This is a genomic window from Ruegeria sp. F5 (assembly GCF_056533845.1).
Genome location: NZ_JBQFOU010000006.1, coordinates 56,268 through 110,604, shown reverse-complemented (window position 1 = coordinate 110,604; position 54,337 = coordinate 56,268). Strand labels below are relative to the sequence as shown.

Annotated in this window: 61 protein-coding genes (2 of these 61 only partly in view); 24 read left to right on the top strand and 37 right to left on the bottom strand. The window is 62.6% G+C overall.

Features of this window, described 5'->3' with window-relative positions; translation table 11 throughout:
• The 4 genes from ACR0K1_RS11195 to soxR form a co-directional block, all read right to left on the bottom strand.
• Positions 1 to 153, bottom strand: partial view of a 4-(cytidine 5'-diphospho)-2-C-methyl-D-erythritol kinase gene (locus ACR0K1_RS11195; RefSeq protein WP_480614143.1) — the 5' portion only. It extends 669 nt beyond the left edge of the window; only the first 153 of its 822 coding nucleotides appear in the window; the start codon lies at positions 151 to 153; the stop codon falls past the left edge of the window.
• Positions 143 to 1,855: a tetratricopeptide repeat protein gene (locus tag ACR0K1_RS11190; protein WP_480614141.1), complete on the bottom strand. Its 1,713-nt coding sequence runs from the start codon at positions 1,853 to 1,855 to the stop codon at positions 143 to 145. The genes ACR0K1_RS11195 and ACR0K1_RS11190 overlap by 11 nt, the downstream gene beginning before the upstream one ends.
• A 103-nt stretch (positions 1,856 to 1,958) precedes the next feature.
• Positions 1,959 to 3,605 (bottom strand): electron transfer flavoprotein-ubiquinone oxidoreductase, encoded by a 1,647-nt coding sequence (locus tag ACR0K1_RS11185; RefSeq protein WP_480614139.1) that lies wholly within the window; start codon positions 3,603 to 3,605, stop codon positions 1,959 to 1,961.
• Between the two features lie 135 nt (positions 3,606 to 3,740).
• Complete coding sequence (soxR, locus tag ACR0K1_RS11180; protein WP_480614137.1) at positions 3,741 to 4,196, bottom strand: redox-sensitive transcriptional activator SoxR; 456 nt, start codon at positions 4,194 to 4,196, stop codon at positions 3,741 to 3,743.
• Positions 4,197 to 4,286: 90 nt separating this feature from the next.
• Between soxR and ACR0K1_RS11175 the strand changes: the two genes are divergently transcribed.
• From ACR0K1_RS11175 to ACR0K1_RS11165, 3 genes are all read left to right on the top strand, one after another.
• Positions 4,287 to 4,667, top strand: a complete 381-nt coding sequence (locus ACR0K1_RS11175) for a VOC family protein (protein WP_480614135.1) — start codon at positions 4,287 to 4,289, stop codon at positions 4,665 to 4,667.
• A gap of 232 nt (positions 4,668 to 4,899) precedes the next feature.
• On the top strand, positions 4,900 to 5,370 hold the full coding sequence (gene greA / locus ACR0K1_RS11170) for a transcription elongation factor GreA (RefSeq protein ID WP_480614133.1): 471 nt from the start codon (positions 4,900 to 4,902) through the stop codon (positions 5,368 to 5,370).
• 15 nt (positions 5,371 to 5,385) lie between these two features.
• Positions 5,386 to 6,378: a hypothetical protein gene (locus ACR0K1_RS11165; protein WP_480614131.1), complete on the top strand. Its 993-nt coding sequence runs from the start codon at positions 5,386 to 5,388 to the stop codon at positions 6,376 to 6,378.
• Here the strand turns inward: ACR0K1_RS11165 and ACR0K1_RS11160 are convergent.
• The 6 genes from ACR0K1_RS11160 to ACR0K1_RS11135 are packed head-to-tail and all read right to left on the bottom strand — an operon-like array spanning position 6,375 to position 10,824.
• On the bottom strand, positions 6,375 to 6,968 hold the full coding sequence (locus ACR0K1_RS11160) for a GNAT family N-acetyltransferase (protein WP_480614129.1): 594 nt from the start codon (positions 6,966 to 6,968) through the stop codon (positions 6,375 to 6,377). The genes ACR0K1_RS11165 and ACR0K1_RS11160 overlap by 4 nt on opposite strands.
• The gene (locus ACR0K1_RS11155; RefSeq protein ID WP_480850626.1) at positions 6,965 to 8,230 is read right to left on the bottom strand and encodes a molybdopterin-binding protein; all 1,266 of its coding nucleotides are present in this window, start codon (positions 8,228 to 8,230) and stop codon (positions 6,965 to 6,967) included. The genes ACR0K1_RS11160 and ACR0K1_RS11155 overlap by 4 nt, the downstream gene beginning before the upstream one ends.
• Positions 8,227 to 8,718 carry a molybdopterin-guanine dinucleotide biosynthesis protein B gene (gene mobB, locus ACR0K1_RS11150; protein ID WP_480614125.1) on the bottom strand — a complete coding sequence of 164 codons (492 nt, stop codon included), beginning with the start codon at positions 8,716 to 8,718 and terminating at the stop codon, positions 8,227 to 8,229. Before mobB ends, ACR0K1_RS11155 begins: the two co-directional genes overlap by 4 nt.
• Positions 8,715 to 9,359, bottom strand: coding sequence for a molybdenum cofactor guanylyltransferase MobA (gene mobA / locus ACR0K1_RS11145; RefSeq protein WP_480614123.1), 645 nt, complete (start codon positions 9,357 to 9,359; stop codon positions 8,715 to 8,717). Before mobA ends, mobB begins: the two co-directional genes overlap by 4 nt.
• Positions 9,356 to 9,889 (bottom strand): hypothetical protein, encoded by a 534-nt coding sequence (locus ACR0K1_RS11140; RefSeq protein WP_480614121.1) that lies wholly within the window; start codon positions 9,887 to 9,889, stop codon positions 9,356 to 9,358. Before ACR0K1_RS11140 ends, mobA begins: the two co-directional genes overlap by 4 nt.
• Positions 9,886 to 10,824: a formate dehydrogenase accessory sulfurtransferase FdhD gene (locus tag ACR0K1_RS11135; protein ID WP_480614119.1), complete on the bottom strand. Its 939-nt coding sequence runs from the start codon at positions 10,822 to 10,824 to the stop codon at positions 9,886 to 9,888. Before ACR0K1_RS11135 ends, ACR0K1_RS11140 begins: the two co-directional genes overlap by 4 nt.
• Between ACR0K1_RS11135 and ACR0K1_RS11130 the strand changes: the two genes are divergently transcribed.
• A complete protein-coding gene (locus tag ACR0K1_RS11130) occupies positions 10,823 to 11,533 on the top strand; it encodes an AzlC family ABC transporter permease (protein ID WP_480614117.1) in 711 nt (236 codons plus the stop codon). The genes ACR0K1_RS11135 and ACR0K1_RS11130 overlap by 2 nt on opposite strands.
• Complete coding sequence (locus ACR0K1_RS11125) at positions 11,530 to 11,862, top strand: AzlD domain-containing protein (protein WP_480850623.1); 333 nt, start codon at positions 11,530 to 11,532, stop codon at positions 11,860 to 11,862. The genes ACR0K1_RS11130 and ACR0K1_RS11125 overlap by 4 nt, the downstream gene beginning before the upstream one ends.
• On the opposite strand, the gene ACR0K1_RS11120 is transcribed toward ACR0K1_RS11125, so the two are convergent.
• From ACR0K1_RS11120 to ACR0K1_RS11090, 7 genes are all read right to left on the bottom strand, one after another.
• Entirely contained in the window at positions 11,851 to 12,480 is a 630-nt protein-coding gene (locus tag ACR0K1_RS11120) for a hypothetical protein (RefSeq protein ID WP_480614113.1), read from the bottom strand. The two genes, ACR0K1_RS11125 and ACR0K1_RS11120, sit on opposite strands and share 12 nt — an antisense overlap.
• A gap of 18 nt (positions 12,481 to 12,498) precedes the next feature.
• Positions 12,499 to 12,633 (bottom strand): aa3-type cytochrome c oxidase subunit IV, encoded by a 135-nt coding sequence (locus ACR0K1_RS11115; RefSeq protein WP_480614111.1) that lies wholly within the window; start codon positions 12,631 to 12,633, stop codon positions 12,499 to 12,501.
• A 68-nt stretch (positions 12,634 to 12,701) separates the two neighbouring features.
• The gene (locus tag ACR0K1_RS11110; protein ID WP_480614109.1) at positions 12,702 to 13,262 is read right to left on the bottom strand and encodes a hypothetical protein; all 561 of its coding nucleotides are present in this window, start codon (positions 13,260 to 13,262) and stop codon (positions 12,702 to 12,704) included.
• Complete coding sequence (locus tag ACR0K1_RS11105) at positions 13,249 to 15,087, bottom strand: glycerophosphodiester phosphodiesterase family protein (protein WP_480850620.1); 1,839 nt, start codon at positions 15,085 to 15,087, stop codon at positions 13,249 to 13,251. The genes ACR0K1_RS11110 and ACR0K1_RS11105 overlap by 14 nt, the downstream gene beginning before the upstream one ends.
• 57 nt (positions 15,088 to 15,144) lie before the next feature.
• The gene (locus ACR0K1_RS11100) at positions 15,145 to 15,597 is read right to left on the bottom strand and encodes a DUF6173 family protein (protein WP_480614105.1); all 453 of its coding nucleotides are present in this window, start codon (positions 15,595 to 15,597) and stop codon (positions 15,145 to 15,147) included.
• 4 nt (positions 15,598 to 15,601) lie between these two features.
• A complete protein-coding gene (locus ACR0K1_RS11095) occupies positions 15,602 to 16,648 on the bottom strand; it encodes an MBL fold metallo-hydrolase (RefSeq protein ID WP_480614103.1) in 1,047 nt (348 codons plus the stop codon).
• Positions 16,645 to 18,348, bottom strand: a complete 1,704-nt coding sequence (locus ACR0K1_RS11090) for an acyl-CoA dehydrogenase (RefSeq protein ID WP_480614101.1) — start codon at positions 18,346 to 18,348, stop codon at positions 16,645 to 16,647. Before ACR0K1_RS11090 ends, ACR0K1_RS11095 begins: the two co-directional genes overlap by 4 nt.
• Before the next feature lie 139 nt (positions 18,349 to 18,487).
• Between ACR0K1_RS11090 and ACR0K1_RS11085 the strand changes: the two genes are divergently transcribed.
• Complete coding sequence (locus tag ACR0K1_RS11085) at positions 18,488 to 19,438, top strand: L-threonylcarbamoyladenylate synthase (protein ID WP_480850782.1); 951 nt, start codon at positions 18,488 to 18,490, stop codon at positions 19,436 to 19,438.
• Here ACR0K1_RS11085 and ACR0K1_RS11080 read toward each other — a convergent pair whose 3' ends face one another.
• Positions 19,439 to 19,993 (bottom strand): YqgE/AlgH family protein, encoded by a 555-nt coding sequence (locus ACR0K1_RS11080; protein ID WP_480614099.1) that lies wholly within the window; start codon positions 19,991 to 19,993, stop codon positions 19,439 to 19,441. It lies immediately after the preceding gene.
• 144 nt (positions 19,994 to 20,137) lie between these two features.
• On the opposite strand from ACR0K1_RS11080, the gene ACR0K1_RS11075 reads away from it, so the two are divergent.
• Together ACR0K1_RS11075 and ACR0K1_RS11070 are read left to right on the top strand one after the other, a co-directional pair.
• Positions 20,138 to 20,950 carry a protein-disulfide reductase DsbD domain-containing protein gene (locus ACR0K1_RS11075; RefSeq protein WP_480850617.1) on the top strand — a complete coding sequence of 271 codons (813 nt, stop codon included), beginning with the start codon at positions 20,138 to 20,140 and terminating at the stop codon, positions 20,948 to 20,950.
• A 4-nt stretch (positions 20,951 to 20,954) separates the two neighbouring features.
• A complete protein-coding gene (locus ACR0K1_RS11070) occupies positions 20,955 to 21,371 on the top strand; it encodes an NUDIX hydrolase (protein WP_480614095.1) in 417 nt (138 codons plus the stop codon).
• On the opposite strand, the gene ACR0K1_RS11065 is transcribed toward ACR0K1_RS11070, so the two are convergent.
• From ACR0K1_RS11065 to ACR0K1_RS11040, 6 genes are all read right to left on the bottom strand, one after another.
• The gene (locus tag ACR0K1_RS11065) at positions 21,368 to 24,769 is read right to left on the bottom strand and encodes an efflux RND transporter permease subunit (RefSeq protein WP_480850614.1); all 3,402 of its coding nucleotides are present in this window, start codon (positions 24,767 to 24,769) and stop codon (positions 21,368 to 21,370) included. The two genes, ACR0K1_RS11070 and ACR0K1_RS11065, sit on opposite strands and share 4 nt — an antisense overlap.
• A gap of 5 nt (positions 24,770 to 24,774) precedes the next feature.
• Positions 24,775 to 26,229 (bottom strand): efflux RND transporter periplasmic adaptor subunit, encoded by a 1,455-nt coding sequence (locus ACR0K1_RS11060; RefSeq protein ID WP_480850612.1) that lies wholly within the window; start codon positions 26,227 to 26,229, stop codon positions 24,775 to 24,777.
• 106 nt (positions 26,230 to 26,335) lie between these two features.
• A complete protein-coding gene (gene moaB, locus ACR0K1_RS11055; RefSeq protein WP_480614482.1) occupies positions 26,336 to 26,878 on the bottom strand; it encodes a molybdenum cofactor biosynthesis protein B in 543 nt (180 codons plus the stop codon).
• Between the two features lie 5 nt (positions 26,879 to 26,883).
• Positions 26,884 to 27,504: a LysE family translocator gene (locus ACR0K1_RS11050; RefSeq protein WP_480614089.1), complete on the bottom strand. Its 621-nt coding sequence runs from the start codon at positions 27,502 to 27,504 to the stop codon at positions 26,884 to 26,886.
• Positions 27,501 to 28,100 carry a metallophosphoesterase family protein gene (locus tag ACR0K1_RS11045; protein ID WP_480614087.1) on the bottom strand — a complete coding sequence of 200 codons (600 nt, stop codon included), beginning with the start codon at positions 28,098 to 28,100 and terminating at the stop codon, positions 27,501 to 27,503. Before ACR0K1_RS11045 ends, ACR0K1_RS11050 begins: the two co-directional genes overlap by 4 nt.
• Positions 28,097 to 28,864 carry a uracil-DNA glycosylase gene (locus ACR0K1_RS11040; protein WP_480614479.1) on the bottom strand — a complete coding sequence of 256 codons (768 nt, stop codon included), beginning with the start codon at positions 28,862 to 28,864 and terminating at the stop codon, positions 28,097 to 28,099. The genes ACR0K1_RS11045 and ACR0K1_RS11040 overlap by 4 nt, the downstream gene beginning before the upstream one ends.
• Before the next feature lie 73 nt (positions 28,865 to 28,937).
• Between ACR0K1_RS11040 and ACR0K1_RS11035 the strand changes: the two genes are divergently transcribed.
• From ACR0K1_RS11035 to ACR0K1_RS10990, 10 genes are all read left to right on the top strand, one after another.
• Positions 28,938 to 29,585: a scavenger receptor class F, member 2 gene (locus ACR0K1_RS11035; RefSeq protein ID WP_480850609.1), complete on the top strand. Its 648-nt coding sequence runs from the start codon at positions 28,938 to 28,940 to the stop codon at positions 29,583 to 29,585.
• 59 nt (positions 29,586 to 29,644) lie between these two features.
• On the top strand, positions 29,645 to 30,580 hold the full coding sequence (locus ACR0K1_RS11030; RefSeq protein ID WP_480614084.1) for an aspartate carbamoyltransferase catalytic subunit: 936 nt from the start codon (positions 29,645 to 29,647) through the stop codon (positions 30,578 to 30,580).
• The gene (locus ACR0K1_RS11025; protein ID WP_480850606.1) at positions 30,577 to 31,092 is read left to right on the top strand and encodes a hypothetical protein; all 516 of its coding nucleotides are present in this window, start codon (positions 30,577 to 30,579) and stop codon (positions 31,090 to 31,092) included. The genes ACR0K1_RS11030 and ACR0K1_RS11025 overlap by 4 nt, the downstream gene beginning before the upstream one ends.
• A complete protein-coding gene (locus ACR0K1_RS11020; protein WP_480614080.1) occupies positions 31,077 to 31,463 on the top strand; it encodes a hypothetical protein in 387 nt (128 codons plus the stop codon). The genes ACR0K1_RS11025 and ACR0K1_RS11020 overlap by 16 nt, the downstream gene beginning before the upstream one ends.
• Positions 31,460 to 31,912 (top strand): hypothetical protein, encoded by a 453-nt coding sequence (locus tag ACR0K1_RS11015; protein ID WP_480614078.1) that lies wholly within the window; start codon positions 31,460 to 31,462, stop codon positions 31,910 to 31,912. The genes ACR0K1_RS11020 and ACR0K1_RS11015 overlap by 4 nt, the downstream gene beginning before the upstream one ends.
• Positions 31,909 to 33,189, top strand: a complete 1,281-nt coding sequence (gene pyrC / locus ACR0K1_RS11010) for a dihydroorotase (RefSeq protein WP_480614076.1) — start codon at positions 31,909 to 31,911, stop codon at positions 33,187 to 33,189. The genes ACR0K1_RS11015 and pyrC overlap by 4 nt, the downstream gene beginning before the upstream one ends.
• On the top strand, positions 33,189 to 33,794 hold the full coding sequence (gene plsY / locus ACR0K1_RS11005) for a glycerol-3-phosphate 1-O-acyltransferase PlsY (protein ID WP_480614074.1): 606 nt from the start codon (positions 33,189 to 33,191) through the stop codon (positions 33,792 to 33,794). Before pyrC ends, plsY begins: the two co-directional genes overlap by 1 nt.
• Positions 33,791 to 34,060: a hypothetical protein gene (locus tag ACR0K1_RS11000; RefSeq protein ID WP_480850603.1), complete on the top strand. Its 270-nt coding sequence runs from the start codon at positions 33,791 to 33,793 to the stop codon at positions 34,058 to 34,060. Before plsY ends, ACR0K1_RS11000 begins: the two co-directional genes overlap by 4 nt.
• 190 nt (positions 34,061 to 34,250) lie before the next feature.
• Positions 34,251 to 34,727, top strand: a complete 477-nt coding sequence (locus ACR0K1_RS10995; RefSeq protein ID WP_480614070.1) for a YHS domain-containing (seleno)protein — start codon at positions 34,251 to 34,253, stop codon at positions 34,725 to 34,727.
• A 272-nt stretch (positions 34,728 to 34,999) separates the two neighbouring features.
• On the top strand, positions 35,000 to 35,533 hold the full coding sequence (locus ACR0K1_RS10990; protein WP_480850601.1) for an outer membrane protein: 534 nt from the start codon (positions 35,000 to 35,002) through the stop codon (positions 35,531 to 35,533).
• Between the two features lie 51 nt (positions 35,534 to 35,584).
• Here the strand turns inward: ACR0K1_RS10990 and ACR0K1_RS10985 are convergent, their stop codons facing one another.
• Positions 35,585 to 36,568, bottom strand: coding sequence for a quinone oxidoreductase family protein (locus ACR0K1_RS10985; protein WP_480614067.1), 984 nt, complete (start codon positions 36,566 to 36,568; stop codon positions 35,585 to 35,587).
• A gap of 193 nt (positions 36,569 to 36,761) precedes the next feature.
• Between ACR0K1_RS10985 and ACR0K1_RS10980 the strand changes: the two genes are divergently transcribed.
• Positions 36,762 to 37,619, top strand: coding sequence for a DUF2189 domain-containing protein (locus ACR0K1_RS10980; RefSeq protein WP_480614065.1), 858 nt, complete (start codon positions 36,762 to 36,764; stop codon positions 37,617 to 37,619).
• Positions 37,620 to 37,628: 9 nt separating this feature from the next.
• On the opposite strand, the gene ACR0K1_RS10975 is transcribed toward ACR0K1_RS10980, so the two are convergent.
• Both ACR0K1_RS10975 and ACR0K1_RS10970 read right to left on the bottom strand, forming a co-directional pair.
• Positions 37,629 to 38,618, bottom strand: coding sequence for an NAD(P)H-quinone oxidoreductase (locus tag ACR0K1_RS10975; RefSeq protein WP_480614063.1), 990 nt, complete (start codon positions 38,616 to 38,618; stop codon positions 37,629 to 37,631).
• A gap of 55 nt (positions 38,619 to 38,673) precedes the next feature.
• Positions 38,674 to 39,366: a COQ9 family protein gene (locus ACR0K1_RS10970; protein WP_480614061.1), complete on the bottom strand. Its 693-nt coding sequence runs from the start codon at positions 39,364 to 39,366 to the stop codon at positions 38,674 to 38,676.
• A 111-nt stretch (positions 39,367 to 39,477) separates the two neighbouring features.
• On the opposite strand from ACR0K1_RS10970, the gene rpsU reads away from it, so the two are divergent.
• Together rpsU and ACR0K1_RS10960 are read left to right on the top strand one after the other, a co-directional pair.
• Positions 39,478 to 39,684, top strand: a complete 207-nt coding sequence (gene rpsU, locus ACR0K1_RS10965; RefSeq protein WP_005614280.1) for a 30S ribosomal protein S21 — start codon at positions 39,478 to 39,480, stop codon at positions 39,682 to 39,684.
• Between the two features lie 293 nt (positions 39,685 to 39,977).
• Complete coding sequence (locus ACR0K1_RS10960; RefSeq protein ID WP_480850598.1) at positions 39,978 to 41,114, top strand: CAP domain-containing protein; 1,137 nt, start codon at positions 39,978 to 39,980, stop codon at positions 41,112 to 41,114.
• A 47-nt stretch (positions 41,115 to 41,161) separates the two neighbouring features.
• Here the strand turns inward: ACR0K1_RS10960 and ppk2 are convergent, their stop codons facing one another.
• Positions 41,162 to 42,079 (bottom strand): polyphosphate kinase 2, encoded by a 918-nt coding sequence (ppk2, locus tag ACR0K1_RS10955; RefSeq protein WP_480614057.1) that lies wholly within the window; start codon positions 42,077 to 42,079, stop codon positions 41,162 to 41,164.
• Positions 42,080 to 42,375: 296 nt separating this feature from the next.
• Between ppk2 and ACR0K1_RS10950 the strand changes: the two genes are divergently transcribed.
• Entirely contained in the window at positions 42,376 to 43,215 is an 840-nt protein-coding gene (locus tag ACR0K1_RS10950) for a CPBP family intramembrane glutamic endopeptidase (RefSeq protein ID WP_480614056.1), read from the top strand.
• A 3-nt stretch (positions 43,216 to 43,218) separates the two neighbouring features.
• On the opposite strand, the gene ACR0K1_RS10945 is transcribed toward ACR0K1_RS10950, so the two are convergent.
• Positions 43,219 to 43,677, bottom strand: a complete 459-nt coding sequence (locus ACR0K1_RS10945) for an Lrp/AsnC family transcriptional regulator (RefSeq protein ID WP_480614054.1) — start codon at positions 43,675 to 43,677, stop codon at positions 43,219 to 43,221.
• Between the two features lie 135 nt (positions 43,678 to 43,812).
• On the opposite strand from ACR0K1_RS10945, the gene ald reads away from it, so the two are divergent.
• The gene (ald, locus tag ACR0K1_RS10940) at positions 43,813 to 44,931 is read left to right on the top strand and encodes an alanine dehydrogenase (RefSeq protein ID WP_480614052.1); all 1,119 of its coding nucleotides are present in this window, start codon (positions 43,813 to 43,815) and stop codon (positions 44,929 to 44,931) included.
• A gap of 103 nt (positions 44,932 to 45,034) precedes the next feature.
• Here ald and ACR0K1_RS10935 read toward each other — a convergent pair whose 3' ends face one another.
• On the bottom strand, positions 45,035 to 45,847 hold the full coding sequence (locus tag ACR0K1_RS10935; RefSeq protein ID WP_480614050.1) for a mechanosensitive ion channel family protein: 813 nt from the start codon (positions 45,845 to 45,847) through the stop codon (positions 45,035 to 45,037).
• 209 nt (positions 45,848 to 46,056) lie between these two features.
• Between ACR0K1_RS10935 and ACR0K1_RS10930 the strand changes: the two genes are divergently transcribed.
• Positions 46,057 to 46,755, top strand: a complete 699-nt coding sequence (locus tag ACR0K1_RS10930) for a glutathione S-transferase family protein (protein WP_480850595.1) — start codon at positions 46,057 to 46,059, stop codon at positions 46,753 to 46,755.
• A gap of 43 nt (positions 46,756 to 46,798) precedes the next feature.
• Here the strand turns inward: ACR0K1_RS10930 and ACR0K1_RS10925 are convergent, their stop codons facing one another.
• The 7 genes from ACR0K1_RS10925 to ACR0K1_RS10895 form a co-directional block, all read right to left on the bottom strand.
• Positions 46,799 to 47,245 carry a YtoQ family protein gene (locus tag ACR0K1_RS10925; protein ID WP_480614047.1) on the bottom strand — a complete coding sequence of 149 codons (447 nt, stop codon included), beginning with the start codon at positions 47,243 to 47,245 and terminating at the stop codon, positions 46,799 to 46,801.
• A gap of 81 nt (positions 47,246 to 47,326) precedes the next feature.
• Positions 47,327 to 49,723: a phenylalanine--tRNA ligase subunit beta gene (gene pheT / locus ACR0K1_RS10920; protein WP_480614045.1), complete on the bottom strand. Its 2,397-nt coding sequence runs from the start codon at positions 49,721 to 49,723 to the stop codon at positions 47,327 to 47,329.
• A gap of 77 nt (positions 49,724 to 49,800) precedes the next feature.
• Complete coding sequence (locus ACR0K1_RS10915; RefSeq protein WP_480614043.1) at positions 49,801 to 50,592, bottom strand: CE1 family esterase; 792 nt, start codon at positions 50,590 to 50,592, stop codon at positions 49,801 to 49,803.
• Positions 50,593 to 50,653: 61 nt separating this feature from the next.
• Positions 50,654 to 51,124: a hypothetical protein gene (locus ACR0K1_RS10910; protein ID WP_480614041.1), complete on the bottom strand. Its 471-nt coding sequence runs from the start codon at positions 51,122 to 51,124 to the stop codon at positions 50,654 to 50,656.
• A gap of 403 nt (positions 51,125 to 51,527) precedes the next feature.
• Positions 51,528 to 52,028, bottom strand: a complete 501-nt coding sequence (locus ACR0K1_RS10905) for a hypothetical protein (protein ID WP_480614039.1) — start codon at positions 52,026 to 52,028, stop codon at positions 51,528 to 51,530.
• Positions 52,025 to 53,098 carry a phenylalanine--tRNA ligase subunit alpha gene (gene pheS / locus ACR0K1_RS10900; RefSeq protein ID WP_480614037.1) on the bottom strand — a complete coding sequence of 358 codons (1,074 nt, stop codon included), beginning with the start codon at positions 53,096 to 53,098 and terminating at the stop codon, positions 52,025 to 52,027. Before pheS ends, ACR0K1_RS10905 begins: the two co-directional genes overlap by 4 nt.
• A gap of 70 nt (positions 53,099 to 53,168) precedes the next feature.
• Positions 53,169 to 54,337, bottom strand: the 3' portion of a protein-coding gene (locus tag ACR0K1_RS10895; RefSeq protein ID WP_480614035.1) for a glutamate--cysteine ligase. Its footprint extends 202 nt past the window's final position; the window shows 1,169 of its 1,371 coding nt (coding positions 203-1,371); its start codon lies off the right edge, out of view; it ends in the stop codon at positions 53,169 to 53,171.

Here is a 54,337-nt window from a genome sequence, read left to right as displayed (position 1 = left end):
CATGGACAGGTGATCGCCCGGCGTGAACTCCAACCGATCCCCCACATCCGCAAACACAACCAGCGAATCCAGCAGGTGATAGCCATCCTCGCGCTGGCCGGTCACATGCAGGGTCAGGTTGATCTTGGCCGGCGCGAAGGCCTCAGTTGCCATTGGCGACCTTCAGCGGGTCGGCGCCTTCTTCGGCCAGAACCGCGTCCAGACCGATTTCAAGCTTGCGGCGGATGCGATCGGGGTCGGCTTCGCCATCCGTATCCTCGGGGTCGATGAAGGACAGCGCCCGGCTCCACTGGAATTCGGCCTCGCGCCCGCGCCCGACAGCCCAGTAGACATCGCCCAGATGATCGTTCACCACAGGATCGACCGGCATCAATTCCACCGCGCGCTCCATATGCTCGACCGCTTCGTCATAGCGGCCCAGACGGAACAGCACCCAGCCGAGGCTGTCGACGATATAGCCGCTGTCCGGGCGGGTGGCGACGGCGCGTTCGATCATGCTCAGCGCCTCGTCCAGTTTTTCCTGCCGTTCGACCAGCGAATAGCCCAGGTAGTTCAGCACCTGCGGCTGATCCGGGTTCAGCTCCAGCGCGCGGCGGAAATCGGCCTCGGCCTGGTCCCAGTTCTTGAGGCGCTCGTGGCAGATCCCGCGCGCATAGTGCAGGAACCAGTTGCCGGTTGCGCCCTCTTCGGTCAAGGCAATCGCTGTGTCGTATGAGGCGACCGCAGCCGTATAGTTTTCCTGCCGCCGTTGCAGGTCGGCAAGGGCGACATGGACGCTGGGAAGATCGGGCCTTTGCGCCGCAAGGTTTTGCAGAACCTCAACGGCGGCATCGGTTTTGCCGGACCGGCCCAGAACCTCGGCCCGGCCCAGTTCGGCGACGTGATGATCCAGACTGCCCGGCGGCACCTTGCGATACGCCGCGACGGCCAGATCGTTCTGGCCCAGCTCGTCCAGCAACTCGGCGCTCAGCAGGATGGCATCGACGTGATCGGGGCGCAGGAAGCTGGCCGTGCGGGTATAGAGCAGGACATAGTCATGCGAGGCTTCGGTGTTCAGCGCGGCACCGACGGTAAAGAAAATCTCGGCCATGCCGTCCTGCGCGGATCGGGCATGGGTGAAAGGCAGGGTTTCCCCCGCGCTCAGCCGCGCCGAATAATCGTCGATTGAAGGGTCATTGCCTGCCGCAAAAACCTTGTTCAGAAAACCCAGCGCGTCTTCGTTGCGGTCCAGTTGCGACAGGACCTCGGACCGGGCAAGGGCCGCGCGGCGCGTGAACTGGGCGACCGCGCCGTCATTTGCGGCAAAAATCGCCTCGGCCCCTTCGAAATCTCCGATCGAAGCCAGCGCCATCGCCTTGTGATACAGGGCAAACTCGCGCAGACCGTCCTGGGTGGAGACAGTATCGAACTGCTCCATCGCCTTGGTCATCTCGCCCTGCCCCAGATAGGCCCAGGCGATCATCAGCCCGTCGACCAGGGGCCCGACGCCCTGCGTTTCGGGGTCGCGTGCCAGCAGTTCGTCCAGTTTCCCGTCGGCGATCAGATTGGCCGAGATCACCATGCGCGCAGGCTGGCTGTTCAGACCGGCCTCTTCGATGGATTGCGCAATCGGCAGGGCGCGCTGAACCTCGCCCAGCGCTAGACGCGCCAGAAGCACGCTTTCCAGCAGTTTTTCGTTCTGCGAGTCGAATTTCAGCGCCTGCGCATAGTATCTTTCGGCTGCGGTATAGTCGCTTTCATAGATCGCCTGACGCCCGGCCAGATAGGACCCGGCCCCGGTATCCGCAAATCCGGGCATTGCGACTGAGGATGAGAGCAGCACGGCCAGCGCCGCGCGACGAACCAGGGAAACCACCGAAATCCTGCCTTGCTATCGTTGTCTGAACGACAAGCTAGGGCTTTGGCAGACAAGAGGCAATGGCAGAGCCTTCACGACCCTGCCAACGCCCGTATTTTGCTTACATGTTGGGATAGTTCGGGCCATCCCCGCCCTGCGGCGTGGTCCAGGTGATGTTCTGGCTGGGGTCCTTGATGTCACATGTTTTGCAGTGCACGCAGTTCTGGAAATTGATGACGAATCGCGGACCGTCTTCATCCTCGACCATCTCGTATACTCCCGCCGGGCAGTAGCGCTGCGCCGGTTCGTCGAACCTGGGCAGGTTCACTTTGACCGGAATTTCGGGGTCGGCCAGCTTCAGGTGGCAGGGCTGGCTTTCCTCGTGGTTGGTCGCGGCAAAGGACACGTTGGTCAGGCGGTCGAATGACAGCACGCCATCGGGTTTGGGATAGTCGATGGGCTGGTGCTTGCTGGCCTCTTCGGTCGAATCCGCATCGTTCTTGCCGTGGCCCACCGTGCCGAACAGCGAAAAGCCCAGCGTGTTGGTCCACATATCCAAACCACCCAGCATCAGGGATGCGGTCAGGCCGTATTTCGACCACAGCGGCTTAACGTTGCGAACTTTTTTCAGGTCGGCACCGATGGCACCGTCGCGCACGTCGGTCTCATAGGCGGTCAGTTCGTCGCCCGAGCGGTCCGCCTTGATGGCGTCAAAGGCGGCCTCGGCCGCCGCCTTGCCCGACAGCATTGCGTTGTGGTTGCCCTTGATGCGCGGCACGTTGACCATGCCCGCCGAACAGCCCAGCAGCGCCACGCCCGGCGCGACAAGCTTGGGCATCGACTGATAGCCGCCCTCGGTGATCGCCCGCGCGCCATAGGCCACGCGCTTGCCGCCTTTCAGCAGGTCGGCCACCATCGGGTGATGCTTGAAGCGCTGGAATTCCATATAGGGGTACAGGTGCGGGTTCTTGTAGTTCAGGTGCACCACGAAGCCGACATAGACCTGATTGTTTTCAAGGTGATAGATGAACGACCCACCGCCCGCATTGCTGCCCAGCGGCCAGCCCATCGTGTGCGTGACCGAGCCCTCTTTGTGCTTGGCCGGGTCGATCTCCCAGATCTCTTTCATGCCGACGCCGTATTTCTGCACCTCTTTGCCCGCAGACAGGTCGTATTTGGCGATCACTTCCTTGGACAGCGAGCCGCGCACGCCTTCAGACAGGAAGACATATTTGCCGTGCAGTTCCATGCCCGGCTCGGTCTGTGGGCCATAGGACCCATCGGGTTCCAGACCGAAGACACCGGCCACCACGCCCTTGACCTCGCCATTGTCGCCATAGACCATCTCGGAACACGCCATGCCGGGGAAGATTTCAACGCCCAGTTCTTCGGCCTGTTCGGCCATCCAGCGGCAGACATTGCCCATCGAGACGATGTAATTGCCGTGGTTGTTCATCAGCGGCGGCATCGGGAAGTTGGGGATGCGGATTTTTCCCGCCTCACCCAGCATGTAGAAGTTGTCTTCATGCACCGGCACGTTCAGCGGCGCGCCTTTTTCCTTCCAGTCGGGGATTAACGCGTCCAGCCCGCAGGGGTCCAGAACCGCGCCCGACAGGATATGCGCACCCACTTCCGAGCCCTTCTCCAGAACCACAACGTTCAGGTCCGCATCCAGCTGTTTCAGACGGATGGCCGCCGACAGGCCCGCGGGGCCTGCGCCCACGATCACCACATCGTATTCCATCGCTTCGCGTTCAATCTCGGCCATCGCGGGCTCCTTAGCTAACTTTCCGAATTGGCGCTCTCACCGCATGGTCTGCGCAATTTTGTTTCACGGCTGATTACATGGTCGGAAAGACCTTGGTCAATCAAAACACGGCGTAACATTGCTGCAATGCGGCAGTTATGCCTCGGGAGCATCGCCCATCAGGTATCTGGGACCGCTACCATGGGATTTGGCACGGTCATCGGGGTTGTAAAGGGCGCATTTCGGCAGGCTCAGGCAGCCGCAACCGATGCAGCTATCCAGATTGTCGCGCAACCGCATCAGAGTATCGATTCGCTGATCCAGACGGGCGCGCAGGCCGGTGCTGATGTTTTTCCAATCCTGCGGCGTCGGCGTGCGGTTTCCGGGCAGGCCCGACAGCACCTCGCGTATTTCAGGCAGGGTCAGGCCGAATTGCTGGGCGATCATGACAAAGCTCAGCCGCCGGATATCGGCGCGCTGGTAGCGCCGCTGCCGGCCCGCGTTGCGCCAGGGCGAGATCAGCCCCTGCGCCTCGTAATACCGGATGGCCGAAACCGCCAACCCCGTCCGCTGCGCCAACGCGCCGATGGATAATCCGTCGGAAGCTGCCATCTGACCCTCGTAAAAAACATCTTGACCTAAAGTTAGGTTTAGAAATTACGGTGAGTCGGGACATATCTCAAGTTGAAAAAGGGAGATCCCATGATGGCAACGCTTGAACACACCAATTTCACCGTCCGCGACCCGCAGGCCTCGGCGGCGTGGATGCACAAGGTGTTTGGCTGGAAAACCCGCTGGGAAGGTCCCGCAATCGCGGGCGGCTACACTGTACATGTGGGCAGCCAGCACACCTATCTGGCACTTTATGCGCCCGAGAACCCCAAACAGTCCGGCGAAAGCAGCTATGACATCGTCGGCGGGCTGAACCATGTGGGCGTTCTGGTCGAAGACATCGACGCGACCGAGGCCCGTGTGATCGAGGCCGGTTTCACCCCCAAGTCGCATGCGGATTACGAGCCGGGCCGGCGGTTCTATTTCGACGATGACAACGGCATCGAGTTCGAGGTGGTTCAATATGATTGAATTGCTCTGGCTTGGAACCGAGGCGCACAGATGGCGGCGCGGGGATCTGTTGGGCCAACGCCACAGGCGACCGCCGCCGCCACGACGGCGCTAAATCGCGAATTGAACGGGCGGGGTCTTGTCGGCTCTTGCATTTCACGCGCTATTTGGGTCAGGTATTTGACGACCCATCTTTCGCCCCGGCGCTTTCCACGCGGCGGGGCGGCTCAATTTATGCGTGGACGACAAGAATATGGAAAAGATTCCCATGACGCCTGCGGGCAATGCCGCGCTCGAGGCGGAATTGAAAAACCTCAAATCCGTCGAGCGCCCGGCGATCATCGAAGCGATTGCAACCGCTCGGGAACTGGGCGACCTGAAAGAAAACGCCGAATATCACTCGGCCCGCGAAAAGCAGGGTTTCATCGAAGGCCGGATCAAAGAGCTTGAGGGCATCCTGTCGCTGGCCGATGTGATCGACCCGGCCAAGCTGTCGGGCGCGATCAAGTTCGGGGCCAAGGTGACGCTGGTCGACGAGGATACCGACGAAGAAAAGACCTGGCAGATCGTCGGCGAATATGAGGCCAATATCGAAAACGGTCTGCTGAACGTCAAATCGCCCATGGCACGCGCCCTGATCGGCAAGGATGAAGGCGACAGTGTCGAGGTGCGCACCCCCGGCGGCGTGCGGTCCTATGAAGTTCTGAATATCGAATACGCCTGACCCGGAGCGCGCGTCATGTCGGGGCCCAACCCAGACCCGGAAAGTGAACGGCCAACCTCATTGGGCATCTATGATCGTCCCAAGCAATCCAGCGTGACCGGGATCGAGATCGCGGCGCTGGTGCTGAGCGTGATCTGGCTGGTCGTCTCGGTCGTGTTTCTGGTCCTGCCCGGTCAGGGACAGGGCGGGTTTGTCGTGTCCTTTCTGGCCGTTTTCATGCCGGTGGCGATGATCTGGGTCGCCGCCACCGCCATGCGCGCCAGCCGTGTGATGCGCGAGGAAAGCGCGCGGCTGCAAACCGCCATCGACGCAATCCGGCAGGCCTATGTCATCCAGCAGCAGCGCGCCGCCAGCACCTCCGAGCCAGCTGTGACCAAGAAGCTGGATGAAATCGCCGCCGCTGCGAAGAAAACCGAAAGCGCGCTGGCGACGTTTTCGACCAAACGCAATGAACCGGTGGCCGCGGGTGTCCGGGCGTCTGCGACGGACGACCAGACCTCGCTGGAACTGGGCACTCCGGCCGAAGATATCGCGCCGCCGCTGACAACGGGTATCTTCATCCGGGCGATGAATTTCCCCGAGACCGAGAAGGACACCGAAGGCTTCAATGCCCTGCGAATGGCGTTGAAAGACCGGAAGGCCGCACAACTGGTGCAGGCCTCGCAGGATGTTCTGACGTTGCTCAGTCAGGAAGGCATCTATATGGATGACCTGCGCCCCGACATGGCCCGGCCCGAGATCTGGCGTCAGTTTGCCCAAGGCGCGCGGGGCCGCTCGATCGCGGCCCTTGGCGGCATTCGCGACCGGTCGTCGCTGGCTTTGACGGCAGCGCGGATGAAACAGGACCCGATCTTTCGCGACGCCGCGCATCACTTTCTGCGCCGCTTCGACAACATGATTGTCGAGTTCGAGCCGGATGCCAGCGACAGCGAACTTACGGCGCTGGGTGAGACGCGAACCGCCCGTGCCTTCATGCTGCTGGGCCGTGTGGCCGGGACCTTCGATTAGTCCCGCGTGACCGCACAACTCATCTTCGTGGCGCTGCTGAAGCCGAAAATGTACCGAAACGGGCCGGTCTGTTCCTGACCGATGGCCCGGAACCCCTCACGCTCGTACAAGGCGCGCGCACGGGGGTTGGAGTCGATCACGTCCAGATGCACCTGCGTCGCTCCGGTTCGGCGCGCCTCGGCCTTGATGGCCGTCAGCAGGGCGGTGCCCACCCCCTGCCCGCGCGCCTCTGCCGCGACGAAAATGCCGTCCATCTGGAACACACCGGGCTGCAGGTCCCGTTCAAGAACGCTCAGGACCGCCGCACGCCACAACGCGCCGAACCAGCCATAAACGGCTGCCAGATCGGACATGCTGCCCCCGGCCAACCCGCCTTTGTTGGTCTTGAACCCCGCCAGTCCCAGCATGGCGCCATCCGGGTCGCGCGCAACCAGCGCAAAGTCCGGATTCAGGGCGCGTTCAAAGAAAGCGATACCCTTTTCATCCGGCCCCATCACCCTGTTCAGCTTGGCCGAAAACGCCTGCCAGAACAGTTTGGCCGCCAGGGGCCGCTCTGCCGGGCTGAACCCGCGCGATACGGTGACGGTCACAGACCGAAACTGCCATAGGGCAGAAACCGCACCATGTCGCCGGGTTCTATATCCCGCGCGCCGTCCTCGATTTCCACCAGCCCCTCGGCCCAGCTAAGGCCGCTGATCCGGCCCGATCCTTCGGAATGGAACACCTCGGCCCGACCATCGCGGATGCGCGCCCGCAGGTATTCCCGCCGCCCCGGCTTTTTGCGCTTCTCGAACGCCGCCGGAACGTCGAACCCCTGCGGTTCCGACCAGCCTTCGCCCGACATCAGGCCCAGAGCCGGGCGGGCGAAGATCAGAGTGCACACCAGGGCCGCCACCGGATTTCCCGGCAGGCCAAATACCGGCGTGCCCGCCCACAGGCCCAACGCCAGGGGACGGCCCGGTTTCAGCGCGATGCGCCATTCCTGCATCGCCCCGGCCTGCCGCAACAGGGCCGAAACATGGTCTTCATCCCCCGCCGAGGCACCGCCGCTGGTCAGAACCACATCCGCCTGCTCAGCCGACGCGTCCAGCCGTGCCCGCAGAGTTTCACGATCATCGGCCACCCGGCCCATATCGACCGGGACAAATCCCATGCGCTTTATCAGAGACAACAGCATGGGGCGGTTGGCGTCATAAATCTGCCCCGGCCCGGCGGCCTCTCCCGGTTCGACCAATTCGTCACCGGTGGACAGAACCGCCACGCGCAACGGTTTGCGCACCGAAACCTCTGCCACGCCGATGGCCGAGAGCAAGGCCAGATCGGCGGGGGTCAACCGGCGGCCAGCGGGCAGCGCTGCGTCGCCCTCGGCCACGTCTTCCCCGGCATCACGGGCGTTTGCCCCGAGCTTCAGAGGGCCGTTGAAGGCGATATGCCCATCTTTCAGGGTCACGTCTTCCTCAAGAATGACCGTATCCACCCCGGCTGGCAGCGCCGCGCCGGTCAGCACCCGCAGCGCAAAACCTGCAGGGACCTCGCCGTCAAACGGGACACCGGCGGCGGCGCGCCCTTCGGCCAGCGGCATCACCTGCGCACCCTCGGGCGCGCGCCCGGCAAAGCCGTACCCATCCACCGCGCTGTTGGGCAGCGGCGGGTTTGACCGTTTCGCGATCACATCTTCGGCCAGAACACGGCCCATAGCTTGTGGCAGCGCAACCGTCTCAATACCTGTCACCACGCGCAACCTGTCGCGCAGCAGGGCCAGCGCGTCATCCACCGGGGTCCAGTTCACCCCCGCAGGCAGAGCGAAACAATCGTTGCGCAAGGGCGGCGGGGCGATGTCAGGTGTGCTCATAATCCGACCTCCTGAAGGATGAAATCCGCGATGGCAGCGGTGTCGTTCAGATCGAAAACCGGGACGTGCAGATCCAGCGGTGTATCACTGGCCACAGCGCGGACCGTCGCATCGCTGCCCGCGATCAGCGGGTTTCCGGCTTCGGCGCGAAACGCCTCGACCTTGGGATGGTCTTCGCGTTTGAACCCTTCGATCAGCACCAGATCGACCGGAGACAGCCGTGCCAGAAGCGCATCCAGCGTCGGTTCGGGGGCACCGCGCAGCTCCTGCATCAGCGCGACGCGCTGGCCCGAGGCCAACAGCACCTCACGCGCCCCCGCAGCCCGGTGGCGATAGCTGTCGGTGCCCGGCTGATCGACATCGACAGCGTGATGGGCATGTTTGACGGTCGAGACCGAGAATCCGCGCCCGGATATCTCGGCCACCAGACGTTCCATCAACCCGGTTTTGCCCGCGTTTTTCCAGCCGGTGACGCCGTAGACCCTCATGCCTGCTCCAGCAGTCTTTGCGCCCGTTCCAGATCGGCGGGCGTGTTGACGTTGAAGAACGGATCGAACGGGTCTGCCGCAAACAGCGCCTCGCGCCCGTCATGCCGGTCAGTCCACAGCACCACCTTGCGCAGCCCATCGTTCAGGGCGGCGCGCAAATCATCGCGCAGCGCCACGGGCCAGAGACCAAAGGTCGGATGCCGGTTGACCCGCTTGCCGCCGCCGGATTTCAGCGCCTCTTCCCCGGTGCGCGGGGTCGTCGCCAGCACCAGCGGATGGGTCTGCCCCTGGGCGGCATCCACCAGACGCGCCACCAGATCGCGCGGAAAGAACGGCGTGTCGGCGGCGGCTGTGACGATGCAATCGGCCCCTTCCTGCGCGGCCCAATCCAGCCCCGCCAGAACCCCGGCCAGAGGGCCCGCGAACCCTTCGACCGAATCCGCGATCACCGGCAGGTTCAGATCCGCAAATCGTTCTGGCTCGCCATTGGCATTCAGCGCCAGAGCGTCCACCTGCGGGGCCAGCCGGTCTATCACATGGCCCAGCAGGCTTTGCCCGCCAAGCTGCAACAGCCCCTTGTCGCCGCCACCCATCCGGGTGGCAAGACCGCCTGCGAGGATTATGCCGAGGGGGCGGGTCATGTGTGGACCTCAAATTCCGGCCATTTTCGGAATTTCTCAGTTGGCAAAAAAGCGCAGATGAGGATGCATACACAAAACAGAGCGTACCACAATCCTCTTGGTGTTCCTGTGAATTCTGCAATCGAGCGACTCAGACCGATGAAAGACGGAACAAAGAAGAGCACAACAAAAATACCAATGAACAGCATAAAGCGCCGATACCGGCGTGCTGCTTTCTGAGTATCGTCGGACAAGCCTGCAACACCGGGCAACCCGTGCAAAATGACCCGCTGAAGCGCCACGTTTTGCTGTTGCGTCATTAATCCCCATGACTGCCAGCCCAATTGAAACGGAGTACGCAAATCGAAGACCCCGATGTATTCCCTTGGCGTCCATCCCAATCGATTGAGCGTGTCGCTGTCCAATTCAGCCATGCCTTCAACAACTGCTCGCCTGCTGCGTCCAAAGCTGCGCAGAAACAAAAAATACAACGGAAGAATGCCAAGCGAAACAATAGCGAGAGCAAGGATATAGAGTGTGTCCAAAGTCATCCCGCACTCTTCCGCCTGTGTTTCTTATCCTCAACCGCCACGCTCGCCGGATCGACATCCCTCACCAGCCGGTCCTCGCCCGACAGGCACACGAACCTTTGCCCGCGCATGCGGCCGATCAGGGTCAGGCCGACCTCGCGCGCGATTTCCACGCCCCAGGCGGTGAAGCCCGAGCGGGATGCCAGAACCGGAATGCCCATCGTCGCTGTCTTGATCACCATCTCGGATGTCAGACGGCCGGTCGTGTACAAAATCTTGTCCGCCGCCGCCTCACCCTCGGACAGCATCCAGCCTGCGATCTTGTCGACGGCATTGTGGCGGCCCACATCCTCCATATAGACCAGCGGGCGGCTCTTATGGCACAGGACGGTGCCGTGGATCGCCCCGGCCTCAAGGTACAGGGACGGAGTGCGGTTGATTTTCGCCGCCAGATCATACAGCCACGAGGTGCGCACCTGCACCTGCGGCAGGCGCACATCCTCGAGCCCCTCCATCATGTCGCCGAACACCGTTCCCACCGCGCAGCCGCTGGTGCGGGTCTTTTTTTTCAGCTTGTCCTCGTACGAGGTTTCGCGCGCGGTGCGCACCACCACGGTTTCCAGATCGTCATCGTAATCGACGCGTGTGATCTTATCATCCGGCAGCAACATGCCCTGATTGCGCAGGAAGCCCAGCGCCAGATATTCGGGGTAATCGCCGATGGTCATCGCGGTCACGATTTCCTGCGCGTTCAGGAAAATCGTCAGCGGGCGCTCCTCAACCACCGAGATGTGGCTGACCTCGCCATTCTGGTCCACCCCGTCGACCGCGCGGGTCAGACGGGCCGCTCCGGGATCGGGGGCGATGATGTAATCCGAGACATCCAATTCCGTGGCCAATTGCAACCCTTTCCCAAGACCGCTACTGCTGCTGCCGTCACCATAGGATTTAGCCATGGCCTCTGCCACATCCAAGTCATACTTCTGGAAGGGTTTTCGGGACGGCACGCCGTTTATCTTCGTGGCCGCTCCCTTTGGCATGCTGTTCGGCGTGTTCGCGACCGAGGCCGGGTTGAACATCGTCCAGACCATGGCGTTTTCGGCCACCGTGTTTGCCGGGGCCGCGCAATTCACCGCCCTGCAGCTTTTGCAGGACAACACGCCCACGGTGATCGTGTTGATCTCGGCGCTTGCGGTCAATCTGCGGGTCGCGATGTATTCGGCCTCGCTGACGCCCTATCTGGGGGCGGCGCCGTTCTGGCAGCGGGCCTGCGCGGCCTATCTGATCGTGGACCAGTCTTACGCCAGTTCCATCGTGCGGTTCGAGAAAGAGCCCGAGATGACCGTGCCGCAGCGCATGGCCTATTTCGTCGGCTCGGTCACGCCGATCACGCCGCTTTGGATGCTGGCCACCTATCTGGGGGCCGTGCTGGGGACACAGATCCCGGAAAGCTGGGCGCTGGATTTTGCCCTGCCGATTACCTTTCTGTCCATGATCGGTCCGATGATGCGGAGTTTGGCCCATGTGGTGGCTGCTTTGGTCGCTATCGCTGTCGCGCTGCTGACCGTTGGCGTGCCGTTCAATCTGGGCCTGCTGATCGCAGGCGCGGCGGGCATGGTTGCAGGCGCACAGACCGAATTGATGTTGGAGCGGCAAAAGACATGACACAGATCGACCCGACCACCATGTGGATCATCATCGCCGGTCTGGCAGTTGGCAGCTACACCCTGCGGTTCACCTTCATCGGGCTGGTCGGAGACCGCCCGATGCCGCCCTGGCTGCTGCGCCATCTGCGCTATACCGCAGTTGCGATCCTGCCCGCACTGATCGCGCCGCTGGTGGTCTGGCCCTCGGCCACGGATGGCCAGCCGGATGTGCCGCGCATGGCGGCTGCGGCAGTTGCGTTGGGGGTCGGCCTGATCACAAAGAACGTTCTGGCCGCGATTTTCAGCGGCGCAGGGGCGCTTTACGGACTGTTGTATCTACTGGGCTGACGCATCCAGCTGATTGAGCCGCACGTTGTTCGCCGCCAGACCTTTTTGCAGGTCCGCATCGTCGTTCTCGCGATATTCCTCGGTCACGACACCGGGAAGCTGCCCGAATTGCTTGGACAGTTTGACCGGGTAGAAGGTCACGTCGATCTCTTCAAACCCCGGCACCTGCTGCAACAGGCGGGCGGTGGAGTTCGCGCAATAGGCCCCGGCAACCGGCCCGGACTGTTTCGCCAGTTGCAGCGCAATCTCGGCCTGTTGCGGCGAAACCTCGATGGTCTGGATGCGGGCATAATGCGTCTCGCGCGCATGGGCGCTGCGATAGGCGCGCTCGACCGCGGGGGTGATGCCGTAAAGAACATCGTCCTTCATCGGAACCACATCCGCCCGGAACGAGCCTGCGGGGTCAAAAATCACCCGCTCGCTGCCACCGATCATCAACGAGGTATGCGCGCCCGAGCCGGTGCGCGTGTTGATCATCGTATAAAGCGTCAGGGTCGAGGGGCCGGGATCGCGGTAAGACCGGGCCGTTATTTCAGACTGATCCGCCTGCGGGCGGCTCGAACCCGCGCAGCCTGCCAGTGTGGCCGCCAGAAGGCAGGCAATCAGAATACGGAACACGGCTGCCCCCGTTTTGGCTCAGGACGCGAAAACCGCCAGGAACAGGCACAGGAAGGCGATGAAAACCACGCACCAGGTTGTGGCCTTGATGAAGCCATTGAAGGTTTTGGTTTGAACCGTGATGTCCATTTCGCCGTGCTTGTGTTCAGCCATGAGTCGAAGATTCCTAATTCGCGTGTTTGATCTGTTGGATAATGGAAAATCCGGGGCCTGTCACCACGTCATTCGCGCGCAGGGCCACGTTCGCCAAAGACCGAGCATCCCGGATAGCCGAACCCCCAGCGCCACGGCAGGCCGCTGCAGGGCCCCCCGCCAAAGCGGACAGCGCCGTACAGGGCGTCGGCGGTCAGGGAATGCACGTTGCGAATCTGGTCCGGGGTCATGTCGTAGCGGGTCGCATAGTCGTCCGCATGGGTTTCGCCATGGGCTTTGACACAGGATCGCAGGGCTTCATCGGCAGTCAGGCGGGCGTCATAGCTGTCTTCCGCCCGCGATGCACCGCCTGCATTGTGATAGGCGCGGTCATGGATCACGCAGCACTCCTCCCACGGCGGATGCGCCTGATACAGTTCTCCGATCTGAGGGAAGGTGTCTGCGACCCAGCGCCAACTGGCCGACAGGCCGCCCGAGCAGCCATCGGTTTCAAACGGGATCAGCTCGGCCTCACCGCGTTGCGCGATCAGCGCCCTGTGCGCGGGCATCTCAACCCCACGCATAAAGTCCTGCGCCGATACCGGGGCAGACAGGCCGAGCAAAAGCAGCGCCAGCCTAGGGGCTTTCATCGCGCATCGCCTCGGTATCGACCTGCAGGCCAAACGTGGTGGCAAGCCACAGCAACAGCCGCTCGGCCGGGCCCATTTCGGCGCGCACGCGCAGAACCTCGTTGGCCATGGCGGGGCGGTCGGTGATCAGACCGTCCACGCCCATCGAGGCCATGGCCGACATCTGCAGCGGATCGTTCACCGTCCAGACATAGATGTCCTTGCCCGCCTCATGCACCTGCCGGATCAGCCCCGGCGACACGGTTGCCGCGTTCACCGCCACGAAATCGCCCTCAAGGCCGGACAGATCGCCGACCGCCGTGGCCGCCAGAACACCTGCGCGCCAGTCGGGGCGGATCGCCTTCATCTTTTGCACCGCAGGGTATTTCAGCGACATGGTGGCGATCTCGTCCTGCATGCCCAGGTCCTCGACCAGCGTGGCGACGCGGATTTCCAGATCGACATCATGGCCGTAATATTTCAGTTCGATGATCACCTTGGCGCGGCCCTTCGCGGCCTCGAGCACCTGACGCAATGTAGGCGTGCGTTCATCGGCATATTCGGGGCCGAACCAGCTGCCGATATCGATCTCGGCCACATCCGCCATCGTGGCGTCCCAGACCTTGAGGTTCACACCGGCCAGCTTCATGAAATCGCTGTCATGGGCGACGATAACCACATCATCCGCCGTTTCCTGCACGTCGATCTCGACCCAGTCGGCGCCGTCTTCAATGGCTTTCAGGACCGAGGCCATGGTATTTTCCGGCCGCAGCGCCGCCGCGCCGCGATGGCCGATGACCTCGGCGTGGTCGGGGGCCTGCACGCGTTCCAGCAATTGATGGCTGAACACCCCGCCGATCACCAGCGCCCCCAGCGCCAGCCCGACCGCCACAACTAGCGGAACCCCCAACTGCCCCGGTTCGGGATGCGGGGGTTCTTCTGTCCTGATCTCGAAGAACCGGTCCAGCAGCACCGCCAGCGCCCCCAGCGCCGTGGCCGCCAGAACCAACCCGGCCAAAGACCACAGGCCCGCAACCAGCAAGCTGTAGATCAGCGCCAGCCGCAGATGGCTGGCCCCCTGCAGCGGTACGAGGGCAAACAGCAGCCCGGCGATCCACGCGATACCGGCAGCAATGACAAGGCGCAGGACCAGCCACAGAACCAGCTGAACCTTGAGACGCCCGCGCCTACCCTCCATCCGTTGGGCACTGATGTTGAAAGCATGGGCCGGGTGGATGGTTTCGAACAGCACCAGATGCAGGCCCAGCGCCCAGGCCGACAGCCTGCGGATCAGCACCCAGGCCATCACCAGCGCCACCGCGCCGATCAGACCGACGGCCACCCAGAAAGCGGGCGGATGGAAGGTCAGGTAGTAGTTGATATCATATTCGGTCAGTGTCCACCACGCGATCAGCCCCGCCACCGCCAGAAAAGGTAGCGCCAGCAGCAGCACCCGCAGGATGAACCGCGCCGCAAAACCAAACAGCGCAGGCAGGCGCGACAGGATCAGACCGATGGCGGAACTGCCCGCGCGCCACGGATCGGATTCGCCCATCCGCAGCGACCCGGCCATGACCGAGAAGACAAAGACCTCGGCCAGCAGAAACAGGCTGAGCACGACGATGGCCGCAACAAAGCCCACCGGCGACAGGATGAACATCGCGATGTCCTGATCCGTCAGGGCCGTCTGGTCCGAAAGCGACACCGCCAGATTGACAGCCACCGCCACACCCGGCGCGATCAGCGCGATCAGCAGCAGGCGCACGGCGAGATAAATCGGAACAAACACCCACCGCCGCCGCCAGGCGCGGGCATAGGCATTTGTAACGGCTGAGAAACTGGTCACGCGCGCGGCCTCCTGAATGGTTCACTCATTCAAGGCTGCGAAAGCGTGAATTGCAAGTCAGCTTTCTTCCAGATCGGCAGCCAGACGAAAGCCGATGCGGTTGGCGGGCTTGTCCTCGACCGATTTGGGCAGGGCGCGCAGCATCACGTTCAACTGGGTGACATGCTGCACCAGTTGCGTCCGCGCGCCCGATCCGTCAGAGCCGTAAAAGGTAATCACATCGGGGTCGAAATAGCCCATCCCCTCGATCCGCATGACGCCCGCATCGCCGCCGGTGAATCCCATTGCGACCTCATGATCGCCGTCCAGCGTCTTTTCGAAATTCTGGATATAGAGGATCAGACGTTCATAGGCCCATTGGGCCGGGCTTTTGGTTTCCACCGGCTTTTGCAGTGGGCCGGGCAGGTTCTTGGCACCGGATTCGGCGTCGGGATTGGCATGAACCTCGTAACAGCGTGGCAGGGCGGCGGCTTCGGCGGCCTCGGCCGAGGTTTCGATCTGGTCCTGCATCGCTTTACCCTTTGCGCTGAAACTCCCAAGCCCCGTCCGCGCGCTGCGTCCGGGTGACAGACCCAATGTGGTAGAGATGGTTCAGGTGTGCAACCGCTTCGACCAGCGCCAGCCCATATTCGCCTTCGCTGATGGTGCGTTTGAACAGCGGCAGGAAACACTCGGACGCCGCTTTGGGCTTGTCCAGATCGTCCATCAGGCGCGCCAGAGCCCCGTGGTGATTGTCGATCAGCTGCTGCATCCGCAGGGGCAGCCCGGTGAAGGGCAGTTTGTGGCCGCCCAGAACCAGATGATCGTCGCGGGCCATCAGCTTCAGCCGTTCGCAGGCTTCCAGCCAGCCGGTCACCGGGTCGGCCATCGGCTCGGTCGCGTAAACGCCCAGATTGGGGCTGATCGAGCTGATGACCTGATCGCCGGTCAGCACCAGATTGTCGTCGCGGCTCCAGAAGGTTGCGTGTTCGGGCGCGTGGCCGTTGCCCATGTGAACGTCCCAGTCGCGCCCGCCCATGCGGATCACATCGCCCTGTTTGATCCGGGTGAAACCCAGCGGCATCGGATAGACGGTGTCGGCAAAGTTGAAAGGGCGGTCGGCCATCCGCTTGGCCAGAATGTCCGGGTCCATACCGGCACCGCGATAGAATTCCAGCGTTTCCTGCGGCCAGCTGTCCTGCACGTCCAGCGTCAGCATCCGCGCAAACAGCCAGGCGGTGCGGCTGGACACCAGTTCGGCCCCGTGTTCGGACTGAAACCAACCGGCATTGCCCACGTGATCGGGGTGGTGATGGGTGATCACAACGCGGTTCACCGGCTTGCCCGCCAGCGGGCCTGACAGCAGTTGCTCCCACAGTCCTCGGGACTTCTTGGTCGAGATACCGGTGTCGATGACCGTCCAGCCATCGCCGTCATCCAGCGCGTAGATATTCACGTGATCCAGCGCCATCGGCAGGGGCAGCCGCATCCACAGCACGCCTTCGGCAATCTCGACCGCCTCGGCACCCGAGGGGGCCTCGGGCCAAGGATACCGGATCGCTCCTTGTTGCGGGCCCGTCATGCGACCAACTCATCAGGGCTGAGCGCGAACAAGTCCCCCGCACCGGTTTGCGCCTGTGCCAGCAGACCGGAATATTCGGGCAGCAGGGCATTGATGTAGAACCGCGCCAGCTTCGCGCGCGGGCCATCCGGGTCGGCCAGCGCCGAGACCAGATGGTAATGCCCGCCCAGCACCCGCGCGAAGGCCCGCAGATAGGCCACCGCACCGGCAAAGCGGTCGTTCAGATCGTCCTGCGCGATCAGCCATTCGGTCGCTTCACGCAGGGACTCGGTCGCCTCCCAAACCGGACCGGCCAGATCGGGCATGGTGGCGCGGGCCTGTTCGGCGTGATCTTCGATCTCGTCCAACAGGCGCGAGGCCGCCTCGCCCCCGTCCATCATCTTGCGGGCGACCAGGTCCATCGCCTGAATGCCGGTGGTGCCCTCGTAAATCGCGGTTACACGAACATCGCGGCAATACTGGGCGGCGCCGGTTTCCTCGACATAACCCATGCCGCCATGCACCTGCATGCCGGTCTCGGACACGCGGATGCCGGTCTCGGCACCGAAGGTTTTGCCGATCGGCGTCAGCAGCGCCGCACGCGCCACCCAATCGGCATCGCCGGTGGCTTGCGCCATGTCGATGGCCGCCGCGTTGGCCAGCAGGATCGCGCGGGCGGCAAACGTGTCGGCGCGCATCTCAAGCAGCATCCGGCGCACATCCGCATGGTCGATGATCGTGCCAGACGCCGTCTTGCCCTGCTTGCGCTCGGTCGCGTAGGCCAGCGCGTGCTGATAGGCCCCTTCGGCCACGCCAACCCCCTGACCGCCGACACCCAGACGCGCGTTGTTCATCATCGTGAACATCGCCGCCATACCGCCATGTTCCTTGCCCACAAGCCAGCCCTTCGCCCCGTCATACTGCATCACGCAAGTCGGCGAGCCGTGCAGGCCCATCTTATGTTCCAGCGACACGACCTTCAGATCATTCGCCACACCGGGATTGCCGTTTTCTTCCGGGATGAACTTGGGCACCAGAAACAGCGAAATCCCCTTGGTTCCCGGCACGCCATCGGGCAGGCGCGCCAGCACCAGATGGCAAACATTTTCGGCGAAATCATTGTCGCCCCACGAGATGAATATCTTCTGACCCGTCACCGCATAAGTTCCATCTCCGTTCGGCTCGGCCCGCGACGCCAGCGCGCCAACATCGGACCCCGCCTGCGCTTCGGTCAGGTTCATGGTGCCGGTCCATTCGCCTGCTATCATCTTGGGAATATACAGCTCTTTCAACGCGTCGCTGGCGTGGTGTTCCAGCGCCTCAATCTGTCCCTGGGTCATCAGCGGGGCCAGTTGCAGCGACAGGCAGGCGCCCGCGAACATCTCATTCACCGCCGTTGTCACCGAGACCGGCAGCCCCATGCCGCCATATTGCGGATCGCCATTGATCCCGATCCAGCCGCCGTCGGCGATGGCCTTCCAGCCCTCGGCAAAACCCGGCGACGAGCGCAGGATGCCGTTTTCCAGCCGCGCCGGTTCCAGATCGCCGGGGCGCTGCAGGGGGGCCAGAACCTCTTCCGACAGTTTCCCAGCCTCGCTCAGGATCGCGCTGACCACATCCGGGCTGGCATCGGCGAATTTTTCGGTGGCGGCGACCTGATCGAATCCCACCACGTTGCGGAACAGAAACTCGTAGTCAGGGATTGGGGCGCGGTATGGCATGACTTCCCTCAAAAGGCGGTCTGATTGGGTCGCGCAGACGGGCTTGGAATCGTCGGCCAGCACCGGTATGCACTTAGGCTTGGAACCATTACCTACCCTTCCCAAAGGTGCAGGCAACCGAAACGCGGCGTCACGATCCATGAACCTGACCGGTACTCTCGACCTCACTGCCGATCCGGGCGGCATTGCGCGCGCGGCAGACCTGCTGCGGCAGGGCCTGCTGGTCGCCTTCCCGACCGAGACGGTCTATGGGCTGGGCGGCGATGCCCGCAACGGTCAGGCGGTGGCCGGGATTTACGCGGCCAAGGGGCGGCCCAGTTTCAACCCGCTGATCGCCCATGTCGCCTCGGTTCAGGCGGCACAACGTTTCGTGCAATGGTCGGATCAGGCCGAGGCATTGGCTCGGGCCTTCTGGCCCGGCCCCCTGACGCTGGTTCTGCCTTTGCGGGAAGGGCATGGCGTGTCCTCGCTGGTGACAGCGGGGCTCGGGACGCTGGCGGTCCGGGTGCCGGCCCATCCCACGGCGCGGGCGTTGCTGGCCGAGTTTGATGGCCCTGTGGCCGCGCCATCCGCCAACCCTTCGGGCCAGATCAGCCCAACCACCGCCGACCATGTCCGCGCCGGGCTTGGCGGGCGGATCGCCGCCATTCTTGATGACGGACCCTGCGGCGTCGGGCTGGAATCCACCATCGTCGACCTGGCCGGAGAACCCGCCCTGCTGCGCCCCGGCGGCGTGGCGCTGGAACAGATCGAAGAGGTGCTGGGAACACCCCTGCACGCGCATCAGCCGGGGGACCTGCTGACGGCACCGGGGCAGTTGCAATCGCATTACGCGCCCGACGCGCCGGTCCGGCTGAACGCAGAAACCCGGCAGGGGGATGAGGTTCTGCTGGGCTTCGGCCCGGTCGATTGCGACCTCAACCTGTCAGCGGATAGCGATCTGCCCGAGGCCGCGGCGAACCTGTTCTCGGCGCTGCACAGCCTGAATGCCACGGGCCGCCCGATTGCGGTGACACCTATCCCGGATCATGGATTGGGCGCTGCGATCAATGACCGGCTGCGCCGCGCCGCAGCGCCGCGCGACGGGTAGTCAGGCGCGCCCGGCGCTGGCGGAAAGCGTCAGGGGATCGACCCCCAGCGTGGCCAAAGCGGCCTCCCACTTGTCATCGTCGGGTTCGTCGAACACCAGCTTCGAGCTTGCCTCGGCGGTCAGCCAGCCATTCATGGCGATCTCATCCTCCAACTGGCTGGGTCCCCAGCCGGAATAGCCCAGCGTCAGCATCGAGTTCAGCGGCCCGCGCCCTGCGGCCAGGTCCTCCAAAACATCCAGCGTCGCGGTCATGCTGAAATCGTCGGAAATCTGCATCGAATGCAGGTTCGCCTCGTAATCCGCGCTGTGCAGGACAAAGCCGCGCGACATCTCGACCGGGCCGCCGAAATGTACCAGACGTTCGCCCACCACCGGGATCCGGCAGGCGATGTTCAACTGCCCCAGCAGGGTTTTGATCCGCAGATCCGAGGGTTTGTTGATGATCAGCCCCATCGCCCCGTCATCGCCGTGACTGCAAATGTAGACGACCGAGTGATCGAATCGCGGATCGCCCATTCCGGGCATCGCAATCAACAGTTTTCCGGTCAGGTCCATGGGGGCATCTCATTCTTAGACTCCCCTCAACAATGACCCTGCGGCAAGGGAATTGGCAAGGGAGCAGGGGATATTTCGGCAGATTTCATTCAAGTGACCGGAACGTGACTTGGAATCCGGGGCGGGACCGCGCATTTATGGGGTATGAAAACACTGCTGCACAGCACCGCCGCCGCGCTGACGGCCTGTTTCGCTTTTGCTGCACCGGCGTCGGCGCAGGCTTTGGATGGTGTTGTGCAACTGGACATTCTGGATGGCGGCCGCACCGCAAACGGCACCTATCTGGGTGCGCTACGGCTGACCCTGAAAGACGGGTGGAAGACCTATTGGCGCGCGCCCGGCGATGCCGGTATCCCGCCCGAGTTCGACTGGAGCGGATCGGGAAATGTCGGTGACGTGTCGATCACCTGGCCAGCACCGGACATCTTCAACCAGAACGGCCTGCAATCGATCGGATACGAAGACCAACTGGTGCTGCCGGTCGAGATCACGCCCAGGAACCCGGCCAAACCCGTGCGCCTGCGCGGCGAAATGGATTTGGGTGTCTGCAAGGATGTGTGCATTCCCGAACGTCTGGGCTTCGATCACACGCTGGATGCCGATGCCGGACGCAACCCGGCCATTGCCGCAGCACTTGCGCAACGGCCCTTTTCGGCGCGCGAGGCGCGGGTGAAACAGGCCAGTTGCCATCTGAGCGCGACTCAGGACGGCATGCAGATCGAGGCCCGCGTGACCATGCCCTCTGCTGGCGGGCGCGAGGTTGCGGTGATCGAACCGGGCAATCCGGTGCTCTGGGCCTCGCAACCCGAAACCGAACGGCGCGGCGACACGCTGATCGCGCGGTCCGAGATCATCAGCGCCTCGGGCGGACCATTCGCTTTGGACCGGTCCGAGATTCGCATCACCGTGCTGGGCTCGGACCACGCGGTGGATATTCAGGGCTGCACAGCAGGCTGAGCGTATGAGCCAGACCCCCAAGATCGGCGCATTGGCCGTTGTTCTGCATCGGGGTCAGGTATTGCTGGTCCAACGCAGCAAACAGCCCGATGCCGGGCTTTGGGGCTTTCCCGGCGGCCATGTAGAATGGGGCGAAACCGTCCTGCAGGCCGCGCAGCGGGAATTGCTCGAGGAAACCTCGGTCACGGCAACCGCCACGCATTACCTCGACAATCTCGATTTGCTGCGATCTGACGAAACGGGCCAGGTCGTTTCTCATTACCTGCTGGTAGGGGTTGCCTGCCGGTACGAAAGCGGAGCGCCTGTCGCAGGTGACGATGCGCTGGACGCCCGCTGGTTTCCCATCGACCAGATCCGGCAGGGGGACCTGCCGATGAGCGCGCGGGTGATCGACCTGCTGCAACGGGCCCTGGCGGATTAAGCCCCGGCGCGACCCCGCAGGCGGGTATAGAGCAGCCCCGACGCCAACACACTGACAATCACAATCGGAATCGCGCCCGCAAGAAATGCGCCCAGCCCCATTTGCAGAATCGCGATACCGTCTTCCCCGGCATAAAGCCCCGACAGAACACCAACCGGCGCGCCGGTGAGCAACGGCCAAAGCATCGTCACGCCGAACCACAGCATCAGCGCCAGCGCCGTTGCGGCCAGCGATCCCTGCACCACCCGGTCCGGCGCCCGCATCGCGCGGCGCATGGCGGTCATCGGGCGCGAGACATCGTTGAGAATGGCCAGAAGCGCGGGCACAAGGATCAGAACCAGCAACATTCCGAAGCCCAGGCCGTAGACCAGAGTGATCACCGTCGGTTTCAGGAACTGTGCCTGCTGCGAACCCTCATACAGAAGCGGCGTCAGGCCCAGCACCGTGGTCAGCGTGGTCAGTATCACGGGCCGCAACCTGTCAGCCGTGCCTTCGACAATCGAGGGCACCAGTCCACGCTCTTTCTGATAGGCGTCGATCGTTGTGACCAGAACGATGGAATCGTTGATGATGATCCCGCTCATCCCCAGCAGGCCGACGACCGTGAACATGCTCAGCGGCACATCCCAGATGTAATGGCCCCAGATGGCCCCGACCAGCCCGAACGGGATGATCGCCATAACGACCAGCGGCCGGCTCCAGCTGGCAAAGACCCAGGCCAGCACCAGATAGATGCCGGTCAGGCACAGGATCAGGCCGGTGCGGGCCTCGGACAGGAACTCATCCTCCTGCTCGCTCAGGCCGGACATGCGCCATTCGACCTGACGTTCAGCGGCGATGTTGGGCAGGATCACCTCGTTCAGGGAACGTTCGATTTCCGCGGCGCGGGCGGGGTTGTCCTCGGAGATATCGCCATTCACCGAAATCACCCGCAGACCGTTTTCGCGGCGGACGGTGGAAAATCCCGCCTCGCGCTCGACCGAGACCAGATCGGCCAGCGGCACATAGACCCCGTCGGGCGAACGCATCAGGGTCCGCTCAAGGAAATCGGCGGTCAGTTCCCCCCCGGGCAGTTCCACTCGAATCTCGGCGCTGCGCGGGCCGTCTGGGAAGGTTGCGGCCTCGATCCCGTTCAGACGGTCCCGCAACACCCGGCCCAGCGTTTCGATCCGGAACCCCAGCGCTTCGCCCTGCGCGGTCAGGTCCAAGGTAAACTCTTCCTTGTCATAGGCCAGATTGTCTTCCAGCGCCGACACTTCGGGGTATTTCAGCAACTCGGCCTGCAGGTCTTCGGACGCGGCCTTGAGCGTGTTCACATCCGCGCCGGAAAACTCCACATCGATGGCATCCCCCCCCGGACCGGATCGCCAGCCCCGGAAGCTGAGCAGTTCGACCTTGGGATGGCGCGGCACGAATTCCTGCAGTTCGGCCACAAATTCGAAACTGGAATAGGGGCGCAGATCGGCGTCGATCAGTTCGATGGAAATGCCGCCCAGAAGATCGGAATCCTTGCCATCCGCCGCAGACAGGCCAAATCCGGCGCTGCCGCCAACCTCGGCCAGCACATAGTCGATGGGGTTGCGGCCATGGCGGTCTTCGTAAATCTGCCCCAGTTCGTCGGTCGCGCGCTGCAATTGCCGCATCATGTCCAGCGTATCGGCGCGGGTCGAGCCCTCGGCCATGATGAAATTGCCGGTGACCGAGCCGCGTTCCGGCGCGTTGAAGAACCGCCAGTTCACATCGCCCCGGATGAACAGCGCGACCTGGCTGGCCAATATGACCACCATCATCGCCACCACGACATACCGCGCCCAGACGACCCAGGCGATAAGGGGGCGGAACAGGTGGTCGCGCACCCAGCGGAACCCCCGGTTCACCACCCGGTTGGGCCAGTCATACCAGTGTTCTTTCGCGGAATGCGCGATGGCGTGGGCCATGTGATTGGGCAGGATCAGGAAACATTCGATCAGCGAGGCGATCAGCACCGCGATCACGGTATAGGGAATGTCACGGATCAGCTCACCGAACCGGCCGCCGACCAGCGTCAGGCCAAAAAAGGCGATCACCGTGGTTATCGTGGCGGCAAAGACCGGCATCGCCATGCGGCGGGCGGCGCGCTCAGCCGCGACCACCGGTGGTTCGCCCAACCGGCGCGCCCGAAAATCCGCGTGCTCGCCCACCACAATCGCATCGTCGACAACGATGCCGAGGGTGATGATCAACCCGAACAGCGAGACCATGTTGATCGACAAACCGCCGATATACATGAAGGCAATCGCCGCCGACATGGCCACGGGAATCCCGGCGGCCACCCAGAACGCGATGCGCGCGTTCAGGAACAGAAACAGCAGGCAAACAACCAGACCAAGCCCCATCAGCCCGTTGTCGATCAGGATGTTCAGACGGTCGGTGATCGCCTGCGCGCGGGTGCGGATCAGTTCAAGCGTGACCCCTTCGGGCAGGCTGGCCTGCATGTCGACCACCACATCTTCGACCGCGCGCTGGATCGCGATGGCATCGCCCCTGTTCGAGCGGTCAACCCGGATCGACATGGCCGGATTGTCGCCGACAAAATAGCTGCGGTTGCGGTTCACACCTTCGACACGAATTTGCGCCACATCCCGGACAAACAGCTTGGAGCCATCCGCAAAGTTGCGCAGGGCGATGCCTTCGATCTCTTCCGGGGTGCGTTTTTCCGCGCCGGTGCGGATACGGGCATTGGCCCCTGAGACATCCCCTGCCGGGCTGGCATTGACTTCGGCGGCGATGGCCGAAGCAATCTCGGACAGCGCGATATCATTGGCGATCAGTTGTGCGGTCGGCACCTCGACCACGACGCGCGGCGCGGCGACGCCGCGGATCGTGGTGCGGGTGACGCCTGCATCAAACAGGCGGTTTATCAGCTCGTCTGTGTACTTGGCCAACTGGTCCGGCGCGACCGGCCCTGCGATCACCACATCCGTCACGCGATCGCGCCATGCGCGGCGGCGAATGGTCGGTTCTTCGACGTCATCGGGAAGGTCGGTAACGCCATCAACAGCTGTCCGGATATCTTCGACCGCGCGTGACATATCCCAGTTGGGTTCAAATTCCAGGCTTATCTCGGCAGACCCCTCGCGCGATGTGGCGTAGGAATAGTTCACGCCCTCGACCGCAAGCAGGGCGGGTTCCAGCAACTGGACGACGCCATTGTCCACATCCTCGGGACCGGCACCGTCCCATTTTATGTTGATGTTGACCTCTTCCAGAATGACATCGGGAAAGAACTGCGCCCGCATGTTGGGGATGGCCGCGGCCCCCAGAACCAGCATGACCAGCAAAAGCAGATTGGCGACGGTGCGGTGCCGGGTGAAATAGCTGAGGATGCCGCCCGCCGCGCCGGGGATCTCGCGCATCATGGCGGCTAGCCCCCGGCCCGGTTTTCAATGGTGCGGACCAGCGACGCGGGCACCTTGGCCTCTTCCAGCTGCCCGAGCATCCGCGCCTTGACATCCTGCGGCATACGCTCGCTGGCTTCGACCTGCGCCACCAGCGCGGCGCGGCGTTCGTCGGACAGTTCGACCATGTCCGGGTCCGCGCCGGCATTGGCCTCGGTCCGCAGCGGGCGGACACGGATGCCCGTTCCCAGCAGGGGCGTGCGGCCGATCACGACCTCGCGCCCTTCCAGCCCTTCGCCGCGCAGCAGAACCTCGTCCCCCTGCCTGCGGATCAGGGTCACGGGCAGAACCTCAAGCCGGTCATCCGCGCCCAGCACCAGAACCGTCCCCGAGGCATCAAGCACCGACGACGGCAGGCGCACCACCGCGTCCAGAGGTTGCTCTTCCACGGTAACCGTCACGAAATCCCCCGGCTTGAACCCCGGCGCGCTGTCCAGACGGGCATAGACCAACCGGCCCGTCTGCCCCTCTCCCGCCGAGCCGCTGTCGCGGCTGATACTGCCGGTGGCGGTCAGATCGGTGCCGGTGACCTCCAGCGAGATGGTGACGGGCGCATTGATCAGTGCGCCGTCAGGGTCCAGCAGCCGCACAAACTGCGCGGTGGACACCCGAAAGGCGACCTCCAGCGCGTTCGGGTCCACAAGTTCCGCCAGTTTTTCGTTCGCCGATACAAGCCGCCCTTCGACCAGCGTGACATCGGTCAGCGTTCCGCCAAAACCTGCGCGGACGGTCATGTCATCCAGATCCCGTTCGGCGGCCTCGAGCGCGATCACCGCGCGCGCCTGCAAGGTGGTTGCCTGATCGACACGGGATTCCGCCTGCGCCAGGGCGATCCTGCGGGCCAATACCGATTGCTCGGCAACCGCAGCCGCCAGTTCCGCCTCTTCCACGCTGGCCGTCGCACCGACGCCGCGCGATTCAAGATCGCGCTGCCGCTGCAGGGCGCGCTGGCGCAGTTCGGCCTGCGCCTCGGCGGATTTCAACTCGTCCTGCGCCAGCAGCAGCGACCGTTCGGCATCGCGTTCTTCAAACTGCGCATCCAGCAGGTCGGATTTGGCACGATCCAGCGCCGATTGCGCATCCGCCGGATCAAGTTCGACCAGAACCTCGCCCGCCGTGACCGTGCCGCCATCCTCAAAATCATCCGCCAGCGCGACCACGCGGCCCCCCAGCGCCGCGCGCAGTTCCAGACGGCGGCGGCTTTGCACCTCGCCAAAGGCTTCAAGTTGGGGCGTGACCGTTTCCAGCTCGGCTGACTTGACGGTTACGGCGAAAATCCGTTCCCGCGCCGCAGGCGCTTTGTCTTCACGGGTCAGCACATCCTGTACCGCCCCCATGATCATCTGCGCCGCAACAAACAGCAGCGCCAGCGTCAGAGACGCCAGAAACACACCGACAAGACTTTGCCGCAAGAATCGCATTAACCACTAACCCCGGTTGCAATATGCTGCCTTCCGCAAAATGTAGCCGGACGGTGAAATATGCCAAGCCACAAAGCGGTTATAAGATGTTGAACGTACGACCAGTCTACTTCCGTCGCAGGTGTTCGTCCAATCTGGGCATTATTTCCACAAAATTGCAGGGACGGTGGCGGTAATCGAACTGTTTCTGCAAAATCCCGTCCCAGGCGTCCTTGCAGGCACCGGGGCTGCCGGGCAGCGCGAACAGATAGGTGCCGCCCGCAACACCGCCGGTGGCACGGGACTGCACGGCGGAGGTGCCGATTTTCTCCATCGACAGGATGGTGAACACGGTTCCGAACGCCTCGATCTCTTTTTCATAGACGTCGCGATGGGCTTCGACCGTCACGTCGCGCCCGGTCAATCCGGTGCCGCCGGTCGAGATCACAACGTCAATCTCAGGGTCCGCGATCCAGACCCTTAGCTGGTCGGCGATCTGCGCTCGTTCATCGGGGATGATCTTGCGATCGGCCACGGCATGCCCCGCGCGTTCGATCCGGTCCACCAGCGTCTGCCCCGAGCGGTCTTCGGCCAGCGAGCGGGTGTCGGACACGGTCAGAACGGCGATCCGGACCGGTATGAACTCCATGCTTTCGTCGATGCGCGACATCTGCATCAGGCCCTTTCCATGATGGCCAGCCGGACCGCCAGCGCGGCAAAGATGCCCCCCGTGACCCAGCCCATGATCCGCGAGGCGCGCGGGTTCGAAATCAGCACCCGCCCGGCCCCGCCCGCAAAAATGCCCACCAGCCCGTTCACCACAAACCCGCTCAGCGCAATCATGGCACCGAGGATCAGGAACTGCGGCAGGATCGGACCAACCGAGGGATCGACGAATTGCGGAATGAAGGCCAGCACGAACAGGATGACTTTGGGATTGGTCAGGTTGACGACCAGCCCATCCCGAAAGGCAAAATGCGCGGGTTTCGTGGGTGCGTCGCCGGAAACGGCTCCGTTCCGGATCGCGCCCCAGGCCAGATACAGCAGGTAAGCCACACCCACCCAGCGGATCACATCGAACAGCCAGGGCACGGCAGACACAGCCGCGCCCAGCCCCAGCCCGGCCAGCAGAACGTGGATCATCAAACCCGTCGAGACACCGGCACTGGCCACCAGCGCCGGTTTCGCGCCGGACCGTAGCCCCTGCCCGAAACAGAACATCATATCCGCGCCTGGGGTAAAACTCAGCGCCAGAGCAGCTGGCACAAAAGCCAGCAGCGTTACCGTTTCGATCATGAGGGGACCTCGAACCAATGTATCTTGGGGCCAAGATTGGCAATTTGCGCGCGCCCCAAGGTGCCGCGATAGCCCCAGCTGTCATGGATATGACCGCAGAACACAAAGGCGGGCTGTATCCGTTCCACCGCATCGCGCACTGCGACCGAGCCAACCGACTGGCCCTGCGATGTGGTATCGCCATGGCCTTTGGGCGGGGAATGCACGATCAGCACATCGGCACCGTCGCAGCGATCCAGCATTTCGGTCGCTTCCGCCTCGGTCAGGTCACAGGACCAGTCGCCGAACGGCGTGACCGGCACGCCATATCCCAGACCGAACAGGCGCAGGCCGTCGATGGTCATGCCCGAGCCGTGCAGCACGTGCACCCCCTCGGGCGCGGCATCGGCTAGCTCTCCGGCGCTTTCGGCGTTGCCCGGCACCAGCGCCAGCGGGGCCGAGATGCCGGACAGCATCGCCATCGCTTCGTCCAGACCCTGCCGCATGTTGCAGTAGTCTCCGGCTCCGATCACCAGATCGGCATCCGCACTGGCCGCAACCAGATCAGCGGCCCGGTTGCGCGCCATGTGCAGGTCGGAGAAGGCCAGTATCCTCATCGCGCCGCCTCCAGCCGTGCCCGCAATTCTAACAAGTCCGCCCAGGCCTGCCGCTTCATCTGAGGTTGCCGCAGCAAGTATGCGGGATGGAACATCGGGATCACCGGCAGGTCCAGCGCCTGATCCCAATTCCCGCGCAGCCGCGTGATGCCGCGTTTGCCCAGCACCGCCTGGCAAGAGATATTGCCCATCACCACCAGAATCTGCGGTTTCGCCAGAGCCACGTGGCGGTCCAGAAACGGTTTCATCATGCCGATCTCTTCCGGCTTGGGGTCGCGGTTTTGCGGCGGCCGCCAGGGCAGAACATTGGTGATATAGACATTTTCGCGCCGATCCAGATCAATCGCCGCCAGCATCCGGTCCAGCAACTGCCCGGCCCGGCCGACAAAGGGTTTGCCCTCGCGGTCTTCGTCCCGGCCCGGAGCCTCGCCAATGATCATCACCCGCGCGCCCGGTGTGCCGTCGGCAAAGACCAACTGCCGTGCGCCCTTTTTCAACTCGCAATGCGCGAACGCATCCATCGCCGCGCGCAATTGGTCCAACGAACCCGCCTCGCGCGCCGCCTGCCGGGCGACCGCAACCGGATCAACCTGCTCAGGCTTTGCCGGTGCCGCCTGTGCAGGCTGCGACTTCTTCGGCCTGGGCGCGGTATCCGGCAGCGCGTATCGATCCACCGGCGCATCGCCGATGGCATCGGTGACGCCCAGTTCGATCTGCCAGTCCAGCAGCGCCCGCGCGGTGTGATAATCCAAAGCCGATTCCATGCCTTTCAATCTAACCACCTTTTGACCGAGGGAAAGCGAATAGACCTTGCCATGGCACCGGGTCGCACCGACCATGGGCGCATTCATGCTGTCAGTTTTGCGATTCCTTCTGATCGGAGTGCTGTTTGCCGTCACCAGCGGCCAGCCCGGATTTGCCCAGATCAACACCCAACGCGACCAGTGCCGAGGGGGCCAGTTCGCCTGCGGCAGCCGCTGCTGTTCCGGCGGGCAGCGATGCAGCTTTGACAACCATTGCATCCCGCTGGGCGGCACCTATTGCGGCGGCGGCCGCAGCTGCGGCCCGTTCGAACGCTGCGTGGCCGGGGGCACCCGCTGTGCGCCGGCGGGGGCGAATAAATGCCGCTCGCGCCTCGACTGCCCGGGCGGCAGTTTCTGCAACGGGCGCGGGGAATGCGAGCCGCTGACGCCCGAATTCGATCCCACCCCCTCCCCCGGTTTCAACCTTCAGACGCAGTGCGCCGATGGGCGCAGCTGTGTCTCGGGCACCTATTGCCTGCCGCAGGGCGGCTGCTCGCGCCCCGGCTGGTACTTGTGCGAAAAAACCGGCTCGCAATGCCGCCCCGGCTTCAAATGCTCGCGCAACCAGGGCTGCGTGCCCGTCAGGGCGATCGACTGCGGCTATGGCAAATGGTGCAAACCGGGCGAGCGCTGCTTGCCCGAAGGCGGGTGCGAGATATTGCCCGAGGGCACCGATCCCTAGGTTGCTTCTGCCCGCGCAGCTTCCTATAAGCGGCCCGATTGTCAGACAGGAGCCCGCCCATGCGTTTCGCCCATCGTCACCTTCTTGGCATCGAGCATCTGTCGCAATCCGATATCACCGCCATCCTTGATCTGGCCGAAAAATATGTCGAAATGAACCGCCAGTCGACCAAGCATTCCGACGTGCTGGCAGGACTGACCCAGATCAACATGTTTTTTGAGAACTCAACCCGCACGCAGGCCAGTTTCGAACTGGCAGGCAAGCGGTTGGGGGCCGACGTGATGAACATGGCGATGCAGGCGAGTTCGATCAAAAAGGGTGAGACGCTGATCGACACCGCGATGACGCTGAACGCGATGCATCCCGACCTGCTGGTGGTGCGGCACCCGCATTCCGGTGCGGTCGATCTGCTGGCGCAAAAGGTCAACTGCGCCGTTTTGAACGCAGGCGACGGGCGGCACGAACACCCGACGCAGGCCTTGCTGGACGCGCTGACCATCCGCCGCGCCAAGGGCCGCCTGCACCGGCTAAACATCGCGATTTGCGGCGATGTCGCGCATTCCCGCGTAGCAAGGTCAAACCTGATCCTGCTGGGCAAGATGGAGAACCGCATCCGCCTGATCGGCCCGCCGACGCTGGTGCCCGGTCAGTTCGCCGAGTTCGGGGCCGAGATTTACGACGATATGAACGAAGGCCTGAAAGACGTCGATGTGGTGATGATGCTGCGCCTTCAGCGCGAGCGAATGGATGGCGGCTTCATCCCCTCGGAACGCGAATACTATCACCGCTATGGGTTGAACGCCGAGAAACTGGCGCTTGCCAAGCCGGACGCCATCGTCATGCATCCCGGCCCGATGAACCGCGGGGTGGAAATCGACGGCACGCTGGCCGATGACATCAACCGCTCGGTCATTCAGGAACAGGTCGAAATGGGCGTCGCCGTGCGCATGGCCGCGATGGAACTGCTGGCCCGCAATCTGGCCGAGGCCGCATGAACGACCTGACCGTCGCCCCCCATGAACGCGGCGTGATCCGCCTGTTCACGCTGGACATGCGCCCGGAAGAGGCGAAGTTCCTGCGCGAACCCGGTGCCGCCGATCAGGTTCTGGGGGTCGAGGGGCTGGACCCCGCGCAGATCGATATCTTCCCGGTCTCCGACCTCGAAGACCTTGGGCTGTACGGCTATCTGAACGAGGGCTGCGGAGTGTCGGCGGATCAGTTGGACCGTACTGCGTTGGAGGCTGTCGAGGGCTGGGTCCTGGCCCTGCGCAGCGCCGCCTTTCACGGGCGCGCGGCCAGTATCGAACCCGACCCGCGCCTGCACTTGATTGGTCTGTTCACCGAAGAGGCCACCAACTGGACTGGCGGCGTGATCGAAACCGAAAGCGCCAGGCCGTTCTCGGCCCCTAAGACCCCGCCGGACGCGCAACCCCGGCGCATCGGCTCGGCCCTTTTGGCGCTGGTGATCCTGCTTGTGATCGGAGGTGCCCTGTGGCTGATCCTGTGACCTTCGCCCCCGACAAAGGCGCTTACATCCGCACCAACGCGTGGTTGGCCGCGTTCGCAATGGCGGCGGCGATGGTGGTGCTTTGGCTGATCGGCAACCCCTATGTCTGGACCGGCGCACCCGCCGGGCTGGCCGCCGTTGCTGTCCGCGCGTGGTATCTGGCCTCGGAAGAACTGAACAACACGTGGGAGATGACCGAGACCACCCTCACCGGCCCCGGCCCGCGCAAGGTGGCGCTGAACCAGATCGAGGCGGTCAAAACGATGGGCAGCTTCGTCCAGATTGTCACCAAAGGCGGCGACAAGCACCTGATCAAGTATCAGGCCGACCCCGCCGCCACCAAAGCCGCGATTGAAAGGGAGATGGGATGAGCGACGAGTGGTGGCGAGAACAAATTCCTGATGGCGAAAAGATTCTGTGGGTCGGGCAGCCGGATCAGGGTTTTTTTCCGCCGCGCTATGGCTGGGCCTACAAAGCAATACTGCTTCTGCTCATCGGGATTTGGGCGGGTAGCCCATGGATGATCGAAACTGTCCGGGAATTCTGGGAGATCTTTTTTTGTACGATTGGCTTTGCCTTCGTGATCTACGCAGACCGTTTCGTTCGGGCGCAGCGCATGTACGCAGTCACCTCGCACAGCGCCTGGAAACTCAACAGAGAGTTAAAGTCCAAAAGCCTGAAAATCGACAATTTTCTGACCTTTCGAACCGGACGCCGCGCGATCTTGTTTGACCGTCATCCCTTCTTTGCCTTTGAACACCTGTCCGATCCCGACACTGTTTTGAAGGCGCTGACCCAAGCCCGAGAGGCCCAGACATGACTGCCCTGATCTTCACCAACGCCCGTCTGATCGACCCGGAAACCGGCACGGACAGTCTCGGCTGGCTGCACATTGCCGATGGTCTAATTCAGGGCAAGGGCGATGGGGATGCGCCTGGCACTGACGGGCAGGTGATCGACTGCGGCGGGCAGTGCCTCGCGCCCGGTATCGTCGATATCGGCGTCAAGGTCTGCGAGCCGGGCGAGCGGCACAAGGAGAGCTATAAATCAGCGGGTCTCGCCGCGGCTGCCGGGGGGGTGACCACTATCGTCACCCGGCCCGATACGCTGCCTGCGGTCGATACGCCGGAAACGCTGGAATTCGCCACAAGGCGCGCGCAGGCGGATGCGCCGGTCAACGTGCTGCCGATGGCGGCGCTGACCAAGGGGCGCGACGGGCGTGAAATGACCGAGATCGGGTTTCTGCTCGATGCCGGGGCTGTCGCCTTTACCGATTGCGACCACGTGGTGGCCAATACCAAGGTGTTTTCGCGCGCGCTGACCTATGCGAAGTCCTGTGGCGCGCTGGTGATTGCCCACCCCCAGGAACCGGGGTTGAGCGCCGGGGCGGCCGCCACCAGCGGCAAATTCGCCGCCCTGCGCGGATTGCCCGCAGTTTCTCCCATGGCGGAACGTATGGGTCTGGACCGCGACATCGCGCTGTTGGAGATGACCGGGGCCGCGTATCACGCCGACCAGATCACCACCGCCCGCGCCCTGCCCGCTTTGGAACGGGCCAAGCGGAACGGGCTGGACATCACCGCCGGGACCTCGATCCACCATCTGACGCTGAACGAGCTGGACGTGGCCGATTATCGCACCTTCTTCAAGGTCAAGCCGCCGCTGCGATCCGAGGACGACCGGCAGGCGGTGATCGAAGCGGTCCGTACCGGGCTGATCGACACGATCAGTTCGATGCACACGCCGCAGGACGAGGAAAGCAAACGCCTGCCGTTTGCCGAGGCCGCCTCGGGCGCGGTGGCGCTTGAGACGCTGCTGCCTGCGGCACTGCGCCTCTATCATGCGGGGCAGTTGGACCTGCCGACCCTGTTCCGCGCCATGGCGCTGAACCCGGCGAAACGGCTGGGGCTGGGCGCGGGCCGCCTGTCGCAGGGCGCACCGGCGGATCTGGTTCTGTTCGACCCGGATGTGCCTTTTGTGCTCGACCGCTTTGTTCTTAAATCCAAATCCCAGAACACACCGTTTGACGGGCAGAAGATGCAGGGTAAGGTCACAGCGACCTATGTCGCAGGCCAAGAAGTTTACCGGAGACCCTGATGCCCCCGATCGACAGTACAACGACCCAGCTGATCCTGTGGGCAGGGCTTGGATACCTGATGGGGTCCATCCCGTTTGGCATGATCCTCGCCCGTGTCATGGGGCTGGGCAATCTGCGCAATATCGGGTCCGGCAATATCGGGGCCACCAATGTTCTGCGCACGGGAAACAAAACGGCAGCTGGCCTGACGGTGCTGTTTGACGGCGGCAAGGGGGCCGTCGCTGTCCTGCTGGCCCGGGTCTTCGCCGGGGAAGATGCGGCACAGATTGCGGCGCTGGCCGCTTTTGTGGGGCATTGTTTCCCGGTCTGGCTGGGGTTCAGGGGCGGCAAGGGTGTTGCGACCTTTCTGGGCCTGTGGCTGATGCTCGCCTGGCCCGTGGGCGTGGCCTGCTGCCTGTCCTGGCTGGTTGCGGTGGCGATCTGGCGGATGTCCTCGGTCGGGGCGCTGGCGGCAGCGGCGCTGTCGACGACCTGGATCGTGGTGCTGACGGATGGCTCGACCTTCATCCTCGGCATCGTTCTGACCCTGCTGGTCTATTGGCGCCACAGCGCCAATGTCGCGCGCATCAAGGCCGGGACCGAGCCCAAAATCGGCAAATCGTGACCCCGCCCGACGCGTTTGCATCCGCGTTCTTCGACCTGCCTCTCGGCACGTTCACCGGCACGGCAGATGGCCTGCGCTATGTCGTCACCCGGCAGGCGATGGCGGGCGGAAAGGCCCATAAACTGGTCGCGCATCAAAGGGGCGGCAATGACTATATCAGCCTCAACCTGTACCAGACCCGCAACAGCGGCCTGCTGCTACGACCCTGCGAAATGCCCGTCCGCAAAGTCATCGAATTCGTCCTCGCGCTGCGGCCCGAGGGCTGACCTCTGCCCTGCATTTCTGAACAGAGACTCTTCACCCCTGCACAATCACAATTGATTGCTTTGAACGTGACCAGGGCAATTCCCAACTGGATTTCGTGACAGCCAATTGCCGGTGTCACAAAAACAAATCCGGTTCGCCGGGGCAAAATTCAGGTGCCCGAAAGCGGACCTATTCACGAAAGGTGAAGTCATGAACAAGATCAAATCCCTCATCGGTGGTGTCGCCCTGTCTGTCGCGGTTGCAAGCACAACTCTGGCCGCTGGCGTCGAACTGAACGCAAGCTCGACCGGTCTGGCGCTGCAGGGTTACGACCCGGTTGCCTATTTCACCGTGGGCGAGGCCACCAAGGGCGATTACCGCATCACCGCGCTGCACAACGAAGCGCTGTACCGCTTTGCGTCGGAAGAAAACAAAGTGGCGTTCGAGCAGAACCCCGAAGCGTATCTGCCCGCTTATGGCGGTTACTGCGCCTTCGGCACCGCGATGGGCTTCAAGTTCGACGGCGACCCGAACTACTGGAAGATCGTTGACAACAAGCTGTACCTGAACCTGTCGGCCGATATTCAGGAACGCTGGGAAGGCGACATCCCGGGCTTTAACGAGCGCGCAGATGCCAACTGGAAAGACATCGCCGACAAGACCCCTGCGGAACTGCAGCAGCAATAATCCGCTGAATATTTCAGACGTGTCGGCGGCGGAGCGTATCCGCCGCCGCATGTCGTTTTGAACCCTTCGGTTCGGCACCTATCTGTTTCTTCAAACAAGCGTCCGGCTTCAACGGACCTGCATCCGCGCCACCGCGCGGAACCGCAAGACTACGGGCTGGAATAGAACAGACATCATTGATCCGGTCCGGGGATCGGGCCGTATCAATCAGCAGGCACCCGCAGCAAATTACACCCCTGCGGGATCTGGTTTCGAACGAAAGGACAACACAGATGACAGGTAAATTGGCACTCGTCACCGCTGTCGCGACTTTGGCGGCAGGATCGGCCTTTGCGCAATCTTCGGGCAACTGGACCGGGTTTTATGGCGGTCTGCAGCTTGGCTATATCGACGTGGATACCAACGTGTCCGGCATCGACGGCGATGGCGCGATCGGCGGTATCGTTCTGGGCTACGATTATGATCTGGGCGATTGGGTGATCGGCGGCGGCTTCGACTATGACTGGACCGATGTGAACCTGTCCGGCGCGGCCAAGGTCGAGGATGTGTGGCGCCTCAAGGCGCGCGCCGGATACAAAGTGAACCCGCAGGGCCTGTTTTACGGAACCGCTGGCTATGCCGAGGCCGGAACCGACAATCTGGGCAGCGACGATGGCTGGTTCATCGGCGCAGGGTACGAGCAGATCGTCGCCCCCAATGTCAGCATTGGCGGCGAGTTGCTGTATCACGAGTTCGACAATTTCAACTCGACCGGCGTGGATGTGGACGCTACCACCCTGCAGTTCCGCGCCACCTATCGGTTCTGAGGCATCCCTCACAGACCATCAGACCCGGCGCTTTCCACCGGGTCTTTCCGTTCAAAGGTCCAGAATCGTGCTGCCCGTGGTCTGGCGCGCCTCGAGCGCACGATGGGCATCGGCGACCTGTTCCAGCGGGAAGCGCTGATCGATGTGGATTTTGACCTCACCGCCTTCGACCTTGCCGAACAGCCGCCTTGCCATCGCCTGACAGGCGGCATGGTCCGAGATATGCGTGAACAGCGTTGGCCGGGTGATCTTGAGCGAGCCTTTCTGCGCCAGAACCCCAAGATTCACCGGCGGCACCGGCCCCGAGGCGTTGCCGAAGGAAATCATCATCCCCAGTGGTTTCAGGCAGTCCAGCGACCCCTCGAACGTATCGGCCCCGACCGAATCCATCACCGCGTCCACGCCTTTGCCGCCAGTGATCTCGGCGACGCGTTCGGCAAAGTTCTCGGTCCGGTAGTTGATGCAATGCGCCGCCCCGTTGAACTGCGCGAGGGAACATTTTTCGTCCGTCCCGGCGGTGCCGATCAGGGTGATACCCTCGGATTTCGCCCATTGGCAGGCGATCAGGCCCACACCCCCGGCTGCGGCGTGGAACAACACCGTATCCCCGCGCCTGAGCGGCGTTGTGCGGTGAAACAGGTATTCGACCGTCATCCCCTTCAGCATCATCGCGGCGGCGGCTTCAAAGCCGATACCGTCGGGCAGCGGGCAGACCTGCGCGGCGGGCATCACGCGCGCCTCGCAATAGGCGCCCGAGGGCGCAGCGGCATAAGCGGCGCACTGGCCGGGTTCCAGATGGGTCACGCCCTCGCCCACGGCCTCGACCACGCCCGAGGCTTCCATGCCCAGCGCATGAGGCAGGTCCAGCGGATAAAGACCAGTGCGCTGATAGACATCGATAAAGTTCAATCCGCAGGCATGGTGGCGAATGCGCACCTCACCCGGTCCGGGGTCGCCCAACGGCCTGTCTTCGATCTGCAAAACCTCGGGTCCGCCGAATTCATGGATGATGACGGTTTTTGCCGTTTGCTGCATGCTGACCTCCTTCTTGCCTGCGCCCAAGCTAACACGACTGCGCAACAGGGCAATCGGTGCAATCTCGTAGCGGTGATTCGGCGAATTGGGAATCTGTGCTATAGTGGTCACAGGCGTTGCCGGCTGGTCCGGCCACGGGCAACCTTATGCCGGATCCGTCCCGCGGCGCATTTCGTCAGGGAAAGGGATCAAGATGGCAAAAACTATCGGTAATCCGATCAGCTGGGTGGCCCAAAGCCTTGGCGCTACCAGCGATCACGTCACGGAAAGCGTATCCCGGATCGGCAGCTCGGAAACCCGCGAACTGCCGGTGGTGCAAACGCTTACATTGCAGGATCTGCGCGCCTGTCTGCGGGCGGGGTATCACGATTTCCTCGAAACCCGCGCCGATGCGATATTTGTGGTGCTGATATACCCCATTGCCGGTCTTCTGATGTTCGGATTTGCGGTGAACATGAATATGGTGCCGCTTCTGGCCCCTCTGGTCGCAGGGTTCGCCCTGATCGGCCCGGTCGCGGCAGTTGGATTGTACGAGATCAGCCGCAAGCGCGAACAGGGCGGCGCGGTCCACTGGCTGGACGCGTTCGGGGTCTTCCGCTCACCGTCCTTCGGCGCGATTCTGGCGCTTGGCTTTTATCTGGTGATGCTGCTGCTGATCTGGCTCTGGGTTGCTGAAGGCATCTACGAGCGCACGCTGGGCCCGGAACCGCCTGCCTCGCTTGGCGCATTTGCGACCGATGTGTTCACCACCAGCGCAGGCTGGACCATGTTCGTGGTCGGCACGGCGGTCGGGTTTGTCTTTGCCCTGTGCGCGCTGGCCATCAGCGTCGTCAGCTTTCCGCTGCTGCTGGATCGCAAGGTCGGCGTGCCGGTCGCGGTCGTTACCTCGGTCCGCGTGCTGCGGCACAATCCGGGCGTCGTTCTGACATGGGGCTTCATCGTCGCGGTCCTGCTGGTGCTGGGCGCGATTCCGATGCTGCTTGGGCTGATCGTGGTGATGCCGGTGCTGGGCCACGCGACCTGGCATCTGTACAGACGCGCGGTCGCCTGACCCGCGCCGTTACCCGCCGGATATGTTCAGAACGATCTTGCCGATATGGCCCGAGCTTTCCATGCGCGCATGGGCGGCTGCGGCCTCGGCCAGATCGAATTCTGAATCCATGACCGGAGCGACCCTCCCGGCCTCCAACAAGGGCCAGACGGCCTCGCGCAAATCCTGCGCGATCTTGGCCTTTGCCAGATCGCTTTGCGGGCGCAAGGTGCTGCCGGTCAGGGTCAGGCGTTTAACCATCATCAGGGCAAAATTCAACTCGACCACCGGCCCCTGCAAAAAGGCGATCTGCACCAGCCGCCCGTCCTCGGCCAGAGCCTTGACGTTGCGCGGGATGTAATCCCCGCCCACCATGTCGAGGATCAGGTTCGCGCCGCCTTCAGCCCGCATGACGCCCACAAAATCCTCATCCCGGTAGTTGATCGCCTTTTCCGCGCCAAGCTTCACACAGGCCTCGCATTTTTCGTCCGACCCGGCGGTGGCAAAGACGCGCGCGCCAAAGGCGTTGGCGAGTTGGATCGCGGTGGTGCCGATTCCGCTGGACCCGCCATGGACCAGAAAGCGTTCTCCTGCTTTCAATCCGCCACGGGTGAAGACGTTGGACCAGACGGTGAAGAAGGTTTCGGGCAGGCAGGCGGCCTGTTTCATTCCCATACCAGCAGGCACGGGCAGGCAATGCGCGGCGGGCGTGGCGACATATTCTGCGTAGCCGCCGCCGGGCAGCAGGGCGCAGACCCGATCGCCGATCGCGACTCCTTCGACGCCCGCACCCACAGCCACCACTTCGCCCGACGCTTCCAGCCCCGGCAGATCGCTAGCCCCCGGCGGCGGATCATAGGCCCCGGCGCGCTGCAGGGCGTCCGGCCGGTTCACCCCGGCATAGGCCACTTTCAGGATCACCTGCCCGGCGTTGGGCTCGGGCATGGGCCGTTCGGTCACCTGCAAAACATCCGGGCCGCCGGGGGTGGTGATCTCAACAGCGCGCATCATCTGGGTCATCGGCAAATCTCCTTTGCCCAATGCCTAGCAGGCCTGCGCTCAAACGCCCAGACAGTTACTTTCGGGGGTTCAGAAGCCCCGGCAGATCAGCACGCATCTTCATCGGGGCCCGCACCTGACCCGCCAGCCAGTTCGGTACCGCCAGAAACGGCTTCAGCAGCGGGTTCCCGTTCACCTGCGCCTTGAGCTTTTCGAACTGCATCACATCGCCGATGCGCCGGTCCAGAAATTCCCACGTGCGCTGATGATCCGGGGTCTCATCCCCCAGCCAGAACAGCAGGGTCGAGGAATAGACCCCCGACAGCGTCATCCGCTTGGTGTACCAGTTCACATCGTCCGAGGTGTCACCCAGCGCGTCCCAGATCAGATCGCAAGTCTGCCACAACGCCTTGGCCCCATCCGCCGCATGGGTCGGCAGCGAAAACAGCGTCATGCCCCGGCGCACCAGTTCTTTATCCTCGACCGCCTCAAGCCGGAACCGCACGGCGGCGGCGATCTTTTCGCGGAATTTCAGCGCGCTCAGGTCCTCGGACTTGATTCGCTCCAGCATGGCCGCATCGCCGCGCGCGTGAAAGGCCAGCGCCAGATCGACCGCCCCGCGCGGACAGATGGCGCGCGCCAGACCGTCATCGATTTCGCAATCGGAAATCGCCGCCCGAAAGCTTGTTTCCGACCAGCCATCGAAAGGAACATGGATCAGAATTGCATCCAAAAGCTGCTGCTTGGCATCTTCGTAGGTAACGGTCATGGCGGTTCTCCGGCTTTCAGCCCCAGTACTAGACAAGATAGGCCCGCTTTGCTATACGGCCAATTCCTGCAATTTCCTTGCAACTCTATCTAGAAAGGTGGTGACAACCACATGCAGGTTAGTGTTCGCGACAATAACGTCGATCAGGCGCTTCGTGCCCTGAAGAAAAAGCTGCAGCGCGAAGGCGTGTTCCGTGAAATGAAGCTGAAGCAACATTTCGAGAAACCGTCCGAGAAGAAAGCGCGCGAGAAAGCTGAAGCGATCCGCCGTGCCCGTAAACTGGCACGCAAGAAAGCCCAGCGCGAAGGTTTGCTCTAAAACCTCGCTCGTCCAGCTTTGGATGACACTATTTGACGACCCCCGAGGCCCCGCCCGGGGGTTTGTCGTTTTCAGGGCTGGTTCTTTTCCGCCGACTCGCGCCGGGCAGTGTGCGGCAAGCTGCCAATTCCGGCTCAGCAACATTTTGCCCGGCATTTTGCAGCGCAGCGAATCCCGTTCAGGTAGCGCGGGCCTGCCGGATTTCGCTCAACTGATAAGCGCCCCTGTCCCCTGCCGCGATGCCCCATGTAACTGGCCCCGTCGAAACAGACGGCAAACCAAACGGAGGCAAAATGTCGACTGCAAGCACAATCGAGCAGGAAATGCTGGCGCTTATCAACGCCGAGCGCACATCCCGCGGGCTGAACGCGCTGAAACTGGAAACCAATCTGAATGAATCGTCCGAGGATCACAGCACCTGGATGCTGAACACCGACATGTTCAGCCATACCGGTGCCGGCGGCTCCAGCGCGACCGAGCGGATGCGCGATGCCGGGTTCGACCTGTCCGGCAGCTGGCGCACCGGTGAAAACATCGCCTGGCAATCCGAACGCGGCGCGCCGGGCATCAGCGATGATGTGGCCCAGCTGCATCAGAATCTGATGAACAGCCCCGGCCACCGAGCCAACATCCTGAACCCCGAGTTTGAATATATCGGCATCGGGATCGAGACCGGGGATATGCAAGGCTTTGACGCGGTCATGGTCACGCAGAACTTCGCCACCACGGACGGAACGGTGGTTCTGGATAGTGGCGCGGCGACTCCCCCCGCCCCGACACCGCCGGTGGCCGAGGTGCCAGTAACCGACCAGCCAGCGCCCGATCAGCCTGTGACCGAGGCCCCGGACGTTGCGGATACACCCGCCCCCGCGCCGGACACACCGGACACGGATGTCACGAACGACCCGACGCCGGACACGCCCGACGTGGATGTCACCGAAACCGAAGATCCCGCGCCGGAAACGCCCGATACAGACGTCACGGAAACGGACGATCCGGAAACTGAGACACCCGACACGGATGTCACCGAGACGGACGACCCGGTCGCCGAAACGCCTGATACCGATGTCACAGAAACCGAAGAACCGGCACCGGAAACGCCCGATACGGACGTAACCGAAACGGCCGACCCCGCGCCGGAAACACCCGGGACAGATAGTGGCGAAACAGATGACGGATGTTTCGACGTCGCCGCCTTCCTTGCCGAGATCGAGGCGTTTATCGAAGCCCTGCAATCGCGGCTGGATCAGTTTGCCTGGGATGACAGCGGGATGGACCCGTCAGATTCGACCGAAGCGTTCGATCTGGTGATGGACGATTCTGAAACCGTCGAAGAAGACACGCCGATGTCAGATGTTGCATGCGATGATACAGCCGATGTCTTCCAGTTCAATTTCTACACCTTCGACTGCATGATGGACGCCGCCTGAGCGGCCCTTCCGGTGCGAGGCAGACCCTCTGCCTCGCACAGCCGGGGTCAGTAGATCTTCGGCACGTGAAGCTCATCCGGCAGAACGCGGCGTTCGTATTCGGGATTGTAGCGCCGATCGGGCAGGTTGACCTTTTCCTGCGGCACATCCTCATAGGGGATTTTGGTCAGCAGATGTTCAATACAGTTCAGGCGTTCGCGCTTCTTGTCATTGCCCTCCACGATGTACCACGGGGCCTCGGGGATGTTGGTGCGAAACAGCATGTCTTCCTTGGCCTTGGTATATGCCTCCCACCGGATGCGGGATTCCAGATCCATCGGCGACAGTTTCCACTGCTTCATCGGGTCGTGAATGCGCATGAGGAATCGCAGCTGCTGTTCCTCATCCGTGATCGAGAACCAGTATTTCAGCAAAATGATCCCCGACCGCACCAGCATCCGTTCGAATTCAGGAACGTCCTGAAAGAACTGTTCGACCTGATCGTCGTTGGCGAAACCCATCACCCGCTCGACGCCTGCGCGGTTGTACCATGAGCGGTCGAACAGAACGATCTCGCCCGCAGCAGGCAGGTGCGGGACGTAGCGCTGGAAATACCACTGGCTTTGTTCACGACGGCTGGGGGCGGGCAGGGCAACGACACGGGCCACCCGCGGGTTCAGCCGTTGCGTGATGCGCTTGATCACGCCCCCTTTCCCGGCGCTGTCGCGGCCTTCGAACAGGATACAGACCTTGGCCCCGGTGTGCTGCACCCAGTCCTGCACCTTGATCAGTTCGGCCTGCAGGCGCAGCAGGTTGCGGAAATAGACCTTGCGGTCCAGCATGTCCGGGTGCTGGTCCTTGTAAATCTTGCGGACTTCCATCGAGAGCATCGGCTCGCTGAACTCGATCTCAAAGTCCTCGTCCAGCGTGTCTTCCAATTCGGCTTCCAGCCAGTCTTTGGGCGCGTCATTGTTTTCGTAAGCCAAAATCAGCTCCTTCTCAGTCAACGGGTTCGGACCGTACCGGGTATGTGTAACCGCCCGATGTCATCGGAAAAATTGATGCCATCGCGATGGAACGGCTGTGCGGGGTCCTGTTGGGTGAAACAGGCGCAATTTCAACAGCCCTGCGGTCTTTGCCCTCAATGTGACCCGGACGGGCGGCAGATACAACCGGCAGAATTGCCGCAATGCCAACAGGTTGCCGGCCGGGCCGGACTGGCGTCTTGCAATGGCGTATATTTTCGCGGCAACACTGCGGTCAGCAAAACTGTGGAACGCACGTGGCCTTCTTTCTGTCTCAACTGCCGGTCCTCTGGCCCTGGCTGATCCTGATCGCGGCGCAGGTCCTGGTGCTGACGGGCAGAACCGCCATCGGATTGTCCGTTCTGGTGCTGTTCGGCAGCGTCGCGCTGAGCCTCGGGCTGATGTCGCCACTGGCCGCTGCGATCATTGCTTTGGGAGTGTTGGGCGCGTCGTTTCTGCCCCGTCTGTCGGGATGGGCAGCCGGGCTGGGACATCTGGCACTGATTGTCTGGTGCGTGGCACTGGGCGCGCATCTGGTTCCGGGGTTCTACAACCTTCGGATTCTGGATCAGGTTCTTGCCGGGCCCGATAGTGCCGCCTTCACCCTGCATCTGAACATGGACAAGCCGATGGTGTTCTTCGCCGTCCTGCTGGCCTGGCCCGCAATGCTGAACACCGGGCGGATGGTAAACCTTCCGAGTCTTATTTTCGGCCTCGCCCTGCTGCCCATCCTGTTCGCGATTGGGCTGGCGGCAGAAGCCGTCCGGCCCGAGATCACCCTACCGCCCTGGTGGCTGATCTTCGCACTTTCAAACCTGTTTCTGACCTGCCTGACGGAAGAGGCGTTTTTTCGCGGCTACCTGCAATCCGTCCTCGTTTCCCGGATCGGGGTAGCAAACGGAATCGCTCTGGCCAGCCTCGCATTTGGTCTGGCCCATTTCGGAGGTGGACCCGAGCTGGTAATCTTCGCCTCGCTTCTTGGTCTGGCCTGCGGATTGGCCTATTCTGCAACCGGTCGGCTGTGGGTGCCGGTCGCGATGCACTTCGCCTTCAACTTCGTGCATCTGGTCTTCTTCACCTACCCGGCCCCGGCCTGAGCCTTAAACCGGCAGGGCCGTGGTCTTGAACACGGTCCGCAGGGCAAACGAGCTTTGCATCTGCGCCACCCCGGGCAGGCGCGACAGATACTGCCGGTGAATGCGGGCAAAATCCTCGGTGTTTTCGGCGACGACTTTCAGGATGTAATCCGCCGTCCCGGCCATCAGATGGCATTCCAGAACATCCGGAATGCGCGCGACGGCCTTTTCGAACGCATCCAGCACCTCTTCGGCCTGACCCTGCAGGGTGATCTCGACAAACACCGTTGTGGGCACGTTCATCTTGCGGGCATCCAGCAGGGCGACATAGTTGCGGATATACCCCTCGGCCTCCAGTCGCTGCACGCGGCGGTGGCAGGCCGAGGGCGACAGATTCGCCTGCTCTGAAAGCTCGGCGTTCGACATTCTGCCGTTCCGCTGGAGCGCGGACAGAATCTTCCGATCCGTCGTATCAAGGCTCATTCATGCACATCCTTTGCAAGAAGCTGCCATCTTACAGGAAATTCTTCCCGGAAAAAGCTCTTTCGCACGCAATGTTTCACAGAAATTGCAACGAAGAATGCCCATAATTTAGGCAGTTTATGAATGGAGTCTCTCATGAAAATCGGCTGCCCCAAGGAAATCAAACCGCAGGAGTTCCGCGTCGGCATGACCCCCAACGCCGCGCAGGAAGCGGTGGCGCGCGGTCACGAGGTGATCATCGAAACCGGGGCCGGGATGGGCTCGGGCTTTGACAATGACGCCTATGTTGCCGCCGGTGCCCGTATCGTTGACACGGCGGAAGAGGTGTTTGCCACCGCCGACATGATCGTCAAGGTCAAGGAACCGCAAGCGGTCGAACGCAAGATGCTGCGCGAAGGGCAGCTGCTGTTCACCTATCTGCACCTTGCGCCCGATCCGGACCAGACCCACGATCTGTTGGAATCCGGTTGTACCGCGATTGCCTATGAGACCGTGACCGATGCCAATGGCGGCCTGCCGCTGCTGGCCCCGATGTCCGAGGTTGCCGGTCGTCTGGCCCCTCAGGTCGGGTCATGGACCCTGCAGAAGGCCAATGGCGGCCGCGGTGTGCTGATGGGCGGTGTTCCCGGTGTTGGCCCGGCCAAGGTCGTGGTGATCGGCGGCGGTGTTGTCGGCACCCACGCCGCCAAGATCGCGGCGGGCATGGGCGCGGATGTGACGGTTCTGGACCGGTCCCTGCCCCGCCTGCGCTATCTGGACGATGTGTATGGCCGCCAGTTCAAGAACCAGTATTCGACCGCCGGTGCAACGGCCGAACTGATCCAGGATGCCGATATGGTGATCGGCGCGGTCCTGATCCCCGGTGCCGCCGCGCCCAAGCTGATAACGCGCGAGCAGCTTTCGACCATGAAACCGGGTGCGGTTCTGGTGGACGTGGCCATCGATCAGGGCGGCTGTTTCGAGACCTCGAAGGCCACCACCCATGCGGATCCGATCTATAACGTCGATGGCGTCATGCATTACTGCGTTGCCAACATGCCGGGTGCGGTTGCGCGCACCTCGACCATTGCTCTGGGCAACGCCACGATGCCGTTCATGCTGGCGCTGGCGGACAAGGGCTGGAAACAGGCCTGTCAGGACGACCCGCATCTGATGGAAGGTCTGAACGTCCATGCCGGTCAGCTGACCTATTACGCGGTTGGCAAGGCACTGGGGATCGACGTCGTCTCGCCCAATATCGTGGTCAAATCGTAAATCCTCCCGCCCCTGAAAACGGCCCCTGCCGGGGGCCGCTTTACAGCGTTGGGCAAAGCGCCGCGCCAAAAGGCGCGGCGCAGTTGCGTTCAGGCAAGCAGCCTTAGCCCTGTTTCTGGATTTCCACCGAATGCGGATAGGGGATCGAAACGCCCTTGTCGTCAAAGGCTTCCTTGACCGCCTTGGTCAATTCGAACTTCACATCCCAGTAATCCGCCGCCGCACACCACAGACGCGCGGTCAGGTCCACCGAACTGTCACCCAGATTGGTCACCCGCACCCAGGGCTCAGGATCGTGGTGAATGCGGGCATCCGCCTTGGCGATATCCAGAATGATCTGCATCGCCTTGTCGGCGCTGTCGCCATAGTCAATACCGAACACCAGATCGACCCGGCGCGTGTCATGGGCCGAATAGTTGGTGATGACAGTGCCCCAGGCCTGCCCGTTCGGAACGATGATCTGCACATTGTCAGGCGTCACCAGTTCGGTCGTGAACAGGTTCAGGTCCTTCACCGTCCCCGCCGTGCCGCCGATATCGACATACTGGCCCAGCTTGTAGGGCCGGAACACCACCAGCATCACCCCGGCGGCCAGATCGCTGAGCGTGCCCTGCAGCGCCAGACCGATGGCCAGCGACGCGGCACCCAGGATGGCCACGATGCTTGTGGCCTCGATGCCGAAAATGCCCAGAACGGCCACAAGCACCATGGCCAGAATGGCCCATTTGACCAGGCTGGCCATGAAATTGCCCAGCGTCGGGTCAATCTGCGGGGTCGCGTTGATCCGGCGGCGCACCATGCCACCGATCGCGCTTGCCACGATCCAACCCAGAATCAGAACGACCAGAGCCTTGACCGCACTCATGATCAGGGGGGCGAACGCGCCTACCTGTGTTACGACCTCATCCACGCGCATCTCCTTTCAACAACAAGAAACCCGCGTACTTCACGCGGGGTCGGCGGAGTTTGTGCCAAAAATGCCTTTCGGTCTAGGTGCCAGTCGGCCCGGTTTTCCCCGTTGTTCACCGGCAAACACCAATTGACCGGTATTGCACATCATTTGGGCCTTACAAGAACGGGTGTCGCGGCCTACCTTTTGAGGAGCCACTTCAACAGGAGCCCCCGATGCTGGACGCCAAATCACACCCGATCATGAACCGCTGGCCTGCGCAGTTCCCGGAAAAGATCCAACTCTATTCCTATCCGACCCCCAACGGCGTCAAAGCCTCGATCATGCTCGAGGAAACAGGCCTGCCGTATGAGGTGCACAAGGTCACGCTGGCCGATGCCGATGTCAAAAGCCCCGAGTTCCTGTCGCTGAACCCCAACAACAAGATTCCCGCCCTGATCGACCCCAACGGGCCGGATGGCGAGCCGCTGGCCCTGTTCGAAAGCGGCGCGATCCTGCTGTATCTGGCCGAGAAAAGCGGCCAGTTCATTGGCCGGACCGCGGCAGACAAACACCGGGTCACCCAATGGCTGATGTTCCAGATGGGCGGGCTGGGGCCGATGTTCGGCCAGTTGGGCTATTTCCACAAATTCGCCGGCAGCGAGATCGAAGACCCCCGCCCCCGCGAACGCTATGTGGCCGAGGCCAAGCGCCTGCTGAACGTTCTGAACGGGCAACTGGACGGGCAGAACTGGATCGCCGGAGACTATTCCATCGCCGACATCGCCATCGCGCCCTGGCTGCGCGGGCTGGACTATTACGACGTCAAAGAGGTGATTGGCTGGGACGGCTACACCAACGTTGCCGCCTATCTCGACCGCTTTCTGGAACGACCGGCGGTCCAGAAAGGCCTGCTCATCCCCGCGCGGGACTGATCCAAAAAACCGGGCAGCGGCGCCTGCGCGCCCTGCCCCAACCTCAGCCGGGCAACGCGCCCGTCAGGACATAGCGCAGGATCTCAACCACCTGCGCCGGCTCTTCCGCCACGGCCAGCGCGGCGGCATCCACCTCTTTCAAAGCGTGCTGGTGGTCGGGACCATGCAGCACGATGATCGACTTTCCCAATGCCGCTGCATAGCCCGCGTCAAAGGCCGCATTCCACTGCTTGTACTTGTCGCCAAAGCGCACGACGACCACATCCGCGTCCGAGATCCCCTTGCGGGTCCGGATCGCGTTGACCATCGCGCCCTTGTGATCGTGCCAATACTTGTTCGGCTCCGCCCCCAGAATCGCCACCCCGCAATCGTCCGAGGCCGCGTGATCCGTCACCGGGCTGCTGAAGGCAACATCCAGCCCCTCGGCCCCCGCCACGATCTGCTCACGCCAATCCGTGTGAATCTCACCAGACAGATAAACCTTCAACATCTGTTTCTCCTCCTATGAAAAAGGGGCGCACCCCGCCCCTTCATCTTTTCAAAAATACTCCCGCCGGAGGCGGAAACGCCCTTAGCCCCGCAAAACGCCGCCCGTGGCTTTCGCCACCTTCTCGACGATCTTGGCACTGACCGCCTCGATGTCCTTTTCCTTCAGGGTCGCGTCCAACGGCTGCAGCCGCACGGTGATGGCCATGGACTTCTTGCCCTCACCCAGACTGCCCCCGATGAATTCGTCAAAGACGCGCACATCCTCGATCAGCGCCTTGTCGGCCCCGGCGGCGGCATTGACCAGCGTCAGCGCCTCGACGCCCGCGTCGACGACAAAGGCAAAGTCACGCTCGACCGCCTGCAGGTCCCTCAGTTCAAGCGCGGCGCGGGTGGCACCGGATTTACGTGGCAGCGGCACCTCGTCCGGCCAGATGGTGAAGGCCACTGCCGGACCCTTGATGTCCATCGCCTGCAGCACGCGGGGGTGCAGCTCACCGAACACGCCCAGCACTTTCTTCGGACCCAGACAGATCTTGCCATGACGGCCCGGATGCCACCAGGCATCGCCGTCGCGCAGGATCTGCACCTTGGCGGGCGCGCCTATGGCCGCCAGCACCGCCTCGGCATCCGCCTTGGCGTCGTAAAGGTCCACCGGGCGGGACGCGCCATGCACATCCTTCGGGCCGTTGCGGCCAACCAGCAGGCCTGCAATCTGGGTTTTCTGATCGCCGGGCTCCCCGTCATGGAACACCGGGCCAACCTCGAACAGGGCCAGATCGGCATAACCGCGCGCCTGATTGCGGGCTGCGGCCTGCAACAGACCGGGCAGCAGGTCGGGGCGCATATGGCTCATCTCCGACGAGATCGGGTTCTCCAGCCGGGTCACATCATCCCCACCCCCGAACAGCGCTGCCGAGGCCTGATCGATGAAGGTATAAGACACGCATTCATTATACCCCAGCGCCGCGCATGTGCGCCGCGCCATCGACTGACGGCGCTGCGTCGGGGTCATCACCGCCTTCGGAATACCATCCGTCACACGCGGCAGCGGCTTGCCCTGCAGCTTGGTCAGCGAGGCAATCCGCGCGACCTCTTCCACCAGATCGGCCTCACCCATGATATCGGGCCGCCAACTGGGCACATGCGCCATCTCGCCTTCCAGACGGAAGCCCAGACGGGTCAGGGTCTGGCGCTGCTCGGCCTCGGGAATGTCCATCCCGACCAGCGACTGCACGCGGGCGGAATCCAACTTGTAGGCCCGCGCATGGTTCGGGGCTTTCCCGGCCTCAACCACCTTGGACACCTCACCGCCGCAGATATCGAGGATCATCTGCGTCGCCTGTTCCAGCCCTTCCAGCGTATATTCGGGATCGACACCGCGCTCGAACCGATAGCGCGCGTCCGAGTTGATCTTAAGCGCCCGACCGGTCAGCGCAATCTGCACATGATCCCAGAACGCGCTTTCAAGGAACACGTTGACCGTTTCCTCGGTACAGCCGGTCTCCTCACCGCCCATGATCCCGGCGATGGATTCGGGGCCCTTGTCATCCGATATCACCATCATGCCGGGCTGCAGTGTGTATTCCTTCTCATCCAGCGCGGTCAGCGTCTCACCACCCTTGGCGCGGTGCACCCGCAGGTTGCCCTGCACCTTGTCAGCGTCGAACACGTGTAGCGGGCGGTTCTGATCGAAGGTCATGTAGTTGGTGATATCCACCAGCGCCGAAATCGGCCGCAGACCAATCGCCTTCAACTGATCCTGCAGCCATTGCGGGCTGGGGCCGTTCTTCACGCCCCGGATCAGACGCCCGGTGAAATGCGGCGCGCCGTCCAGCGTGTCCTCATCAATCACCACCTTGATCGGGCTGTCGAAATCACCCGGTACCGGCGCATAGTCGCGCTGTTTCAGCTTGCCGATGCCCCGCGCCGCCAGATCGCGCGCAATCCCCGCCACGCCCAGCGCATCGGGGCGGTTCGGGGTGATCGCGATCTCGATCATCGGATCAACTTTCGAAGGCTCATTCTCTGCCAGCCAGTCGACGAACTTGTCGCCCACCTCGCCCGAGGGCAGTTCGATGATGCCGTCATGTTCCTCCGACAGTTCCAGCTCGCGCTCGGACGCCATCATGCCAAAGCTTTCGACACCGCGGATCTTGCCGACGCTGATGGTCAGGTCCAGACCGGGGATATACATGCCCGGCTTGCAGACCACGACCGTGATCCCTTCGCGCGCATTGGGCGCGCCGCAGATAATCTGCAGATCGCCCTCATCGGTTTCCACCGTGCACACGCGCAGCTTGTCCGCATCGGGATGCTTTTCCGCGTGTTTCACATGGCCCAGCGTAAAGCCTGCCAGCCGGTCCGCCGGGTTCACGATCTCTTCGACCTCGAGCCCGAGATCGGTCAGCGCCTCGGCGATTTCGTCAACCGAGGCATCGGTCTCCAGGTGGTCTTTCAGCCAGGACAGAGTGAATTTCATTGCTCGGGGCCTTTTTTGGCAGATATCCAGTCCGCAAAGGCAATGGCAAAGATTGCGCCAAGGTGCAAGGCTGCGCGTCAGGGATAGGTCGGGCTGCGGCCCAAAAGCTCGTCCAGTTGCCGGCCGATCCAGCCATGGGGGATAAAATGCCCGCCGGGATGCGTGTCCAGCACCACCTGCCCCCCAGCACAATCGGTCCATTCCACGCGGCTGAGGGTCAGGAACGGCTCAACGCTCCAATCCCCGCGCGGGGTGGGGCCGTTGCAGTCGTATTTCGCCCGCCACAGCGCCACCGGATACGTCCTGTCGCCGCCGGGACCGAAGGGGTAATCCATCACCGAGTCGTCCAGCCCGTGCACATGCCGCGCCTCGCGCGGGGCCTCGGGGCACTCCTCGGTCTGCCGGATGCTGCCCGCAACGGCCAGCAAGGCGGCGATGTCGTTGCCCGACTGGCAGACAAAGCGCCACGCCATCGCGCCGCCAAAGGAATAGCCCGAGACATAGATGCGGTCGGGATCGACCGGATAGCGTCGCGCCACATCCTGCAGCACCCGATCGGCAAAACCCACATCCGCCGTGTCCGCCGACCAGAAATTCCAGCTTTTGCCCAGCCCGTTCGGAGCCACCAGCAACACGCCCCGCAGCTTAGTCGCCCCGGCAATGCGCTGATGATTCACCACCACGGTCCCCTGCCGCGCCCAGCCATGGAAGTGCAACAGCACGGGCAGAGGCGTCTCGCCATCCCAACCGTCCGGTTCCAGCACGTGATACGAGCGGTCGCCGACCTGACAAGCGGTATCGCCATGGCAGGTGGCGACAGCGGCGGCGGGAGAGTCGATCAGCAGAAGGAAAAGCAGGCGATGAATCATGCGCCCGAGACTAATCGGATGACGCACCCTGTCACGTCACTTACGCGTTATTGCTCGGGCCTTAAGCGCATCGCTCATAGAACTGCCGCATCATGAACTCACCCGCCCCGAAATCGGTGGCCGGAAGCTTGCGATACATCTCCAAAATCAGGTTTTCACCTGTGACATCAACGAAATAGACCATCCCCGGCTTTTCATCCATGGTGAAAACAACACGGTTATTCTCATTGAACAATTGAACCGGCGCATTGTCGAAATCGGCAAAGGTAAACAGGTCCGAGGTCAGAGTGGTCTGCGGCCCCTGCCCGGCAAATGTCAGCCGCGCATCCAACCACATTGCGTTTTCCTTGGTGGCGCACCAGTTGCCCAAAACCGCGTCACGAAGCTGAGCATCCGCCCGCGACGCACCCTGCGAGACCGGATCGAGCAGCCCGACGCTGATCAGCCCACCCCAGAGACCGAGGATTGCAGCCAGCGCTGAGATCATAGTGACGAAAATCTGTTTCGGGGTCCAATCGGTAATTTTTTTCATCGGTAACCAGATGTTAAACTTGCAATGCGTTAAATCTATTTGATGTCTATCCCGCTGTACATGAAAGACTTTTCGCCATCTTTAGCTTTCGAAAAGATGTGATTGTGAGGTAACGTATATTGCAGTGCGGCGGGCTCGCGCGCCGCGCAAGCCGCGCTATCGCCAGACCGCGGGGTGGCGATATACCGGTGGTGTTAGGCGCTTTATACTGGCCAAGTCCGTGTGATGATCGAACAGAGCGCTTGCGGAGACAAATCGCCAGCCCGTGCGGGCGGTGTCGCCCATTGGGCTTGAACCAATGGCGCCGCAATGAACGACCGATAGCGCGGCGGCCTATCGGCCTTTGCTCCGCGCTTTCAAGTTATTCAGAAACAGATAATGAAAGGGCAATTCTGCTCTCTGTCTACTCGGTTACTTCCTCGCCACGCTTTTCTAGATAGCTTTCCACAGCGCCTTCGATGGCAACCTCATCAACAGATTTTCCACGAGAAGTTCCAATATAATCCAGAACGAACACCGTCAGAACGGCGGCTACTATTGGTAAAGCAACGGAAGAAAACAATTTATCGAGTTGACGGCCAGACCATCTAAGAACCCGCCTAGAAAGAGTATTTTGGCGATATTCCTGCAACCATACATGCCCTTTGTAAGTCAGGTGTATGTTTAAAGCGCCGTTCTTCATGAACGCCCCAGTGATGAGATCCTCTGCACGCATCAGACGGAATAGGAAGTCTCGTTCAGAAATCGACATCCGAAGTTTGTTTTGGGTTGTGTCTAGCCGAGGCTCCTCCGTTGGATAACGAGCGTTCCCACTCTCAGCAGCATCATCGAAAGAGGCTCCGGAATCATCCGAAGCCTCAATATACTCCATAACGCGAAGAAACTTTTCCTCGTCCAGCTTCAACGCGACAAACCACCATGCAGGTTCGGCATATCCAGCGCCGCAAACCCGTAGTGCCTCAACCACCGCAGGTCGCTGTCAAAGAACGCCCGCAGATCCGGGATGCCGTATTTCAACATCGCCAGACGGTCGATGCCGATCCCGAACGCAAAGCCCTGATAGACCTCGGGATCAATCCCACCGGCGGCGATCACCTTGGGGTGGACCATGCCGGAACCCAGAATCTCCATCCAGTCGTCACCCTCGCCGATCTTCAACTGGCCGTTGTCCCAGGAACAGCGGATATCGACCTCGGCCGAGGGTTCGGTGAACGGGAAGTGCGAGGCGCGGAAGCGCAGTTCGACATCGTCGACCTCGAAGAACGCTTTCACGAACTCTTCCAGAACCCATTTCAGGTTCGCCATCGAGATGTCTTTGTCAATCGCCAGCCCCTCGACCTGATGGAACATTGGCGTGTGGGTCTGGTCATAATCGGCGCGATACACGCCGCCCGGGCAGATCACGCGGATCGGCGCGCCCTGTTTCTCCATCGAGCGGATCTGTACCGGAGACGTGTGCGTGCGCAGCACATGCGGCGGGCGATTGTCGCTCTCGGCCCGGTGCATGTAGAACGTGTCCATTTCGGCCCGCGCGGGGTGGTGGCCGGGAATATTGAGCGCGTCGAAATTGTACCAGTCGTCTTCGATCCGCGGCCCTTCGGCCACCGAGAAGCCCAGTTCGGCAAAGATCGCGGTCAGTTCCTCGGTCGCCTGGCTGATCGGGTGGATCGAGCCCTGACGGCGCGTGCGGGTCGGCAGGGTGACATCCAGCCATTCTGTGCGCAGACGCTCATCCAGCGCGGCATCGGCCAGAGCGGCCTTTTTCGCGGAGAGCGCCGAGTTGATCTCATCCTTCAGCGCATTCAGCGCGGGGCCGGCGACCTGGCGTTCCTCGGGCGTCATCTTGCCCAGCTCGCGCATCTTCAGCGCGACCTCGCCCTTTTTACCCACGGCGGCGACGCGGATCGCCTCAAGCGCGTTTTCGTCGCCCGCTTCGGCGATCTGCCCCAGATACTTTGCCTTAAGATCGTCCATGACGCCCTCTGAATTTGGTCGCCAACCTGCTATCGACCCCGCCCCGCGAATGCAAGCGGGACGGTCGCGATCAATAGCTGTATTCGGGGAAAATCCGGGTCAGGTCGCCGTTCCAGCCGCCATTGTATTGATCCAGCAGCTCATCCGCCGGAACCTTGCCCGTATCGATACTGTCCTTGAGCGCGTTGAGGAAATGCGTCTCATCCGGCACCAGCCCGCCCGCACCCGGGCGCGCGCGGGATTTCAGACCGGCTTCCGAGATCGCGACCACTTCGCGCGCCAGATCATGCATGCGGATATTGCCGACCTGCGCCTGCAGCCCGTCTTTAGCGGCCTCGATCCGCAGCGCCTCGCGGGTTTCTGCATCCCAGCCTTTGACCAGATCCCAGGCCGCATCCAGCGCGCCCTGATCGTAGGTCAGACCAACCCAGAACGCGGGCAGCGCACACAGACGCCGCCATGGGCCGCCATCGGCGCCGCGCATCTCCATGAATTTCTTGATCCGGGCCTCGGGGAAGGCGGTGGTCAGGTGGTCGGCCCAATCGCTGAGCGTCGGCGTCTCACCGGGCAGCGCAGGCAGCTTGCCCTGCAGGAAGTCGCGGAAGGACATTCCCAGCGCGTTGATATATCCACCATTGCGGTAGACGAAGTACATCGGCACATCCAGCGCGTATTGCACGTAGCGTTCGAACCCGAAGCCGTCCTCAAACACGAACGGCAGCATGCCCGTCCGCGCATCGTCCAAATGCCGCCAGATATAGCTGCGCCAGCTTTTCTGGCCGTTCACCTTGCCTTCGAAGAAGGGCGAATTGGCAAACAGCGCCGTCGCCACCGGCTGCAAGGCCAGTGCGACGCGCAGTTTCTGCACCATGTCGGCCTCGGAGCCGAAGTCGATGTTGACCTGAACCGTGCAGGTCCGCCGCATCATGGCGCGGCCCATGGTGCCGACTTTCTCCATATAGTCGTTCATCAGCCTGTAACGCCCCTTGGGCATCAGCGGCATCTCGTCATGGGTCCAGATCGGGGCCGCGCCCAGACCGATGAATCCCACGCCGATCTCGTCAGCGATATCCTTCACCTCACGCAGGTGGGTGTTCACCTCGTCGCAAGTCTCGTGAATCGTCTCCAGCGGGGCACCGGACAGTTCCAACGCGCCGCCGGGTTCCAGGCTGACATTCGCCCCGTCTTTCTCAAGCCCGATCAGATGCCCGGCTTCGCGCACCTCGGCCCAGCCGTGAC

Coding starts and splice junctions, on each gene's coding strand:
- ACR0K1_RS11185 (WP_480614139.1), bottom strand. CDS start 3,605: ATGGCCGAGATTGAACGCGAAGCGATGGAATACGATGTGGTGATCGTG.
- soxR (WP_480614137.1), bottom strand. CDS start 4,196: ATGGCAGCTTCCGACGGATTATCCATCGGCGCGTTGGCGCAGCGGACG.
- ACR0K1_RS11175 (WP_480614135.1), top strand. CDS start 4,287: ATGATGGCAACGCTTGAACACACCAATTTCACCGTCCGCGACCCGCAG.
- greA (WP_480614133.1), top strand. CDS start 4,900: ATGGAAAAGATTCCCATGACGCCTGCGGGCAATGCCGCGCTCGAGGCG.
- ACR0K1_RS11165 (WP_480614131.1), top strand. CDS start 5,386: ATGTCGGGGCCCAACCCAGACCCGGAAAGTGAACGGCCAACCTCATTG.
- ACR0K1_RS11155 (WP_480850626.1), bottom strand. CDS start 8,230: ATGAGCACACCTGACATCGCCCCGCCGCCCTTGCGCAACGATTGTTTC.
- mobB (WP_480614125.1), bottom strand. CDS start 8,718: ATGAGGGTCTACGGCGTCACCGGCTGGAAAAACGCGGGCAAAACCGGG.
- mobA (WP_480614123.1), bottom strand. CDS start 9,359: ATGACCCGCCCCCTCGGCATAATCCTCGCAGGCGGTCTTGCCACCCGG.
- ACR0K1_RS11140 (WP_480614121.1), bottom strand. CDS start 9,889: ATGACTTTGGACACACTCTATATCCTTGCTCTCGCTATTGTTTCGCTT.
- ACR0K1_RS11130 (WP_480614117.1), top strand. CDS start 10,823: ATGGCCTCTGCCACATCCAAGTCATACTTCTGGAAGGGTTTTCGGGAC.
- ACR0K1_RS11135 (WP_480614119.1), bottom strand. CDS start 10,824: ATGGCTAAATCCTATGGTGACGGCAGCAGCAGTAGCGGTCTTGGGAAA.
- ACR0K1_RS11125 (WP_480850623.1), top strand. CDS start 11,530: ATGACACAGATCGACCCGACCACCATGTGGATCATCATCGCCGGTCTG.
- ACR0K1_RS11115 (WP_480614111.1), bottom strand. CDS start 12,633: ATGGCTGAACACAAGCACGGCGAAATGGACATCACGGTTCAAACCAAA.
- ACR0K1_RS11110 (WP_480614109.1), bottom strand. CDS start 13,262: ATGAAAGCCCCTAGGCTGGCGCTGCTTTTGCTCGGCCTGTCTGCCCCG.
- ACR0K1_RS11100 (WP_480614105.1), bottom strand. CDS start 15,597: ATGCAGGACCAGATCGAAACCTCGGCCGAGGCCGCCGAAGCCGCCGCC.
- ACR0K1_RS11095 (WP_480614103.1), bottom strand. CDS start 16,648: ATGACGGGCCCGCAACAAGGAGCGATCCGGTATCCTTGGCCCGAGGCC.
- ACR0K1_RS11090 (WP_480614101.1), bottom strand. CDS start 18,348: ATGCCATACCGCGCCCCAATCCCTGACTACGAGTTTCTGTTCCGCAAC.
- ACR0K1_RS11085 (WP_480850782.1), top strand. CDS start 18,488: ATGAACCTGACCGGTACTCTCGACCTCACTGCCGATCCGGGCGGCATT.
- ACR0K1_RS11080 (WP_480614099.1), bottom strand. CDS start 19,993: ATGGACCTGACCGGAAAACTGTTGATTGCGATGCCCGGAATGGGCGAT.
- ACR0K1_RS11075 (WP_480850617.1), top strand. CDS start 20,138: ATGAAAACACTGCTGCACAGCACCGCCGCCGCGCTGACGGCCTGTTTC.
- ACR0K1_RS11070 (WP_480614095.1), top strand. CDS start 20,955: ATGAGCCAGACCCCCAAGATCGGCGCATTGGCCGTTGTTCTGCATCGG.
- ACR0K1_RS11065 (WP_480850614.1), bottom strand. CDS start 24,769: ATGATGCGCGAGATCCCCGGCGCGGCGGGCGGCATCCTCAGCTATTTC.
- ACR0K1_RS11060 (WP_480850612.1), bottom strand. CDS start 26,229: ATGCGATTCTTGCGGCAAAGTCTTGTCGGTGTGTTTCTGGCGTCTCTG.
- moaB (WP_480614482.1), bottom strand. CDS start 26,878: ATGTCGCGCATCGACGAAAGCATGGAGTTCATACCGGTCCGGATCGCC.
- ACR0K1_RS11050 (WP_480614089.1), bottom strand. CDS start 27,504: ATGATCGAAACGGTAACGCTGCTGGCTTTTGTGCCAGCTGCTCTGGCG.
- ACR0K1_RS11045 (WP_480614087.1), bottom strand. CDS start 28,100: ATGAGGATACTGGCCTTCTCCGACCTGCACATGGCGCGCAACCGGGCC.
- ACR0K1_RS11040 (WP_480614479.1), bottom strand. CDS start 28,864: ATGGAATCGGCTTTGGATTATCACACCGCGCGGGCGCTGCTGGACTGG.
- ACR0K1_RS11035 (WP_480850609.1), top strand. CDS start 28,938: ATGGGCGCATTCATGCTGTCAGTTTTGCGATTCCTTCTGATCGGAGTG.
- ACR0K1_RS11030 (WP_480614084.1), top strand. CDS start 29,645: ATGCGTTTCGCCCATCGTCACCTTCTTGGCATCGAGCATCTGTCGCAA.
- ACR0K1_RS11025 (WP_480850606.1), top strand. CDS start 30,577: ATGAACGACCTGACCGTCGCCCCCCATGAACGCGGCGTGATCCGCCTG.
- ACR0K1_RS11015 (WP_480614078.1), top strand. CDS start 31,460: ATGAGCGACGAGTGGTGGCGAGAACAAATTCCTGATGGCGAAAAGATT.
- pyrC (WP_480614076.1), top strand. CDS start 31,909: ATGACTGCCCTGATCTTCACCAACGCCCGTCTGATCGACCCGGAAACC.
- plsY (WP_480614074.1), top strand. CDS start 33,189: ATGCCCCCGATCGACAGTACAACGACCCAGCTGATCCTGTGGGCAGGG.
- ACR0K1_RS10995 (WP_480614070.1), top strand. CDS start 34,251: ATGAACAAGATCAAATCCCTCATCGGTGGTGTCGCCCTGTCTGTCGCG.
- ACR0K1_RS10990 (WP_480850601.1), top strand. CDS start 35,000: ATGACAGGTAAATTGGCACTCGTCACCGCTGTCGCGACTTTGGCGGCA.
- ACR0K1_RS10985 (WP_480614067.1), bottom strand. CDS start 36,568: ATGCAGCAAACGGCAAAAACCGTCATCATCCATGAATTCGGCGGACCC.
- ACR0K1_RS10980 (WP_480614065.1), top strand. CDS start 36,762: ATGGCAAAAACTATCGGTAATCCGATCAGCTGGGTGGCCCAAAGCCTT.
- ACR0K1_RS10975 (WP_480614063.1), bottom strand. CDS start 38,618: ATGACCCAGATGATGCGCGCTGTTGAGATCACCACCCCCGGCGGCCCG.
- ACR0K1_RS10970 (WP_480614061.1), bottom strand. CDS start 39,366: ATGACCGTTACCTACGAAGATGCCAAGCAGCAGCTTTTGGATGCAATT.
- rpsU (WP_005614280.1), top strand. CDS start 39,478: ATGCAGGTTAGTGTTCGCGACAATAACGTCGATCAGGCGCTTCGTGCC.
- ACR0K1_RS10960 (WP_480850598.1), top strand. CDS start 39,978: ATGTCGACTGCAAGCACAATCGAGCAGGAAATGCTGGCGCTTATCAAC.
- ACR0K1_RS10945 (WP_480614054.1), bottom strand. CDS start 43,677: ATGAGCCTTGATACGACGGATCGGAAGATTCTGTCCGCGCTCCAGCGG.
- ald (WP_480614052.1), top strand. CDS start 43,813: ATGAAAATCGGCTGCCCCAAGGAAATCAAACCGCAGGAGTTCCGCGTC.
- ACR0K1_RS10935 (WP_480614050.1), bottom strand. CDS start 45,847: ATGCGCGTGGATGAGGTCGTAACACAGGTAGGCGCGTTCGCCCCCCTG.
- ACR0K1_RS10930 (WP_480850595.1), top strand. CDS start 46,057: ATGCTGGACGCCAAATCACACCCGATCATGAACCGCTGGCCTGCGCAG.
- ACR0K1_RS10925 (WP_480614047.1), bottom strand. CDS start 47,245: ATGTTGAAGGTTTATCTGTCTGGTGAGATTCACACGGATTGGCGTGAG.
- pheT (WP_480614045.1), bottom strand. CDS start 49,723: ATGAAATTCACTCTGTCCTGGCTGAAAGACCACCTGGAGACCGATGCC.
- ACR0K1_RS10915 (WP_480614043.1), bottom strand. CDS start 50,592: ATGATTCATCGCCTGCTTTTCCTTCTGCTGATCGACTCTCCCGCCGCC.
- ACR0K1_RS10910 (WP_480614041.1), bottom strand. CDS start 51,124: ATGAAAAAAATTACCGATTGGACCCCGAAACAGATTTTCGTCACTATG.
- pheS (WP_480614037.1), bottom strand. CDS start 53,098: ATGGACGATCTTAAGGCAAAGTATCTGGGGCAGATCGCCGAAGCGGGC.